The sequence below is a fragment of the Aliiroseovarius sp. S1123 genome (assembly GCF_023015885.1).
GTDB lineage: Bacteria > Pseudomonadota > Alphaproteobacteria > Rhodobacterales > Rhodobacteraceae > Aliiroseovarius.
In genome coordinates, this window is the sequence record NZ_JALKBE010000002.1 from 514,095 (window position 1) to 570,691 (window position 56,597).

General features: G+C 59.5%; 56 protein-coding genes and 4 tRNA genes (1 of these 60 only partly in view). 29 read left to right on the forward strand and 31 right to left on the reverse strand.

All coding sequences use genetic code 11. The features are described from left to right. Positions 1-57 precede the first annotated feature (57 nt). The 3 genes from fabG to MWU53_RS05955 all read right to left on the reverse strand — a co-directional run bounded on the left by fabG (position 58) and on the right by MWU53_RS05955 (position 2,474). Positions 58-795 carry a 3-oxoacyl-[acyl-carrier-protein] reductase gene (gene fabG / locus MWU53_RS05945; protein ID WP_247091391.1) on the reverse strand — a complete coding sequence of 246 codons (738 nt, stop codon included), beginning with the start codon at positions 793-795 and terminating at the stop codon, positions 58-60. A 69-nt stretch (positions 796-864) separates the two neighbouring features. Further along, complete coding sequence (fabD, locus tag MWU53_RS05950; protein ID WP_247091392.1) at positions 865-1,806, reverse strand: ACP S-malonyltransferase; 942 nt, start codon at positions 1,804-1,806, stop codon at positions 865-867. 89 nt (positions 1,807-1,895) lie between these two features. Beyond that, a complete protein-coding gene (locus MWU53_RS05955) occupies positions 1,896-2,474 on the reverse strand; it encodes a hypothetical protein (protein ID WP_247091394.1) in 579 nt (192 codons plus the stop codon). A 447-nt stretch (positions 2,475-2,921) separates the two neighbouring features. Between MWU53_RS05955 and rpsF the strand changes: the two genes are divergently transcribed. From rpsF to MWU53_RS05975, 4 genes are all read left to right on the forward strand, one after another. Further along, entirely contained in the window at positions 2,922-3,278 is a 357-nt protein-coding gene (gene rpsF / locus MWU53_RS05960) for a 30S ribosomal protein S6 (protein WP_133486495.1), read from the forward strand. A gap of 15 nt (positions 3,279-3,293) precedes the next feature. Beyond that, positions 3,294-3,521 carry a 30S ribosomal protein S18 gene (gene rpsR / locus MWU53_RS05965; RefSeq protein WP_005982441.1) on the forward strand — a complete coding sequence of 76 codons (228 nt, stop codon included), beginning with the start codon at positions 3,294-3,296 and terminating at the stop codon, positions 3,519-3,521. A gap of 13 nt (positions 3,522-3,534) precedes the next feature. Continuing rightward, a complete protein-coding gene (gene rplI, locus MWU53_RS05970; RefSeq protein ID WP_247091396.1) occupies positions 3,535-4,146 on the forward strand; it encodes a 50S ribosomal protein L9 in 612 nt (203 codons plus the stop codon). Positions 4,147-4,516: 370 nt separating this feature from the next. Beyond that, positions 4,517-5,005 carry a lytic transglycosylase domain-containing protein gene (locus MWU53_RS05975; RefSeq protein WP_247091398.1) on the forward strand — a complete coding sequence of 163 codons (489 nt, stop codon included), beginning with the start codon at positions 4,517-4,519 and terminating at the stop codon, positions 5,003-5,005. 161 nt (positions 5,006-5,166) lie between these two features. Here the strand turns inward: MWU53_RS05975 and tig are convergent, their stop codons facing one another. The 3 genes from tig to MWU53_RS05990 form a co-directional block, all read right to left on the reverse strand. Then, positions 5,167-6,498 carry a trigger factor gene (gene tig / locus MWU53_RS05980; protein ID WP_247091400.1) on the reverse strand — a complete coding sequence of 444 codons (1,332 nt, stop codon included), beginning with the start codon at positions 6,496-6,498 and terminating at the stop codon, positions 5,167-5,169. A 22-nt stretch (positions 6,499-6,520) separates the two neighbouring features. Next, positions 6,521-6,605 (reverse strand) — tRNA-Leu (locus MWU53_RS05985). Between the two features lie 169 nt (positions 6,606-6,774). Next, on the reverse strand, positions 6,775-8,331 hold the full coding sequence (locus MWU53_RS05990; RefSeq protein ID WP_247091402.1) for an NAD(P)H-hydrate dehydratase: 1,557 nt from the start codon (positions 8,329-8,331) through the stop codon (positions 6,775-6,777). 167 nt (positions 8,332-8,498) lie between these two features. Between MWU53_RS05990 and MWU53_RS05995 the strand changes: the two genes are divergently transcribed. Further along, on the forward strand, positions 8,499-8,837 hold the full coding sequence (locus MWU53_RS05995) for a P-II family nitrogen regulator (RefSeq protein WP_142853208.1): 339 nt from the start codon (positions 8,499-8,501) through the stop codon (positions 8,835-8,837). Between the two features lie 35 nt (positions 8,838-8,872). Next, entirely contained in the window at positions 8,873-10,279 is a 1,407-nt protein-coding gene (gene glnA, locus MWU53_RS06000; protein ID WP_247091404.1) for a type I glutamate--ammonia ligase, read from the forward strand. Positions 10,280-10,445: 166 nt separating this feature from the next. Here the strand turns inward: glnA and MWU53_RS06005 are convergent, their stop codons facing one another. Next, on the reverse strand, positions 10,446-10,715 hold the full coding sequence (locus MWU53_RS06005; protein ID WP_247091406.1) for a hypothetical protein: 270 nt from the start codon (positions 10,713-10,715) through the stop codon (positions 10,446-10,448). 146 nt (positions 10,716-10,861) lie between these two features. Then, positions 10,862-11,644 carry a DUF3445 domain-containing protein gene (locus MWU53_RS06010; protein WP_247091407.1) on the reverse strand — a complete coding sequence of 261 codons (783 nt, stop codon included), beginning with the start codon at positions 11,642-11,644 and terminating at the stop codon, positions 10,862-10,864. A 236-nt stretch (positions 11,645-11,880) separates the two neighbouring features. Here MWU53_RS06010 and MWU53_RS06015 point away from each other — a divergent pair, with 236 nt between their 5' ends. From MWU53_RS06015 to MWU53_RS06075, 13 genes are all read left to right on the forward strand, one after another. Continuing rightward, on the forward strand, positions 11,881-13,095 hold the full coding sequence (locus MWU53_RS06015) for a bifunctional alpha/beta hydrolase/OsmC family protein (protein ID WP_247091409.1): 1,215 nt from the start codon (positions 11,881-11,883) through the stop codon (positions 13,093-13,095). 91 nt (positions 13,096-13,186) lie between these two features. Then, entirely contained in the window at positions 13,187-14,236 is a 1,050-nt protein-coding gene (gene alr, locus MWU53_RS06020) for an alanine racemase (protein ID WP_247091411.1), read from the forward strand. Further along, positions 14,233-15,018: an ABC transporter permease gene (locus MWU53_RS06025; RefSeq protein WP_247091413.1), complete on the forward strand. Its 786-nt coding sequence runs from the start codon at positions 14,233-14,235 to the stop codon at positions 15,016-15,018. The genes alr and MWU53_RS06025 overlap by 4 nt, the downstream gene beginning before the upstream one ends. After that, a complete protein-coding gene (locus MWU53_RS06030; RefSeq protein WP_247091415.1) occupies positions 15,015-15,761 on the forward strand; it encodes an ABC transporter ATP-binding protein in 747 nt (248 codons plus the stop codon). Before MWU53_RS06025 ends, MWU53_RS06030 begins: the two co-directional genes overlap by 4 nt. A gap of 81 nt (positions 15,762-15,842) precedes the next feature. Then, positions 15,843-16,283, forward strand: a complete 441-nt coding sequence (locus tag MWU53_RS06035; protein WP_247091417.1) for a paraquat-inducible protein A — start codon at positions 15,843-15,845, stop codon at positions 16,281-16,283. Between the two features lie 54 nt (positions 16,284-16,337). Then, complete coding sequence (gene radA / locus MWU53_RS06040) at positions 16,338-17,705, forward strand: DNA repair protein RadA (protein WP_247091419.1); 1,368 nt, start codon at positions 16,338-16,340, stop codon at positions 17,703-17,705. 51 nt (positions 17,706-17,756) lie between these two features. Then, entirely contained in the window at positions 17,757-18,338 is a 582-nt protein-coding gene (locus MWU53_RS06045; protein WP_247091421.1) for a CvpA family protein, read from the forward strand. A gap of 173 nt (positions 18,339-18,511) precedes the next feature. Then, a complete protein-coding gene (gene purF, locus MWU53_RS06050; protein WP_247091783.1) occupies positions 18,512-19,963 on the forward strand; it encodes an amidophosphoribosyltransferase in 1,452 nt (483 codons plus the stop codon). A gap of 41 nt (positions 19,964-20,004) precedes the next feature. Continuing rightward, complete coding sequence (locus MWU53_RS06055) at positions 20,005-20,565, forward strand: DUF2199 domain-containing protein (RefSeq protein WP_247091422.1); 561 nt, start codon at positions 20,005-20,007, stop codon at positions 20,563-20,565. A gap of 48 nt (positions 20,566-20,613) precedes the next feature. Then, positions 20,614-21,267, forward strand: coding sequence for an SDR family oxidoreductase (locus MWU53_RS06060; RefSeq protein ID WP_247091423.1), 654 nt, complete (start codon positions 20,614-20,616; stop codon positions 21,265-21,267). Positions 21,268-21,397: 130 nt separating this feature from the next. Then, a complete protein-coding gene (gene surE / locus MWU53_RS06065) occupies positions 21,398-22,195 on the forward strand; it encodes a 5'/3'-nucleotidase SurE (protein WP_247091424.1) in 798 nt (265 codons plus the stop codon). Then, positions 22,192-22,860: a protein-L-isoaspartate(D-aspartate) O-methyltransferase gene (locus tag MWU53_RS06070; protein ID WP_247091425.1), complete on the forward strand. Its 669-nt coding sequence runs from the start codon at positions 22,192-22,194 to the stop codon at positions 22,858-22,860. The genes surE and MWU53_RS06070 overlap by 4 nt, the downstream gene beginning before the upstream one ends. 122 nt (positions 22,861-22,982) lie before the next feature. Further along, entirely contained in the window at positions 22,983-24,173 is a 1,191-nt protein-coding gene (locus MWU53_RS06075; RefSeq protein ID WP_247091426.1) for a M23 family metallopeptidase, read from the forward strand. 116 nt (positions 24,174-24,289) lie between these two features. Here the strand turns inward: MWU53_RS06075 and der are convergent, their stop codons facing one another. The 3 genes from der to MWU53_RS06090 form a co-directional block, all read right to left on the reverse strand. Then, positions 24,290-25,750: a ribosome biogenesis GTPase Der gene (gene der / locus MWU53_RS06080; protein ID WP_247091427.1), complete on the reverse strand. Its 1,461-nt coding sequence runs from the start codon at positions 25,748-25,750 to the stop codon at positions 24,290-24,292. Positions 25,751-25,797: 47 nt separating this feature from the next. Further along, positions 25,798-27,147 carry a PQQ-binding-like beta-propeller repeat protein gene (locus MWU53_RS06085; protein ID WP_348647027.1) on the reverse strand — a complete coding sequence of 450 codons (1,350 nt, stop codon included), beginning with the start codon at positions 27,145-27,147 and terminating at the stop codon, positions 25,798-25,800. Positions 27,148-27,208: 61 nt separating this feature from the next. Further along, positions 27,209-27,847, reverse strand: coding sequence for a hypothetical protein (locus MWU53_RS06090; protein ID WP_247091428.1), 639 nt, complete (start codon positions 27,845-27,847; stop codon positions 27,209-27,211). A 201-nt stretch (positions 27,848-28,048) separates the two neighbouring features. Between MWU53_RS06090 and MWU53_RS06095 the strand changes: the two genes are divergently transcribed. Further along, positions 28,049-29,281 carry an HlyD family efflux transporter periplasmic adaptor subunit gene (locus tag MWU53_RS06095; RefSeq protein ID WP_247091429.1) on the forward strand — a complete coding sequence of 411 codons (1,233 nt, stop codon included), beginning with the start codon at positions 28,049-28,051 and terminating at the stop codon, positions 29,279-29,281. Then, positions 29,278-33,036 carry an efflux RND transporter permease subunit gene (locus tag MWU53_RS06100; protein WP_247091430.1) on the forward strand — a complete coding sequence of 1,253 codons (3,759 nt, stop codon included), beginning with the start codon at positions 29,278-29,280 and terminating at the stop codon, positions 33,034-33,036. The genes MWU53_RS06095 and MWU53_RS06100 overlap by 4 nt, the downstream gene beginning before the upstream one ends. Positions 33,037-33,088: 52 nt before the next feature. On the opposite strand, the gene MWU53_RS06105 is transcribed toward MWU53_RS06100, so the two are convergent. Then, positions 33,089-34,915, reverse strand: coding sequence for an ABC transporter ATP-binding protein/permease (locus MWU53_RS06105; protein WP_247091432.1), 1,827 nt, complete (start codon positions 34,913-34,915; stop codon positions 33,089-33,091). An 84-nt stretch (positions 34,916-34,999) separates the two neighbouring features. On the opposite strand from MWU53_RS06105, the gene MWU53_RS06110 reads away from it, so the two are divergent. Continuing rightward, positions 35,000-35,329, forward strand: a complete 330-nt coding sequence (locus MWU53_RS06110) for a metalloregulator ArsR/SmtB family transcription factor (RefSeq protein ID WP_247091435.1) — start codon at positions 35,000-35,002, stop codon at positions 35,327-35,329. A 124-nt stretch (positions 35,330-35,453) separates the two neighbouring features. Here the strand turns inward: MWU53_RS06110 and MWU53_RS06115 are convergent, their stop codons facing one another. Beyond that, the gene (locus tag MWU53_RS06115) at positions 35,454-36,590 is read right to left on the reverse strand and encodes an Ig-like domain-containing protein (protein WP_247091438.1); all 1,137 of its coding nucleotides are present in this window, start codon (positions 36,588-36,590) and stop codon (positions 35,454-35,456) included. A 108-nt stretch (positions 36,591-36,698) separates the two neighbouring features. Here MWU53_RS06115 and MWU53_RS06120 point away from each other — a divergent pair, with 108 nt between their 5' ends. Beyond that, positions 36,699-37,256 carry a TIGR00730 family Rossman fold protein gene (locus tag MWU53_RS06120; protein ID WP_247091440.1) on the forward strand — a complete coding sequence of 186 codons (558 nt, stop codon included), beginning with the start codon at positions 36,699-36,701 and terminating at the stop codon, positions 37,254-37,256. On the opposite strand, the gene rarD is transcribed toward MWU53_RS06120, so the two are convergent. The 9 genes from rarD to MWU53_RS06165 form a co-directional block, all read right to left on the reverse strand. Beyond that, the gene (gene rarD / locus MWU53_RS06125; RefSeq protein WP_247091442.1) at positions 37,220-38,134 is read right to left on the reverse strand and encodes an EamA family transporter RarD; all 915 of its coding nucleotides are present in this window, start codon (positions 38,132-38,134) and stop codon (positions 37,220-37,222) included. The two genes, MWU53_RS06120 and rarD, sit on opposite strands and share 37 nt — an antisense overlap. A 102-nt stretch (positions 38,135-38,236) precedes the next feature. Continuing rightward, positions 38,237-38,836, reverse strand: coding sequence for a superoxide dismutase (locus MWU53_RS06130; protein WP_133486430.1), 600 nt, complete (start codon positions 38,834-38,836; stop codon positions 38,237-38,239). Positions 38,837-38,953: 117 nt separating this feature from the next. Then, complete coding sequence (locus MWU53_RS06135) at positions 38,954-39,379, reverse strand: hypothetical protein (RefSeq protein WP_247091445.1); 426 nt, start codon at positions 39,377-39,379, stop codon at positions 38,954-38,956. 57 nt (positions 39,380-39,436) lie between these two features. Then, complete coding sequence (locus MWU53_RS06140) at positions 39,437-39,862, reverse strand: hypothetical protein (protein WP_247091447.1); 426 nt, start codon at positions 39,860-39,862, stop codon at positions 39,437-39,439. Positions 39,863-39,945: 83 nt separating this feature from the next. After that, positions 39,946-40,500, reverse strand: coding sequence for a sarcosine oxidase subunit gamma family protein (locus MWU53_RS06145; RefSeq protein WP_247091449.1), 555 nt, complete (start codon positions 40,498-40,500; stop codon positions 39,946-39,948). Then, positions 40,493-43,525 (reverse strand): sarcosine oxidase subunit alpha family protein, encoded by a 3,033-nt coding sequence (locus MWU53_RS06150; RefSeq protein WP_247091450.1) that lies wholly within the window; start codon positions 43,523-43,525, stop codon positions 40,493-40,495. The genes MWU53_RS06145 and MWU53_RS06150 overlap by 8 nt, the downstream gene beginning before the upstream one ends. Then, entirely contained in the window at positions 43,522-43,845 is a 324-nt protein-coding gene (locus MWU53_RS06155) for a sarcosine oxidase subunit delta (RefSeq protein ID WP_247091452.1), read from the reverse strand. Before MWU53_RS06155 ends, MWU53_RS06150 begins: the two co-directional genes overlap by 4 nt. Then, positions 43,839-44,114 carry a hypothetical protein gene (locus tag MWU53_RS06160; protein ID WP_247091454.1) on the reverse strand — a complete coding sequence of 92 codons (276 nt, stop codon included), beginning with the start codon at positions 44,112-44,114 and terminating at the stop codon, positions 43,839-43,841. Before MWU53_RS06160 ends, MWU53_RS06155 begins: the two co-directional genes overlap by 7 nt. Then, a complete protein-coding gene (locus MWU53_RS06165) occupies positions 44,111-45,358 on the reverse strand; it encodes a sarcosine oxidase subunit beta family protein (protein ID WP_247091456.1) in 1,248 nt (415 codons plus the stop codon). The genes MWU53_RS06160 and MWU53_RS06165 overlap by 4 nt, the downstream gene beginning before the upstream one ends. A gap of 222 nt (positions 45,359-45,580) precedes the next feature. On the opposite strand from MWU53_RS06165, the gene ccmI reads away from it, so the two are divergent. From ccmI to MWU53_RS06185, 4 genes are all read left to right on the forward strand, one after another. Further along, positions 45,581-46,837 carry a c-type cytochrome biogenesis protein CcmI gene (gene ccmI / locus MWU53_RS06170; RefSeq protein WP_247091458.1) on the forward strand — a complete coding sequence of 419 codons (1,257 nt, stop codon included), beginning with the start codon at positions 45,581-45,583 and terminating at the stop codon, positions 46,835-46,837. Continuing rightward, positions 46,834-47,298, forward strand: a complete 465-nt coding sequence (ruvX, locus tag MWU53_RS06175) for a Holliday junction resolvase RuvX (RefSeq protein WP_247091460.1) — start codon at positions 46,834-46,836, stop codon at positions 47,296-47,298. Before ccmI ends, ruvX begins: the two co-directional genes overlap by 4 nt. Then, positions 47,298-47,531, forward strand: a complete 234-nt coding sequence (locus MWU53_RS06180; RefSeq protein ID WP_247091462.1) for a DUF1289 domain-containing protein — start codon at positions 47,298-47,300, stop codon at positions 47,529-47,531. Before ruvX ends, MWU53_RS06180 begins: the two co-directional genes overlap by 1 nt. A gap of 79 nt (positions 47,532-47,610) precedes the next feature. After that, positions 47,611-47,982: a hypothetical protein gene (locus MWU53_RS06185; RefSeq protein WP_247091463.1), complete on the forward strand. Its 372-nt coding sequence runs from the start codon at positions 47,611-47,613 to the stop codon at positions 47,980-47,982. Between the two features lie 356 nt (positions 47,983-48,338). Here the strand turns inward: MWU53_RS06185 and ispG are convergent, their stop codons facing one another. The 3 genes from ispG to hemA form a co-directional block, all read right to left on the reverse strand. After that, a complete protein-coding gene (ispG, locus tag MWU53_RS06190) occupies positions 48,339-49,454 on the reverse strand; it encodes a flavodoxin-dependent (E)-4-hydroxy-3-methylbut-2-enyl-diphosphate synthase (RefSeq protein WP_247091465.1) in 1,116 nt (371 codons plus the stop codon). Between the two features lie 95 nt (positions 49,455-49,549). Continuing rightward, positions 49,550-50,755 (reverse strand): helix-turn-helix domain-containing protein, encoded by a 1,206-nt coding sequence (locus tag MWU53_RS06195; protein ID WP_247091468.1) that lies wholly within the window; start codon positions 50,753-50,755, stop codon positions 49,550-49,552. A gap of 107 nt (positions 50,756-50,862) precedes the next feature. Further along, positions 50,863-52,086 carry a 5-aminolevulinate synthase gene (hemA, locus tag MWU53_RS06200; protein ID WP_247091470.1) on the reverse strand — a complete coding sequence of 408 codons (1,224 nt, stop codon included), beginning with the start codon at positions 52,084-52,086 and terminating at the stop codon, positions 50,863-50,865. 269 nt (positions 52,087-52,355) lie between these two features. Here hemA and MWU53_RS06205 point away from each other — a divergent pair, with 269 nt between their 5' ends. After that, positions 52,356-53,732 carry a M20/M25/M40 family metallo-hydrolase gene (locus tag MWU53_RS06205; RefSeq protein WP_247091471.1) on the forward strand — a complete coding sequence of 459 codons (1,377 nt, stop codon included), beginning with the start codon at positions 52,356-52,358 and terminating at the stop codon, positions 53,730-53,732. A 59-nt stretch (positions 53,733-53,791) separates the two neighbouring features. On the opposite strand, the gene MWU53_RS06210 is transcribed toward MWU53_RS06205, so the two are convergent. The 5 genes from MWU53_RS06210 to MWU53_RS06230 all read right to left on the reverse strand — a co-directional run bounded on the left by MWU53_RS06210 (position 53,792) and on the right by MWU53_RS06230 (position 55,177). Further along, positions 53,792-54,004 carry an RND transporter gene (locus MWU53_RS06210; protein ID WP_247091473.1) on the reverse strand — a complete coding sequence of 71 codons (213 nt, stop codon included), beginning with the start codon at positions 54,002-54,004 and terminating at the stop codon, positions 53,792-53,794. An 82-nt stretch (positions 54,005-54,086) separates the two neighbouring features. Next, positions 54,087-54,163 (reverse strand) — tRNA-Asp (locus MWU53_RS06215). Positions 54,164-54,314: 151 nt separating this feature from the next. Then, positions 54,315-54,391: transfer RNA gene (locus MWU53_RS06220), tRNA-Asp, on the reverse strand. A gap of 79 nt (positions 54,392-54,470) precedes the next feature. Continuing rightward, on the reverse strand, positions 54,471-55,067 hold the full coding sequence (locus tag MWU53_RS06225; protein WP_247091474.1) for a histidine phosphatase family protein: 597 nt from the start codon (positions 55,065-55,067) through the stop codon (positions 54,471-54,473). A gap of 34 nt (positions 55,068-55,101) precedes the next feature. Further along, positions 55,102-55,177: transfer RNA gene (locus MWU53_RS06230), tRNA-Val, on the reverse strand. A gap of 158 nt (positions 55,178-55,335) precedes the next feature. Between MWU53_RS06230 and MWU53_RS06235 the strand changes: the two genes are divergently transcribed. Further along, positions 55,336-56,337 (forward strand): GlxA family transcriptional regulator, encoded by a 1,002-nt coding sequence (locus tag MWU53_RS06235; protein WP_247091477.1) that lies wholly within the window; start codon positions 55,336-55,338, stop codon positions 56,335-56,337. Between the two features lie 4 nt (positions 56,338-56,341). On the opposite strand, the gene speB is transcribed toward MWU53_RS06235, so the two are convergent. Beyond that, on the reverse strand, positions 56,342-56,597 hold the final stretch of the coding sequence (gene speB, locus MWU53_RS06240) for an agmatinase (RefSeq protein WP_247091479.1). The gene runs 716 nt beyond the window's last position; only the last 256 of its 972 coding nucleotides appear in the window; its start codon lies beyond the right edge, outside the window — the gene reads right to left on this strand; the stop codon is at positions 56,342-56,344.

Below are 56,597 nucleotides of genomic sequence, written 5' to 3' on the forward strand. Positions count from 1 at the left end.
AAACGCTTTCGCGGTGCAAGGGCGCAGACAAAATTTTACTGACCGCGCCCGGCACGTTTACAGCATAGCCATACCACCATTTACGTGGAGCGTCGCGCCGGTGGTATAGCCTGCCTCGTTCGAGGCCAGATACAGCACCGCTGCGGCGATTTCTTCCGGCGCGCCCATGCGGCCAGCAGGAATTTGTGCCAGCGTGCCCGACTTCTGATCATCGGTCAGCTTGTCGGTCATCGCGGTGCCGATAAAGCCCGGCGCGATGCAGTTTGCGGTAATGCCGCGGCTGGCAACTTCGTATGCGATCGACTTGGTCAGACCTACCATACCCGCCTTCGAGGCCGCGTAATTTACCTGGCCGGGGTTGCCCGTCGCACCAACGATGGAACCGATGTTGATGATGCGGCCCCAGCGGGCTTTCATCATCGGGCGCATTACGCCACGGCACAGGCGCATGGTCGAGGTCAGATTCACGTTGATCACGTCGTCCCAATCCTTGTCCGACAGGCGCATAAACAGTTGGTCGCGGGTGATCCCGGCGTTGTTCACCAGAATATCGACACCGCCCATGGCTTCCACGGCCTGCTTGGGCAGCGCGTCGACCGCCTCTCCATCCGACAGGTTGCACGGCAGCACATGGGCGCGCTCGCCCAACTCAGCGGCCAGTGCCTCGAGCGGTTCAACACGGGTACCCGACAGCGCCACTGTGGCGCCAGCGGCGTGCAGCGCCTTGGCGATCGCGCCGCCAATGCCGCCGGATGCTCCGGTCACCAGGGCATTTTTTCCAGTCAGATCAAACATCTGCTTATCCTTTTTCACGTTCCCAGCCGCGCCAGAACTCTGGGCCAACGACCGAATGAATTATTGTGATTAACCGTTCAGCGCTTCTGCAGCGGCCTTGACATCCTCGGGCGATCCAATGGCGCGCGTGGCGACAGATTTGTCGATCCGCTTGATCATACCGGACAGGGCTTTGCCTGCGCCGACCTCCCAGATCTCAGTCACGCCATGCTCGGCCATATATGCCACGCTTTCACGCCAGCGCACCGAACCCGTTACCTGCTCAACCAGAAGCGAGCGGATCAGAGCCGGGTCTGCAACTTCGGCAGCACGTACGTTTGCTACCAGAGGCACCGCAGGGGCGTTCATTTCCACGTGAACCAGCGCCTCGGCCATCACTTCGGCTGCAGGCTGCATCAATGCACAATGGAAAGGCGCACTTACTGGCAGAAGAACCGCACGACGAGCCCCCTTGCCCTTGGCAATCTCGACCGCGCGCTCGACGGCTTCTTTGTGGCCCGACACAACCACCTGCGCCGGATCATTGTCATTGGCCGCCTGACAGATCTGTTCATGGGCAGCCTCGGACGCAACTTCAGTTGCGGTCTCGAAATCCAGCCCTAGCAGCGCAGCCATTGCGCCAACACCTACGGGTACGGCTTCCTGCATGGCTTTCCCACGAGTGCGCAGCAGACGTGCGGTGTCGGCAACCGACAATGCGCCTGCGGCTGCCAGCGCCGAATATTCGCCCAGCGAGTGTCCCGCGACATAAGACGCGGCGTCGATGGAAACCCCTTCGGCCTCCAGCGCGCGCATGGTGGCAAGCGAGGTTGCCATCAACGCAGGCTGTGCATTTTGGGTCAGGGTCAGTTCTTCCTGCTCGCCTTCCCAGATCAGCGCGGACAGCTTTTCGCCAAGCGCCTCATCGACCTCGTCAAATACGGCTTTCGCTGCGGGATAAGCGTCTGCAAGGGCTTTACCCATGCCAATGCTTTGGGCCCCTTGCCCGGGAAATACGAATGCGCGGCTCATGGCCCCTCCTCTTCATGCCTATGGCTTTAGGGAATGGGATACCTTGCGACGAAGCGCTGTGCAAACTGTTTGGAAGGAGTTGCCCCGGATCAGGCGGCCCGGAAGGCGCGGCCACCTGCGCCAAATGATGCCCCGGCACTCCGATGGCTTTCATAGCTGGGGATCATCAACCCTCCGCGATCATCTTTCAGATCACGCAGAAGACGTTCCTGGATCGGGCGCAACAACAACTCGGGTCCTGACAGAATCTCAACTGCAGTCAGGTTCTCGCCGCCGTCGTCCAGCCGCACATACAAGGTCGCCTGACGCGAATTCCCCATTCCGCCATTGCTTTTTCCGCACGACAGCAGCAACCCAGTCACATCCCCAAACGGCACGACTGCCTCTGTCTCGAATTTGTTGTCCGACGTGATCCGCCCGCGACGCACCACCCGGTTGTGAAGATCAACCTGAGTCGACGCAACTTCGGCACCCTGACCGAACAGATACAACAAGCCACCCAAACCGACGAACAAGCAGGTCAGGCCGATCTTCATTGTCAGAAGAACCGTATCATCCACTGCCGGTGTGCTTTGCATGACCCACAGACCGGTCGAAGAAATCGCCAGCGCCACCCCCAGAAAGCGGCTGAATGCCCGCAGTACCAGCCCACCACTGGCCTCCTTCACCTGGTTCGTCAGTGCGTACCCCCAATTTGTTGGAATTAGCAAAACCGGCTGAGAAGATTGGGACATTTCCGTGCCAGACTGCGGTAGCGGTGAGACCATGGTCATGGGATAAGTCTTTCTTGTTTAATAGGCGAATCTGACGTGCAGCAGAGTGTCAGGGCTAATTTACCGCCCAGTTAAGGGCTCTCATCAAACGATCGACTTGAAGTGTGACGGAAGTTGGGCGCCCGCTAGGTGAATGCGAGGCCATAATTTGCACGAACGGTGGTCAATTCACCTTATATAAGCCCGACAACGCGTTTCAAACGCCTTGCGCCACATGGTCAGACGTGTATAAGGCACCGTCCTTTCCGTAAGTGAATGAACCGCGTTGCCTCTCGTGGATGGGTCGCGGAAAGGTTTTGGCCCATTCTTTGAAGCGCGCTTGAAAATAGAACTGGAGTTCACATGCCCCTTTACGAGCATGTCTTCATCTCGCGTCAGGATCTGTCCAACGCGCAGGCTGAGAACCTCATCGAACATTTCGGCACCGTACTGGGTGACAACGGCGGCAAAGTCGTTGACAGCGAGTACTGGGGCGTCAAGACGATGGCCTACAAGATCAACAAGAACCGCAAAGGCCACTATGCCTTCCTGAAAACCGACGCTCCGTCGACGGCTGTTCAGGAAATGGAACGCCTGATGCGCCTGCATGACGACGTTATGCGCGTTCTGACCATCAAGGTCGACGATCACGCCGAAGGCCCGTCTGTTCAAATGCAAAAACGTGACGAACGCGGCGACCGCCGTGGCCGTGACCGTTAATCGGAGGTCTAACTCATGGCAGCTAAACCGTTTTTCCGTCGCCGCAAGGTATGTCCCTTCTCGGGCGACAACGCACCGAAGATCGACTACAAAGACACCCGTCTTCTGCAGCGCTACATCTCTGAGCGTGGCAAAATCGTACCTTCGCGTATCACCGCCGTTTCGGCAAAGAAGCAGCGTGAGCTGGCCCGTGCTATTAAGCGCGCCCGTTTCCTTGCTCTGCTTCCCTACGCCGTTAAGTAAGGGGACCTGATCAATGCAAGTTATCCTTCTGGAACGTGTGGCCAAGCTGGGCCAAATGGGCGACGTCGTTGACGTAAAGCCCGGTTACGCACGCAACTTCCTGCTGCCCCAGGGCAAAGCCCTGTCGGCTTCGGACGCAAACATCGCGTCGTTTGAAGCTCAGAAAGCTCAGCTGGAAGCCCGCAACCTGGAAACCAAGCAAGAAGCAGACGCTCTGGCTGAAAAGCTGGGCGGCGAGCAGTTCATCGTGATTCGCTCGGCTTCGGACGCTGGTGCTCTCTACGGCTCGGTCACCCCGCGTGACGCAGCCGAGGTTGCCACCGAAGCTGGTTTCACCGTCGACAAGAAGCAGATCATCCTGACTGCTCCGATCAAATACCTGGGCCTGCACACCGTCACCGTACGTCTGCACCCGGAAGTCGAAACCGAGATTGCCCTGAACGTGGCACGCTCGGCAGAAGAAGCCGAACTGCAGGCTTCGGGCAAATCGATCCAAGAACTGGCCGCTGAAGCAGAAGCTGAAGCCGAGTTCGAGATCGCCGAGCTGTTCGACGATATCGGTGCTGCTGCATCGGACGACGACGACGCTCCTGCTCAAGCAGAAGAAGCTTCGGAAGAAGAGTAATCTTCTGTCGATACAAGATCAGAAAGGCCGCTCGATTGAGCGGCCTTTTCTTTTTGCCTAATCCGGCTGACGTATAAGGCGTTCGATAGGATTTGCGGTGCGCGTCCTATTCGATCGACAGAGGCCACTCAAGTACCAGCCAGTTTACGTATCGCGGTCTACATAAGCTCGATCTCGCGCGGCATTCCCCCGCCGTTTCAAATAATCCGACTGACCTCCAGCTTTCGGTTTTGGAGTTTGGCCAAGTCATGACGGATCATCGGACGAATAAGCTGCACCCAATCACCCGATATAAACGTGTGACCCAGTATCATGTGAACTTGGACTGCATTGGCTTTCTTGTGGGATCGCCCGCGCTTATACTTCCCGTATGATGCAGATTTCCCGCCGCACCGCCCTCGCCCTTCTGGCCGCAACTGCCCTGACCTCGTGTGGTCGTCGTCGTTCAAGGGCGCGCACGTCGCGCTCAGGCGCTTTTAACCCGCCACTCTATCCCAATGAAACACCCGAGCTGCGCGCTTCGATCAACAAATGGGCCGACCATTACGAAATCCCGCGCGAGTTGGTGCACCGTCAGGCCGTAAGGGAAAGCACACACCGCCCTTGGGCACGCAACGGTCCCTATTGGGGGCTGTTGCAGATCTTGCCCCAAACCGCCCGCACAATGGGACATCGCGGCCCGGCAGAGGAGCTTTTGGACCCCGATGTGAACCTGAAATACGCGGGGAAATACCTTCGCGGGGCCTATATCGTGTCGGGCGGAGACATCGAGCGTGCGATGGGATGGTATGCGCGCGGGTATTATTATGAGGCCAAACGGCTGGGCCTGCTGGTCGAAACCGGGCTGCGGCCGGGATAAGGCTAATGGTGGCTCACTTCGTGAGCCTACAGGGGCTTTGCCCCTCGGCCACTCGATTGTCGAGCGGCCTCACCCCAAGATATTTTTGACAAGAAAATGCGAAACAAACGAAAAAGGCCGCCCCAAACGGAGCGGCCTTTCGAATGTCTGTCAGGTAAGACTTATTCGTCTTCCAGAGCCTCAATGGCTTTCTGCAGATCGTCTTTCGAGACTTCTTTTTCCGAAACCTCGGCCAGTTCAAATACGTAGTCCACAACCTTGTCTTCGAAGATCGGAGCCTGCAGCTGCTGACGCATCTGCGGGTTCTGCTGAACGAATTCAAAGAACTGACGTTCCTGACCCGGATACTGACGGGCTTGGTTCATCACGGCCTGCGTCATCTCGGCGTCGGTAACCTCGATCTCGGCTTTCTGGCCCAGCTCGGCCAGCAGAAGACCAAGGCGCACGCGGCGACCGGCAAGTTTCTTGTGCTCGTCGGTGGCTTCGATTTCCGGGTGGTCGTGGCCTTGCACGTCCGGGTTTTCTTCGTGCCACAGCTGGTGTGCGATCTGGCCAGCTTCTGCGTCCAAGAGCGACGGCGGCAGGTCGAAATCAACCAGCTTGTCCAGCTCGTCCAGCAGGCCACGCTTCATGATAGCGCGGGCAGCGCCAGCAAACTCTGCTTCCAGACGCTCGCTGATCTGCTCTTTCAGAGCGTTCAGGTCTTCGGCACCGAACTTGGTGGCCAGCTCGTCGTTGACCTCGGCAGCGACGGGCTCTTTCACTTCTTTGATGGTGCATTCAAACACGGCGTCTTTGCCAGCCAGGTTCTCGGCGCCATATTCGGCGGGGAAGGTCACGTTGACCTCTTTCTCTTCGCCTGCTTTCACGCCTACCAGCTGCTCTTCAAAGCCCGGAATGAACGAGCCTGAGCCCAGAACCAGCGGGTAGTCTTCTGCAGCGCCACCGTCGAAGGCTTCGCCGTCAACTTTGCCCAGGAAGTCGATGACTACCTGGTCGCCGTCTTTCGACTTGGTGCCTTTTTTGCGGTCTTTGAAGTCCTGAGCGGTCTCGGCCAGGTTGGCCAGCGCTTCGTCAACTTCGCCTTCGCCAGCCTTCACGACCAGCTTCTCAAGCTTGATGCCTTTCAGGTCGACCTCGGGGATCTCGGGAAGGGCTTCATACGACATTTCAATCTCAACGTCGTCGCCTTCTTTCCAGTCCTCGTTGGTCATCTTCACGTCAGGCTGCATGGCCGGACGGTCACCCGAATCTTCGAAGTGCTTGTTCATGGCGCCATCAACAGCTTCCTGCATGGCTTCGCCCATCAGGCGCTGACCAAACTGCTTTTTCAGCAGAGCCATCGGCACTTTGCCTTTGCGGAAGCCTTTCATTTCGACTTCGGGCTGCGCTTCAACCAGCTTTTCGTTGACTTTGGCGTCCAGATCAGCGGCCGGAACCACGATCTTGTAGCCGCGTTTCAGACCTTCGTTCAGGGTCTCGGTGACCTGCATCGTCTCGTCCTTCTTTCAATTTTGGTGCGGGTGGAGGGACTTGAACCCCCACGCCTTGCGGCGCCAGAACCTAAATCTGGTGCGTCTACCAATTTCGCCACACCCGCTAAAACCGAGGACGGCCCGCGTTTTCAGGACGGGGCCGTCCAAATTCGCGCCCTTCTAGCACCAGTGCGCAGCGGATGCGAGAGGAAAAGCGCCCTTATCCGACGGGAGATTGCGCAATTTTTTGCTCTTTCGGCGGGGATACCCGGTCGAGGGTCCAGAATCAGGCGATCACGCCCCCAATTTGCGGAACACGACGGGCAGTTGCTCGGGCAGATCCTCGGCGATTAGACCCGGCCCGAATTCCAGCGCGCATTCCACGTGCAGCCAAGCCCCGGTCTCAGCCGCCTGCATCGGAGAGAAGCCCCGCGCGAGCAGCCCCGTGATGAAGCCCGCCAGCACATCGCCCGATCCAGCAGTGGCCAGCCACGGGGCGGAGCGTTCATAGGCGGCGGAGTTGATCGAGCACGCGCCATCTGGCGCCGCGATCACCGTGTCCGGCCCTTTGAACAGCACCACGCAGCCCGCGCGCGCCGCCGCCTCGCGTGTCGCGTCGACTTTAGAGTAAGCCGGGCCTTTGGTAGCGGGGGCGTTCAGCTTCTCGGCAATGTCGGGGAACAACCGCGCGAATTCACCTGCATGAGGGGTCAGAACGCAGTTCTCGTGCAGCATGTCGAACAGTGCAGACGGATCGTCCTTGAACGCCGTCAGAGCATCCGCATCCAGCACCGTCGCGCGCTTGGCGGCCAAAGCCACCGGCACCAAGTCCCTCGCCCGCTCGACACCCAATCCGGGGCCTAGGCACAGCGCGTTGAGCCGTTCATCCGCAAGCACAGCCTGCAAGGTCTGCGCATCTCCCACCGGAGACAGCATAATAGCCTCCAACCGCGCCGCGTTTTCCTGAAGCGCGCCGGGTGTCGGCGCGACGGTGACAAGCCCTGCCCCGATGCGCAGCGCGCCGCGTGCTGCCAGTCGGGCGGCGCCGCCTTTGCCGGATGGACCGGAGAGAATGAGGGCGTGGCCGTGGGAGAATTTGTTTGTTTGCCCACGCCAAACATCGCCTTTGCTAAGACCAGTTTCCCAATCTGCAAGTTCGATCAGCTCAACCTGAGCGGTCGGATCATCGAACTCTGCCAATCCGATATCCACTACTCGAACCTTCTCAACATCTAGTGTGCGCTCACCTAAGCGATGCCCCACCTTTTCCTTATGAAATGAAACGACAAGATCGCTTGAACAAAAGAATGCACTCCCATTCTCCGCCAGTTCTCGGCCGCTATCCATTTCGATGCCAGATATCGCATCAACTGAGACGATTTTTCCGAGCGGGTGGCTAGCGATGAATTTAGTGAGATCACAGGCATCAAAATCAAGCTGCCGCGTTAGTCCAGTCCCAAAAAGGGCATCAACAACCAAGTCCGAACATCTCCCGGTCCAGCCAGCCAGCACCTGTGAGCTCAGAACCTCACCCAACGCGATCCACCGCTCATAATTCACCCGCGCATCCGGGGGCAGTTTCTCGGCGTCGCCATACAGGAAAACCTCGACCTCCCAGCCCCATTCTTTCAACAGCCGCGCCACGACAAACCCGTCGCCGCCGTTGTTCCCCGGTCCGCACAGCACCACTGCTTTGTGAGAGGTCTTTGCCAGCTCGGGCCATTCCTCGAAAATGGCCTCGACCACGCCCCTGCCCGCGCGCTCCATCAGCTCCAGCCCGGTGACCTCGCCCGACTCGATTGCGGCGGCCTCGATGGCGCGCATTTGGGCAGCGGTTAGCAATTCGGTCATCTCAATCTTCTCACTCTGCTCAAACTTCGCGCGCTCTGCTTAATTTTTAGGCACATGCTTAGATTTTCACACCGCCGCGTGCGCTACCACCACCCTAGCCAATTGCCCCTCGCCAAGGAAAGTGGTCAGTGATGCTCAACACGATGTTTCGAACCGGGGGGCTATCCATGAAAAAGATCGAAGCCATCATCAAGCCGTTTAAGCTGGATGAAGTAAAGGAAGCGCTGCAGGACATTGGCGTGCAGGGCCTGTCGGTGATCGAAGTGAAGGGCTTTGGCCGTCAGAAAGGCCATACCGAGCTGTATCGCGGCGCCGAATATGTGGTCGACTTCCTGCCCAAGGTGAAGATCGAGATCGTTCTGGCCGACGATCAGGTGGATGAAGCCGTCGAAGCCATCATCGAGGCCGCCAAGACCGACAAAATCGGTGACGGCAAGATCTTTGTCAGCCCCGTTGAACAAGCCATTCGCATCCGCACCGGTGAATCCGGTGATGATGCTCTGTAAATCACACGAACATACACGAACCAAAGGAACCTGATATGAGCGCTCAAGACGTACTCAAGCAGATCAAAGATGAAGACATCGCCTATGTCGACATCCGTTTCACCGATGTGCGCGGCAAGCTGCAGCACGTAACCGTGGACTGCGACCTGGTCGACGAAGACTTCCTGGAAGAAGGCTTCATGTTTGACGGCTCGTCGATTGCCGGCTGGAAGTCGATCGAAAGCTCGGACATGAAACTGATGCCCGACACGGACAGCGCCTATGTCGACCCCTTCTATGCAGAGAAAACTCTGTGCATCCACTGCTCGATCGTCGAGCCCGACACCGGCGAAGCCTATGGCCGTGACCCGCGTGGCACTGCTCAGAAAGCCGAAGCTTACCTGAAGGCTTCGGGCATTGGTGACGTGGCTTACATGGGCCCGGAAGCTGAATTCTTCCTGTTCGACGACGTACGTTTCTCGAACACCATGAACAAGGTGTCGTTCGAAGTGGACGCTGTTGACGCAGCTTGGAACAGCGATGCTGAGTACGAGATGGGCAACACCGGCCACCGTCCGGGCGTCAAAGGCGGCTACTTCCCCGTGAACCCGATTGACGACGCACAAGACCTGCGTTCGGAAATGCTGACCACGATGAAGAACATCGGTATGAAAACCGATAAACACCACCACGAGGTGGCCTCGTGTCAGCACGAGCTTGGCCTGATCTTCGACACCCTGACCAAACAGGCTGACGAGCTGCAGAAATACAAGTACATCATCCACAACGTGGCACATGCGTACGGCAAAACTGCAACCTTCATGCCGAAGCCGATCGCTGGCGACAACGGCACCGGCATGCACGTAAACATGTCGATCTGGAAAGACGGCAAGCCGCTCTTTGCTGGCGATAAATACGCTGACTTGTCGCAGGAAGCCCTGTGGTTCATCGGCGGCATCCTGAAGCACGCCAAGACGCTGAACGCTTTCACCAACCCGTCGACCAACTCGTACAAGCGTCTGATCCCGGGCTTTGAAGCCCCCGTTCTGCGCGCCTACTCGGCTTCGAACCGTTCGGGTTGTGTCCGTATTCCGTGGACCGAAAGCCCGAAAGCCAAGCGCGTTGAAGCGCGTTTCCCCGATCCGGCAGCGAACCCCTATCTGTGCTTCGCCGCTCTGCTGATGGCTGGCCTTGACGGCATCAAGAACAAGATCGATCCGGGCCCCGCTCAGGACAAAAACCTGTACGACCTGCCGCCGGAAGAGCTGGAAGGCATCCCGACCGTTTGCGCATCGCTGCGCGAAGCTCTGGATTCCCTGGAAGCCGACAACGACTTCCTGACCGCTGGCGACGTGTTCACCAAAGACCAGATCCAGGGTTACATCAACCTGAAATGGGAAGAGGTCTACGCCTACGAGCACACCCCGCACCCGGTAGAGTACCAGCTGTACTACAGCTGCTAATCCCAGTGACATACATAGAAAAGGGCACCGAGTTCGGTGCCCTTTTTTGTTGGCGCCCTTTTTTGTTGGCAACGCGCCACAATTCACCAAGACAATAAAAAAGGCGCCCAATCAGGCGCCTTCTTCACTTCAGTCTCGCAATACGAAACCCTGATATCATCCAGGATTAGCCGCTTGCCCCAACGCGGTTGTGAGCCGCATTAAACTGACGGTGCCCTTCCTGAACACAATATGCGTCACCTTCGTCCTTCGTCATTCCGGCAGGCACTGCGATCGCTTCATCCCACTGAACTCGATCACGCATATACAACTGGCAGGTTACAACGCCCTTCTCAGTCTTGATCTGTACCGGGTTGCTTTCATAGGCTGACTTATCGACACAGCCCGCCATCACACCGGTCGCTGCAATTGCCATAACCAAAGTAAGCTTCTTCATATTTCTTCCCGCTCCATTTACTCGCATGAATTCTGCCCGTCGGGCATAACTAGCTTTAAGCCACAAAATTTGTCTAAACTATGAAAGCTGGCGCCAAAAATTCATTTCAAGCACGCTCAGCCAATCCAAAACCCTAAAAACATTCATTATTCACCTCCTGGTAGTGAAATACCCAACTCTTTCAGCCTCTGATCTGACAACACATATGAATGGATCGAAAAAACCACCGCCCCCGATCTGGGAAGTCGTTTCATGCACTGCCTCTCGACCCGCAACCAACTGGGACTGTTGTGATCGAAGCATCGACGTTCTTCTTCCCGGCGCGGCTGAAACAGCTCTGGGTCATTGTAAGATAAGTAGTTCGCCCGCCACATCGGACGCCCGGGCTGAATGCCGTCGAACAAACGCTGTACACGTCGGGCGATATCCGGCGTATAGCTATCCACCGGAATGTGTATTTTCACCAGTGATTTCATGAACTTCTGATCAAGTGACCAACTTGCGGGGAAGCAAAGGATGGCCCCGGTCATCACGTGCTCATTGCCGTGTTTCTGCAGGATGACAAAGTCTTCCTGCACCAATGCACCCAATGTTAGAAGCGGCTGCGCGCGGTCCAGCTGAACCAGTCGCCCATCCGGACAGCGCACGGTTTCTCCGTGCACCTCAAAACCGTCCGTATCCGAGATTTCGGCAATCACGTCGGCAAGTAATTCTTCCGCCGCAGCGCGCGCATCTTCGGATAGTCTATGGACCAGTTCCCCGTGGTCCTTCATCAGTGACAGTCTGCGTGTCATCTGCGCGCTATAAGCGTCGTCAATCTGCAGCCACTGTCCCGGTTCGACGGGATTCAACCCCGGAAGCCGTGCCGTTTTAGGGTCCGCCCAAGGCAGAATCGGTAGCTCGTTTTGACAGATTTCAACCATCTGCATCCCCCGCTTGTGACGGCAGGACTGTGCGTGGCAACATCCTGCCACGCAAGCGCAAACTGCGGCCCGCTTCACCTGAACATACGTTTCTTCACCCTTGCGTGAGCTTACCCCTCAGACCCTTGCCCCATCCCCCGAGGCACGCCACCTTCGTCGGACCCATTCATTTCGTCGGACCGGCGCAAGGCTGCTCGCACGCTGCCGGCGCTTTCACGGTACCGATCAGGACAGGAGCGCCCATGCCGACCGAAAAGTTTACCTTCCCCGGACATGCCGGTCACGATCTGGCCGCGCGTCTGGACCTGCCGGACGGTCCACATCTGGCAACGGCGCTGTTTGCGCACTGCTTTACCTGCGGCAAGGATATCGCCGCGGCACGCAGGATCTCTGCACGCCTTGCGGCCCTGGGCATTGCGGTTCTGCGGTTTGACTTTACCGGACTAGGGAACTCGGACGGGATCTTTGAACATACCAACTTCACGTCGAATGTTCAGGATCTCGAAAAAGCAGCCGAGGCCCTGCGTGATCGGGGATATCCGCCTGCTCTTTTGATCGGACACTCGCTGGGGGGGGCCGCGGTGATCAAGGCAGCCTCGCACCTGTCCGACATTCAGGCCGTCGTGACCATCGGGGCGCCAGCCGACCCCTCGCATGTGATCGAAAATTTCGAGCACGCCCTGCCCGACATCAAATCCGATGGCGCTGCCAAGGTCTGTCTGGGCGGCCGTCCCTTTCGCATCGGTGCCGATTTTGTCGAAGATGTGCGCGAAAGTCAGCTGGACGAGGCGCTGAAGTCCCTGAACGCGGCCCTTTTGGTCCTACATGCCCCGCGCGATCAGATCGTATCGATCGACAACGCCGCCACGCTGTTCATGGGGGCCAAGCATCCCAAAAGCTTTATTACGCTGGACGACGCAGACCACTTGATCAGCCGCGCCAGCGACGCAGATTATGTGGCCGAGGTGATCGCCACATGGGCGACGAAATATGTGAACCTATCCCCGCCTGCCCCGCCCCCCGGCGCGCCCGAGGGCATCGTGCGTGTATCCGAAGCTGACCCTCGTGGATTTCTGCAGGACATCCAATCCGGCCCAAAGCATCATACGGTGGCGGATGAACCCCTTGCATACGGCGGCACCAACAAGGGCATGTCGCCCTATGGCTTCCTGTCAGCGGGACTTGGCGCCTGTACCTCGATGACGATCCGCATGTATGCCCGGCGCAAGGGCTGGCCACTGGACCACGTTCGGGTCGAGGTCTGCCACGACAAGGTCCACGCCCAAGACGCCGAAACCGGAGCGAAAAACCGGATCGACACCTTCCGGCGCGAGATCCACCTGACCGGCGAACTCGATGCCGATCAGCGCCAGCGCCTTCTTGAAATCGCCGACCGCTGCCCGGTGCATCGCACCCTTGAAAGCGCCAGCCATATCGAGACCGTATTGGCCGACTGACACAGCACACCGACAGGCGAAATCCGCGTGCAGGCGCTGCGCATCCGCTTTTTACCTTGACCCGGGCCACTGCACCGTCAAAAACGCCTGTATGAGTACGGGCAGACTGACAATTGATCTGGATGCAGTGGTCGCAAACTGGCGGGCGCTGGATGCAAAAAGTGGGGCAGAGGTTCAGACCGCTGCCGTGGTAAAAGCCGACGCCTATGGGCTTGGCGTGGGCAAGGTCGGGCGTGCATTGGCCGCTGCCGGCGCACGACGCTTCTTTGTGGCCGCCGCCGAAGAAGGCGCCGCCCTGCGCGAAGCGCTTGGACCCGGCCCCGAAATCAGCGTCTTCTCAGGCCACATGTCCGGCGATACGGACATGGTCCATGATCTGGGTCTTGTGCCGATGCTGAACTCGGTCGAGCAAGTCACGCGCCATCTGGAAGCCTTGCCTGGCCACCCGTTCGGCATTCAGCTGGACACAGGCATGAACCGTCTGGGGATGGAGCCCGCCGAATGGGCCGCCCTGCGTGACATCCTTCTGCCGCAGAACCCGCGCCTGATCATGAGCCATCTGGCCTGCGCGGATGACCCCGAGCACCCGATGAACCACCAGCAGCTGTCGGCATTCCACGACATGACCGACGGGGTTCAGGTACCGCGCAGCCTTGCGGCCACCGGCGGCATCCTTCTGGGGCCGGACTATCACTTCGATCTGACCCGCCCCGGCATCGGCCTCTATGGCGGCTTCCCGTTCGAGGACGCCCAGACCGTTGTCCACTTGGACCTGCCTGTCATCCAAATCCGCGATGTCGCAGAAGGCGAGACCGTGGGCTATTCGAACACCTGGCGCGCCGAACGCCCGTCCCGCGTGGCGACCGTTGCCGCGGGCTATGCCGATGGTCTGAACCGTCAGCTGTCGAACCAAGCCGTGATGTTTTTCGAAGACACGCCCTGCCCCATTCTGGGCCGCGTCTCGATGGATATGATTGGTGTGGATGTCACCCATCTGCCCGACACGCCGAAAACCCTGACCATGCTCTCTGACCAGCAGACCGTCGATGATCTGGCCGAGATCGCGGGCACCATCGGGTACGAGTTCCTGACGCAGTTGGGCCACCGCTATCACCGCCACTATGCACGGGGCCGCGCATGAATGCCGTGACCAAACCCTTGGCCACCATCGGTCGCGTGACCCTAGGGTTTCTGGCGCTTATCGGGCGCGTGGCGATCTTTGCGGGCCAATCCATCGCCCATATCGTCCGCCCGCCATTCTATCCGCGCGAGTTTCTGACCGCGATCCTGAACATCGGCTATTTCAGCCTGCCCGTTGTCGGCCTGACCGCGATCTTCACCGGCGCGGCGCTGGCCCTGCAGATCTATTCCGGCGGCCAGCGTTTCTCGGCCGAGGCGGTCGTGCCCCAGATTGTCGCCATCGGCATGGTGCGCGAGCTTGGTCCGGTGCTGGTGGGCCTGATGATCGCGGCGCGTGTGACGTCGTCCATTGCCGCCGAAATCGCCACCATGAAAGTGACCGAGCAAATCGACGCGCTCGTCACGCTCTCGACCCACCCGATGAAATACCTGACCGCCCCGCGCGTCTTAGCCGCCACGCTTGTCGTGCCGCTTTTGGTCGGCATCGGAGACGTCATCGGCATCATGGGGGGCTTTCTTGTCGGCACCAAGCAGCTTGGGTTTGCCATCGGTCCTTATCTGAACAACACGTGGAACTTCCTTGAGATGTCCGACATCGTGTCCTCGCTGATCAAGGGCGCGGCGTTCGGCTTTATCGCCGCCGTCATGGGCTGCTATCACGGGATGCGCTCGGGTCGTGGTGCGCAGGGCGTGGGCCGCGCCACCAAAACCTCGGTCGAGGCCGCCGCCGTTCTGATCCTTGCCGCCAATTTCCTTCTCACCAGCTTCTTCTTTGCCACATGATTGAACTTACAAACGTCCATAAAGCCTTTGGCCCAAAACGTGTGTTGGACGGGGTGAACCTGACCATCAACCGCGGCGAAAGCATGGTGATCATCGGTGGCTCCGGCACCGGGAAATCGGTGCTGTTGAAGTGCATTCTGGGCCTGATGGTTCAGGACAGCGGGTCCATCACGTTGGATGGCGAAGATACCTCGAAGGTCGAACGTGACGCCTTTCTGGCGCGTTTCGGTATGCTGTTCCAAGGTGGCGCGCTGTTTGACAGCCTGCCCGTCTGGCAAAACGTCGCCTTCCGCCTTCTGCGCGGATCGCTTGCCAAGCCCAAGGAAGAAGCCCGCGAGATCGCGATCGAGAAACTACGCCGCGTGGGCCTGACCCCCGACGTGGCCGACCTGTTCCCGGCCGAGCTGTCGGGCGGCATGCAAAAACGTGTGGGCCTTGCTCGCGCCATCGCCGCCGAGCCCGAGATCATCTTTTTCGACGAACCCACAACCGGCCTTGATCCCATCATGTCCGGCGTCATCAACGACCTGATCCGCGAGATCGTGGTCGAAATGGGCGCCACCGCCATGACCATCACCCACGACATGTCCTCGGTCCGCGTGATCGCCGACCATGTTGCGATGTTGCACGCAGGCAAGATCCAGTGGACCGGCCCCGTGGGCGATATGGACAACTCGGGCGATCCCTACGTCGCACAGTTCATTTCGGGCAGTGCCGAGGGGCCGATCGAAGCGGTAAGGTAGCGGGTTCAAGCGGGAAGAATTCTACGTTTCTCCCCGGTGTCACCACTTGAGAATTCGATGAAGAGAGCTTTCATTGTCCTCATGAAACTGCGTTACCTCAACCTCGCCCTCCTGATCGCTTTCCCCATCGCATGGTTCGCGCCGCTCATGCATGCGGGTATCAACCTACCGCTCTTTGGCTTGAAAGAGGTCAGCGTGATCTCGGGCCTACAGGCGCTGTGGGAGACAGACGTTTTGCTGGCCCTGCTCGTCACATTCTTTGCGGTCTTTGCCCCGATCATGAAAGTGCTGGGACTGGCCCTGATCCAGTTCGGCATGATGCGCCGCCGGATGCTGCCCGCGTTTAACATCTTGGGTAAACTGGCGATGGCTGATGTCTTCCTGATCGCGCTCTATATCGTGATCGTGAAAGGCGTGGGCTTGGCGAAGATCGAGACCGGCTGGGGCCTGTATCTGTTCACCGCCTGCATCCTGACGTCGATCTGGCTGAGCTTCGCGACAGCGAAACGGCAAAAAGCCTGACGCAGCAGCCTCCTACCCCTTGCGCATGCGGTCCCAACCGGGCAGAAATTCCGCATGGCAAAAGCTCAGAAAATCTTCACCTGTTCGGCCTGCGGTGCCAGCTCTTCGAAATGGTCCGGGCGTTGCGAAGCCTGCGGTGAATGGAACTCCATTCAGGAAGACGCTCCGCTCAGTGCTGGTCCAGCCTCGAAATCTTTGGGTGGCAAGCGCGGGGCATCGCTCGCGCTGACTGATTTGTCCACGGAAGAGGCCCCGCCCCCGCGCACCGAATGCGGCATGGGCGAGCTGGACCGCGTGTTGGGCGGGGGGTTGGTTCCCGGTTCAGCCATCCTTGTGGGTGGCGATCCCGGCATCGGCAAATCCACCCTGCTTTTGCAGGCCGCCGCGCGCTTTGCGCAGGCGGGTCTGCCCACGATCTATGTCTCGGGCGAGGAAGCCTCGGCCCAGGTCCGCATGCGTGCCCAGCGATTGGGGCTGACAGATGCGCCGGTGCGACTGGCGGCCGAGACCAATTTGCGCGACATCATGACGACGCTGGACGCGGAACGTCCTGCGCTTGCCATCATCGATTCGATCCAGACCATGTGGGCCGACAATGTGGACAGCGCGCCGGGGTCCGTCAGTCAGGTCCGCGCCGCCGCGCATGAACTGACCACTTTCGCAAAGAAACGCGGGATTTCCGTCGTTCTGGTGGGTCACGTCACCAAGGAAGGCCAAATCGCGGGGCCACGCGTGGTCGAGCACATGGTCGACACCGTGCTTTACTTCGAAGGAGAGCGAGGCCACCAATTCCGTATCCTGCGCGCCGTGAAAAACCGTTTCGGTCCGGCAGATGAAATTGGTGTCTTTGAGATGACAGGCGCAGGCCTTTCCGAAGTCGTGAATCCGTCCGCGCTGTTCCTGTCCGACCGCGAAGATCCCGCCCCCGGATCAGTGGTCTTTGCCGGTATCGAAGGCACCCGCCCGGTTCTGGTTGAACTTCAGGCCCTCGTCGCGCCCTCTCCGCACTCGCAACCGCGCCGGTCGGTTTTGGGCTGGGACAGCGGGCGCCTGGCCATGATCCTTGCTGTGTTGGAAGCACGCTGCGGCATCCCCTTTGCCGGGCTTGATGTATACCTAAACGTCGCGGGCGGCATGAAAATCTCGGAACCCGCGGCCGATCTGGCTGTGGCGGCGGCGCTACTTTCCGCGCGCGAGGACGCCGCGATCCCCAAAGATACTGTGGTTTTTGGCGAAATCAGTCTATCAGGGGCCCTGAGGCCCGTTGGCCAGACCGAAAACCGGTTGAAAGAAGCGCAAAAACTTGGTTTCACGTCTGCGATAGCGCCAACACGCAGCAAGATCGGCTCGGGCTCCGGGCTGACCATACAGAAGATGTCGGACCTGACCGGGTTCGTCGGAGACATATTCGGGGCCGGATAGGCCCAACAACAGGGACGGTATCGGGCCAAGACCCGAACCGAAGTGACGAACATGGAAGGTTTCACGCTGATTGACGGGATCGTGGCAGCGGTCATTCTTATCTCGGCAATTCTGGCATATTCGCGCGGCTTCGTGCGCGAAGGCATGTCGATCCTGGGTTGGATCGCGGCAGCCGTTCTGGCCTATATCTTTGCCCCGCGCGCCCTGCCGCTGATCAAGGAAATCCCGGTTCTGAAAGACTTCATCGCCGACAGCTGCGAGCTGTCGATGATTGCGGCCTTCGCAGGCGTCTTTGCCTTGGCGCTGGTGGTCGTATCGATCTTTACACCGCTGTTTTCCTCGGCCGTGCAACGCTCGGCGCTTGGCGGTCTGGATCAGGCGCTTGGCTTCATCTTTGGTGTGCTGCGTGGCCTTGTTCTGGTGGCGATTGCGCTGGTCGTTTATGACCGCATCGTGACGACCGACACCATTCCGATGGTGGATGACAGCCGCACCGCCAAGATCTTCGCCCGCACGCAGGATCGCATCAACGAACAGATCCCCGAGGACGCCCCCGGCTGGATCGTTGGCAAGTATGAAGAGCTAGTCGGCGCCTGCTCGGGCGGATTGCCAACCACCGAAAGCAGCAATTGATCCATTCACAACGCGCCCAAGGGCGCGTTGTTTCACTTCGGGGCCTGAATTAATCGCCCCGGCAATGTGATAGTTTGATGACACGGCGTGACCTGTCCAGTAAGAGAGGCCCAACGCCACGGAATCGGAGACCGCTGCTCATGTCCGACACCTCGCCCGCCTGCCCTTCCACCATGCCATTCGCGCATCCGTTTGATGACGACAAGCTGAAGGAGGAGTGCGGCGTATTCGGCGTAATCGGCCTGAAAGACGCTGCAAACTTCGTCGCCCTTGGTCTGCACGCCCTGCAGCACCGCGGACAAGAAGCGGGCGGCATCGTCTGCCACGATCCAGTTGAAGGCTTCAACTCGGCCCGCCGCTTTGGCTATGTGCGTGACAACTTCACTAAGGCCAGCGTGATGGAAACCCTGCCCGGTCCGCTTGCTATTGGCCATGTGCGCTATTCCACTGCCGGTTCGAAAGGCGCTGTCATCCGCGACGTACAGCCCTTCTTTGGCGAGTTTTCGATGGGTGGCGCCGCGATTGCCCATAACGGCAACATCACCAATGCCAACGCCCTGCGCAAAGAACTGATCGAGCGCGGTTCAATTTTCCAAAGTTCGTCGGATAGTGAATGCATCATTCACCTGATGGCGCGCTCGCTGCAACGTACCATCCCCGAACGGATGGAAGATGCGCTGCGCCGTGTCGAGGGTGCGTTCTCGGTCGTTGCGATGACCCGCACCAAGCTGATGGGCGTGCGTGACCCGCACGGTGTCCGCCCGCTGGTGCTGGGCAAGCTGGGCGAAGGCTGGGTCCTGTCGTCGGAAACTTGCGCACTGGACATCATCGGCGCCGAGTTCATCCGCGAGATCGCGCCGGGCGAAATGGTCGTCATCACCGACAAGGGCGTTGAAAGCTCTTTCCCCTTCCGCCCGCAGCCCTCGAAATTCTGCATTTTCGAGCACGTCTATTTCTCGCGCCCCGACAGCCTTTACGGCGGTCGCTCGGTCTATGAAACCCGCCGTCAGATTGGCGTGGAACTGGCCCGCGAAACCCCCGTCGAGGCCGATCTGGTCTGTCCGATCCCGGACAGCGGTGTACCGTCGGCCATCGGCTATAGTCAGGAAAGCGGCATTCCCTATGCACTGGGCATCATCCGCAACCAGTATATGGGCCGAACCTTTATCGAGCCGACCGAGCAGATCCGCAACATGGGTGTGCGTCTGAAACTGAACGTGAACCGCGCGCTGATCCGTGGTAAACGCGTTATTCTGGTGGATGACAGCGTGGTGCGCGGCACCACAACCCGCAAGATCAAAGAGATGTTGCTGGACGCAGGCGCCAAGGAAGTCCACTTCCGCATTGCCTCGCCCCCCACCGCATGGCCCTGTTTCTACGGCGTCGACACGCCCAACCGCGACAAACTTCTGGCCGCTCAGATGACCGAAGACGAGATGTGCGAACATCTTGCCGTGGACAGTCTGAAATTCATCTCGCTCGATGGCCTCTACCGCGCTGTTGGCGAGGCTGAAGGCCGCAAGAAAGACTGCCCGCAATATTGCGACGCGTGTTTCTCGGGCGAATATCCGGTCAGGCCTGCGGACCAGATCGAAAAAGGGTTCGAGCTGAAGGCGGCGGAGTAGTGAAGTTTCTGGAACGCTTCTTTCAGAAAGGGTCTGAGGACTTGTCCAAGGACCCTCGCTGGAGGCGTTTCAATGACAACTCCTACAATTGCCCCTGCTGCGAACGCAGCTTTTCCGGCATTTTCGACATCGGCTTTGACCACCCTGACCCTTGGCCCCACGGGCATCGTGGTGCAAGCGGTCAAGACGAACTGATCGTGGGCGAGGACCGTCTTGGTACGGACCTGTGCAGGTTTGATGGCCATCTGTTTGTCAGGTCGGTTTTGTACCTCCCGGTCAGGGGAAGTGGCGAACGGTTCGGCTTCGGATGCTGGGGATCGCTAAGCGACGAAAACTTCGATACCTACGTAGAGGACACTCTCGGGGAAGCCGTGTTCGAAGGGGCTTTTTCGTGGCTCGCCAACAGCTTGCCCTGTTTCGAAAGTACCGATCCCCTGCCCTGCAACATGACGCCTGGCGCGGAAGGACAGCGGCCGTCGCTGTGGGTCCAGGAAGGCCACCCGCTATTCGAAGCCCAGCAAGACGGGATCAGCTTCGACACCCTGCTTGATATTTATGAGAAGACCGGGAGTGACTTGCGCCCACACCTATCCGACGCGTAGACGTTTCCCGCACTCGACAATCCTCTTAGACACCGTTAAGCCGCCCCTATGACCGATACACAGAAAATCGCCCTCGTAACCGGTGCATCCCGTGGCCTTGGGGCCGCCCTTGCGCTGGAGCTATCCAAAACTCATCACGTTGTGGCCGTGGGCCGCACCACCGGTGCGTTGGAAGAGCTGGATGACAAGATCAAGGCTGCCGGAGGCTCTGCCACGCTGGCACCGATGGATGTGACCAACAAGGACGCGATGGCGCATCTGTGCCGCTCGATCCATGACCGTTGGGGACCGATTGATGTCTGGGCGCATACGGCGATTTACGGCCCAGCCCTGATGCCAACCCCTGATCTGGACGACAAGGGCTGGACGCAGGCGTGGAACACCAATGTCGAAGCGACGCGCAATCTGATCTTCATGGTAAATGCGCTGATGACGGATGACAGCACGGCGCTGTTCTTTGCCGATGACCACGCGGGCGAGAAGTTCTTTGCAGGCTACGGCGCCACCAAGGCCGCCCAAGTCGCCATGGTGCGTAGCTGGGCAGCGGAAAACGCCAATATCGGCCCGCGCGTGATCGTGGCGGAACCCAAACCGTTGGCAACCTCGATGCGCGGTCGGTTCTTCCCCGGCGAAGATCGCAGCAGCTTGGCCTCGGTCGAAGATGAAGCCAAGCGCATCCTGTCCGAGGCGCACCTCGCCTAAACGCTGACCTGATCGCAACGGTTTTCACTTCCTAGCCCTAACTATGCCCGCTGCGCTTGCTGCACCGGCGTGCCTGCCCTATTGAATGGCAAAAGGCCACCAAATCTGGGCTGGGCGGAAAGGGCGAACCATGCGCATTCTCATCACCAATGACGACGGGATCAACGCTCCGGGCCTGAAAGTGGCCGAAGCCATCGCCCATCAGGTCGCGCAAGACTTGGCAGGTGAGAAGGCCGAGATCTGGACCGTCGCCCCAGCCTTCGAACAGTCCGGCGTGGGCCACTGCATTTCCTACACCAGCCCGTTCATGATCGCTGAACTTGCCCCGCGCCGCTTCGCCGCCGAAGGCAGCCCCGCCGACTGTGTGCTGGCCGCGCTTTATGACGTGATGCCCGAGCGACCTGATCTTGTGATTTCGGGCGTAAACCGCGGCAACAACTCGGCCGAGAACGCGCTTTATTCCGGCACGCTGGGGGCCGCGATGGAGGCTGCCCTGCAAGGACTTCCCGCCATTGCGCTGTCGCAATACATGGGCGTTGGCACTAAGGATCTGGACAGCGTGTTTCAAGCCGCCTCCCGCTTCGGGCCCGAGATCGTGCGCAAGCTGGTCGAAAACGGTCCGTGGGACAAAGGCAGCAACTATCCGATCTTCTACAACGTGAACTTCCCACCTGTTGCCGCCGATCTGGTCAAGGGCATACGCTCTGCCCCGCAAGGTTGGCGCCATGACGCGTTCTTCGGAGCCGAGGCACATCACAGCCCGTCGGGTCGCAAATTCCTGTGGATCAAGGGCGGACCGCAAGCCACGCCATCTGAACCCGGCATGGACCTGACTCTGAACCTTGAAGGTTATGTCTCGGTCACGCCGATGCGGGCGGACCTGACTGCGCATGATCATCTTTCCACGCTCGAGGGTCTGTTTGAATGAACCAAGCTGACGGACAAGCCCCCGTTGCATGGGACGCGGAACAGAAAATGCAGTTCCTATTCGCACTGCGCTCAAAGGGCGTGACAAACCCGCGCGTGTTATCCGCGATGGAGGAGATCGACCGCGGCCCCTTCGTGCGCGGGGTCTTTGCCAAACGCGCCTACGAGGACATGCCCCTGCCGATTGCCTGCGGGCAGACAATCTCGCAGCCATCGGTCGTGGGGTTGATGACGCAGGCGGCCAATATTTCGCCCCGCGACAAGGTGCTCGAACTGGGGACCGGGTCCGGCTATCAGGCTGCGATCCTGTCGAAGCTTGCACGCCGGGTCTATACCATCGACCGCCACCGCCGCCTTGTGGCCGAAGCACGCGAGCTGTTCGAGGCGATGGACCTACACAACATCACCGCAATTACCGGCGACGGATCGCGCGGTCTGCCCGATCAGGCCCCGTTTGACCGCATCATTGTCACGGCAGCCGCCGAAGACCCGCCCAGTCCGCTCTTGGCGCAGCTGGCGGTTGGCGGTATCATGATCGTACCGGTAGGGCAGTCAGATGCAGTGCAAAGCCTGATCAAGGTCACAAGAACCGAGACAGGGTTTGACTATGACGAACTTCTGCCGGTACGGTTCGTACCCCTTTTGGAAGGGCTGGGGCGCGAGTGACAATTTTTCCCGCGACGGCGGGTTCCGGTTGGGATATTCCAGCCACATCATGACAAGGCCCGCAAAAAGGGTCACATGCAGAGCCTGACAAACAGGCCCATGAATTGAGGAAGAGACGAGCAATGCCACTCCACAGCACACCTGCGTGCCTGTCCCGCCATGTAACGTCGCGCGCCAACCAGCGCAGCGGGGCCAAAACACGTGCGACACTTCTTTTGGGAACTTTTCTGGCGCTTTCTGCCTGCGGAAATTTCGACATGGATTTCCGGGGTTTGGCGGGGGGGGATCTGTCCACCTCACAAGCTGCGCAATCTGCCGGCACCGCCCAACGCCCCCGCGCCGACAATCGCGGCGTGATTTCCTATCCCGGCTATCAAGTAGCGCTGGCCAATCGCGGTGACACCGTCGCCGATGTAGCCGGCCGGATCGGCATGAGCCCCGCTGAACTTGGCCGCTATAACGGTCTGGCGCTGGACGCGCCGCTTCGCGAAGGCGAGCTTCTGGCCCTACCCCGCCGCGTGGCAGAACCTGCGGGTGGCGTGATCAAACCCGAGGGCGAGATTAACATCACGACACTGGCAGGCGATGCCATTGACCGCGCGGGCAACACGCCGGCGACGGCAGCGACATCTAAGGTTTCGGGGGAACAACCGCTGCGCCACCGCGTTGAACGCGGCGAAACAGCCTATTCGATCGCGCGCAGCTATGGCGTATCGGTTCGGTCGCTGGCAGATTGGAACGGGCTGGGATCAAACCTGACCGTGCGCGAAGGCCAACATCTGTTGATCCCGGTAAAGGTCGCTGCCCCGGTGAAAGAGACGCGGATTGCGCAACCTGGCAAGGGATCGGCCACCCCGACCCCGCCATCGGCTGCAGAAGCGCTGCCGAAGGACGAGGTGAAGCGCCCTGCTCCGAAGGCGCCCGAGGCCCCGAAATTGGCGGACACTCGCACTCAGGCGAGCGCATCCCAGATGTCCTTGCCGGTCGCGGGCAAAGTGACCAGCGCATTTGACGCCGAGAAAGCGGGATACATCCTGATCTCGGCCAAGCCGGGTGACCCGGTCAAAGCCGCCGCCAGCGGCACGGTGCGGTTGGTATCGAAAGACGTCGAAGGCGAAGAGATCGTAGTGATCGACCACGGAAATGGCACGCAGACGGCCTATAGCTTCATTTCCGGCATCACCGTGAAGAAGGGTCAAAAAGTTAAGCGTGGACAGCAGATCGCCGTGGCGACCAAGAACAGGTATAACGCGATCCAGTTCCTTGTCTTCAAAGGCACGGAACCTGTGGATCCGATGCCGTATCTGAACTGAATTAAAGGGGCTCTGCCCCTCGCCCCGTTCGGGGCTCACCCCGGGATATTTATGACAAGAAAAAGGGGCGCCAATGCCAGGCGCCCCGTTTCTGTTGCGGTGTTCTAGCGCAGAATCTATTCGTCAGCGCGGCCTTTTCCAAGGTGCTTGCGCAGGCGCGACGGCGTTGACTTCTTGCGGTTTTTATAGGGGTTTTTGTCCCCCTGCCCGCGCATGGTCAGGCGAATGGGCGTGCCCGGCATGTCAAAGTCTTCACGCAGCCCGTTGACCAGATAGCGCGAGTAGCTGTCGGGCAGTTTGTCAGGGTGCGAGCACATGACAATGAACCCCGGTGGGCGGGTCTTGGCCTGTGTCATATAGCGAAGCTTGATGCGGCGGCCACCCGGAGCGGGGGGCGGGTGCGCCGAGACCATCTCGGCCAGCCAGCCGTTCAAATGCGCGGTCTTCACGCGGCGGTTCCACACGTCATAGGCGCGCATGACGGCCTCGTGCAGGCGATCCATGCCCCGCCCCGTCTTGGCCGAGATCGTGATCAGCGGCGCGCCACGCAGCTGCGGCAGAAGACGGTTAAAGGCTTCCAGAAGGCCTTTTAGCTTGGCCTGCTTCTCGGGCTCAACGTCCCATTTATTCACGGCGATGACGACAGCGCGGCCTTCGCGTTCAGCCAAGTCAGCGATGCGCAGGTCTTGCTGTTCAAAGGGAATGGCAGCGTCCAACAGAACGACGACCACTTCTGCGAACTTCACTGCGCGCAGGCCGTCAGATACCGACAGCTTTTCAAGCTTTTCCTGCACCTTGGCGCGTTTGCGCATCCCTGCTGTGTCGAAAATCCGGGTTGGCGTACCGTTCCAGTCGAACTTCAGTGAAATCGAGTCGCGGGTGATCCCGGCCTCGGGTCCGGTCAACAGACGTTCTTCACCGATCAGCTTGTTGATCAGCGTCGACTTCCCCGCATTCGGACGGCCAATGACGGCGACCTGAAGCGGCTTTTCGTTGGTGGGAATCTTGGGCGCATCTTCGTCACTGTCCGCATCGATGTCCACTTCGGTCTCGGGGGCAGTTTCAGCGGCACGGGCTTCGAACTCTTCCGCGATGGGCTGCAGAGCAGACAGCAGTTCGCCCATGCCTTCGCCATGTTCGGCGGACATGCGGACCGGTTCACCAAGGCCCAGAGAATACGCCTCGATCACACCAGCGTCGGCGGCTTTGCCTTCGGCCTTGTTGGCGCCCAAAATGACGTGAGCATTTTTGCGACGCAGGATGTCGGCGAACACTTCGTCTGCAGGCAGGATCCCAACGCGCCCGTCCACGAGGAACAGGCAGGCATCGGCCATTTCCACCGCGCGTTCAGTCAGGCGACGCATCCGGCCCTGAAGGCTTTCATCTGTCGCTTCTTCAAGCCCGGCGGTGTCGATCACGGTAAAACGCAGCTCGCCCAGCCGTGCTTCGCCCTCGCGCAGGTCACGGGTCACGCCCGGCTGGTCATCCACCAGCGCAAGACGCTTTCCAACCAGTCGGTTGAATAGGGTGGATTTGCCCACGTTAGGGCGCCCCACAATGGCAAGGGTGAAGCTCATTTTGCTCTCCGGGTCAGATCAAGCGCCCCGCATACACGGTTTTTGGGTCAGCGCAAAGCCAGAAGTTTGCCGTCGCGCGCGACCACATATGCAACACCGTTCACGACCACAGGACGTGTGGCGGCACCACCAGGAAGCGCAACCTGCGAAATCAGGCTGCCATCCTCGGGGTTAAAGCCGCGCATGATCCCGTCCGACGACGCGACCCACAACTTGCCACCCGCCAGAATTGGTCCGAGATTAGCGTGGATGCGTTTGATTTTGCGTATTTTTTCCTTGGTGAAGTACGGAAGACGCGTGCCCCAAATGCGTTCTCCGGTGCTTGCGTCGAGACGCACAAGCTCGTTCTCGTCCGAAACAAGGAAGACCGAGCCGCCAGTGACCCAGACAGGGCTGACAGCACCCTCTTTCGCGGTCCACAAGCGTTCGCCCGACAGGTTCAGCGCAACTGTGCGCCCGGCCGAGTTGCCCGAATAGATTACGCCGTTCTTCACGACGGGCTCACCCGTAATGTCGGTGACCTGCGTATAGGCGCGGCCCACACGTTCGCCAGCAATCAGACTGGACCATGTGCGCGTCCCGCCCTTTTTCAGGGCGGCCACGATTTCGCCCGAGGCGAAGGGCAGCAGAACCACGCGGTCGGTCACCGCAGGCGAAGAAACCCCGACAACGCCGTCCGTGCTTGGGGTGCCGGTCAAACGCCATTTCACCTTGCCGGTTGCCGCGTCCATCGCCCAAGCGGTGTTGTCGCGGCTGACCACATAGACCAGACCACCCACGGCGGCGGGCGCGCCTGATCCGGGCGCATCCATGCGTTGCTGCCATTTTACATTACCGGTCGCGGCATCCAGAGCGGATACGATGCCAAAGCCAGAGGACACAAACAGTGTGCCATTCGCAAAGGCCAGACCACCTCCCGAAGCATCATCCGAACGGTCCGACGCCGGTGTCAGGTCCCGCGCCCAAAGGCTTGCCCCCGCGGTCGAGGTCGCCACCACCTGCGCGCGGCTATCCAGCGTGAAGATCCGGCCATCTGCGACCACGGGCTCGGCCGTGATGCGGTGCTTGCGATCATTGCCCTGACCAATCGAGGCGCTCCAGATCAGTTGCGGGTTCGCTGATAATGCAGCGTGCTGTACCTGATGCGACGGCGATCCGCCCAAATGAGTCCAATTTGCATGGTTCACCGCAGCCGGCAAGCGGATGGCGCGCGGACCATCTTGCTGAGCAGCGTCGCTGCGCGCTGCGGTGGCCGCGGCGGCGGCATCGGCCCCAAGGGTCTGGGGGTTCGGGCTGCGAAGTTCTTCACGCTCGCCTGGAAGGATGTATTCCGGCGTGGAGCAGGCTGCCAGAATGCTCATCGAAGTCAGAAGCGCGGCGCTGAATTTGAATTTCACGTTAACCCCCTAAAAGGACTCTTATAAATTTCATCAAAGGCTTGTGGCAAAAACCTGATGATCAGGATGCCTCTGGCGTGCCTCCAAGTGCAACAATCAACTGAGTTGCCCGGCGACGCAAGGCTGTCGTGGCTTCATCGTCCAGCAGAAGTCCCTGCAAACGGCTGAGAGCCCCATCTTTGTCACCCGCGCGCAGCTCAGCCAAGGCCAATGCCTCTTCCCCAAGAACTCGATAGGGTGCACCGGCCACAACGACCGGGGCCAAAAGACTGCGCACCTCGTCCAGCGACACAGCATCATCCTGCATCTGCGCCAGACGCAGCATGGCGAGGTGGCGGAAGTGATCGGGAAGCGACGCGTCAGCGGCAATCTGCCCCAGCGCATCGGCGGAAACATCGCCATCATCGCCCGACAGAAGCAGGTTCAGAACGGCGTTCTGTGCGCCCTCTCCCGCGACCCCCTGAAGGGCTGCGATTCTTTGCTGCGGGTCTTCGATGCCTTCTGCCTCGAGAATGGCGTTGCCAAACGCTTGCGCGGCGGACCGCTCGCTTGCCTTGCGCCACTCGTTATAGGCCGCACCGCCCACCACAGCGACCACAGCCACAACCGCGATCCAGCCATAGCGCCGCATCATGCCATAAAGCTTGTCCCGGCGAACCTCTTCGCTCACTTCATCGATGAAACTGTCTGTGTCGCTCACGGGTTTGCCTCCGATTTCAGTCGCTTTCTTTTGCCCCAACGAAGCCCCAATGCCAAGGGGCATCAACCTGCTGGCGCGATAAAGCAGTTTTGGCGATCTTCACGATCACAAACCGTGATAAAGTTCACCTAGGGGCAATCTTGTTACCGCGAACAGGAATACCTATGTTCAAACGCAAAACATTACCCATCAGGAGGGGTCATGCGCCTATTCCCTATTTTGACCGCATTACTGGTCGTTGCAGGCTTGTTCATGCTTGTGTTCCAGCGCGACACCTTAGACGAAGCTGCCGGTGTGGCAGACACTTCCGACATTGCGGCGGAAACCGAAACCGAGGCGGGTGCCGATGACCAAACAGGTTTGTCGGTTGTCGTTTTGAAATCCACTGCCCGTGAGATCGAGACCCCAATCGTCATCCGGGGCCGGACCGAAGCCACCCGCCGGGTCGAGCTTCGCGCCGAGACCTCGGGGCAGGTTGTGTCGGATAAACTGGCCAAAGGCTCGACCGTAGCCAAGGGCGACGTGATGTGCCGCCTTGATCCGGGCACCAGGGACGCCAGCCTTGCCGAAGCGAAGGCGCGTCTGGCTGAAGCCAAGGCCCGTGCCCCCGAAGCCGAGGCCCGCGTAATCGAAGCGCAGGCCCGTTTGGACGAAGCCACGATTAACCTGACCGCTGCCGAGAAACTCTCAGAGGGTGGATTTGCATCGGACACCCGTGTGGCCAATGCCCGCGCAGGCGTCGAAACCGCACGCGCAGGTGTCATTTCAGCCCGGTCGGGTGCCGCCAGCTCCGATGCAGCGATCCAGTCTGCCAGTGCCGCTGTCGCCGGGGCCGAGCGTGAGATTGAACGCCTTGAAATTCGCGCGCCATTTGCGGGCGAATTGGAAACCGATACCGCCGACATCGGAACGCTGCTGCAACCGGGCGCGCTGTGCGTCACACTGGTACAATACGATCCCGTACGTGTGGTGGGCTTTGTGTCCGAGCTTCTGGTTGATCAACTTTCCACAGAGCTTATTGCAAATGTACGTCTGGCCTCGGGTCGTACACTGCAGGGTTCGGTGACCTTCGTGGCCGACACCGCGGATCCCGCCACCCGCACCTTCCGCGTGGACGTCGAGATGCTGCCAACCGAAGGTGAAATCCCCGTTCGCGCCGGTCAAACCGCCGAGATCGTGGTGACTGGCCAAGGCACCGTGGCGCATCTGTTGCCGCAAAGCGCCCTGACGTTGAATGACGATGGCAATCTGGGCGTACGCGTTGCACTGGAAGATAACACCGCCGGGTTCATGCCCGTTACTGTTGTGCGCGACAGCCTGCAAGGGGTCTGGGTCTCGGGTCTGGGGGACGCCGCAGATGTCATCATCATCGGCCACCACTATGTCACTGACGGATCTGCCCTTGCGATCACCTATCAGGAGACCGGGTTATGACCGCCATCATTGACTGGGCCTCGGAACGGGCCCGTATGGTGATCGCTTTCGTGATCCTGTCAGTTCTGGCAGGCACGATTGCCTATGTCTCTTTGCCGAAAGAAGGCGAGCCGGATATCGAAATTCCGGCTCTGTTCGTGTCGGTCCCCTTCCCCGGCATTTCCGCCGCGGATGCCGAACAGCTTCTGGTTCGCCCGATGGAGACCGAACTGGCCGACATTGACGGGTTGAAAACCATGTCCGCCACTGCCGCCGAAGGCTATGCGGGTGTGGCGCTGGAGTTCGAATTCGGTTGGGACAAGACCAAGGTCATGGCGGACGTGCGCGACGCGATGAACAACGCTGAAGCGGATTTCCCGATGGGGGCCGACAGCTATTCGGTGAACGAGATCAACTTCTCGGAATTCCCGATCATCATCGTGAACTTGACCGGCAATGTGCCCGAGCGCACGCTGGTCCAAATCGCCCGCGATCTGCAAGACCGGCTCGAGGCGCTGGACAGCGTGCTGGAAGCGTCGCTGGCAGGCTACCGCGATGAAATGATCGAGGTCGAAATCGACCCCCTGAAACTGGAAGCCTATAACGTCACCGCGGGCGAGCTGATCTCGGTCGTGCAAAACAACAACCAGTTGATCGCAGCCGGGGACATCAAGACGCCCACGGGGTCGACCGCCGTCAAGATCCCCTCGTCCTTTGACGAACTGCAGGACATTTACGACCTGCCCATCAAGGTCAACGAAGACAGTGTTGTCACGCTGGGCGATCTGGCGTCGATCCGCCTGACCTTTGAGGACCGCGAAGGCACTGCCCGATTTAACGGCGATACCACCGTGGCACTTCAGGTCGTCAAACGTAAGGGCTTCAACCTGATCGGCACCGCTGCCGAAGTCCGCAGCATTGTGGACGAAACACGTGAAAATTGGCCGCCAGAACTGCAGAAAGCCGTCTGGGTTGGCGTGTCTAACGACCAATCCATCATCGTGGACAGCATGGTGCGCCAGCTTGAAGGCTCGGTCGTGACGGCGATTGCGCTGGTGATGATCGTGGTTTTGGGCGCCCTAGGCACCCGCCCCGCCCTGCTGGTGGGCTTCGCCATCCCGACCTCGTTCCTTCTGACCTTTGCCCTGTTTGGAGCGCTTGGCGTCACGATCTCGAACATTGTGATGTTCGGCTTGATCCTTGCCGTTGGGATGCTGGTCGATGGGGCCATCGTGGTCGTCGAATATGCCGACAAGAAGATCAAACTGGGCGTTGGCCCCATGCAGGCCTACACAATGGCCGCCAAGCGGATGTTCTGGCCCATCGTCAGCTCGACCGCGACGACGCTATGTGCCTTCCTACCGATGCTGTTCTGGCCCGGCATCCCAGGCCAGTTCATGGGTTGGCTGCCCAAGACGCTGATCTATGTGCTGTCGGCCTCGCTTCTGGTGGCGCTGGTGTACTTGCCAGTGGTCGGCGGGGTTTCAGGTCGGATCAGCCGCCTATTTGGCACGCTATCCAAAGCCCTTTCCTTCGCACCGATCTGGGTGCGCATCCCGCTGGCTGTGATCTTCGCCTATGTGCTGTTCCTGTCCGCCCTGCAACTTCTGAACCCCGGCTATATCTTCGGCGGCACCAGCCCGATCGAGGGCGCAATGGCCATTCTTCCGGGTGCACTGATGTTCCTGATCGGGGCGTCTGGCACATCTATCGCCATGGGCTCGATCGACTGGCATATGCCGTGGCACCGCGAAGACAACCACATCCATGGCGGCTATCAACGCACCAAGTTTGGCCATGTCATTCATTTCATCGCGGGCAACCCGATCATGCCGATCGTCTCGATCGTACTGGTTGTCACTTTCGTGGTTGGCACCTTCATCACCTTCGGTCGCAACAGCCTCGGGGTCGAGTTCTTCACCGACAGCGAGCCCGAGCAAGCCATCGTCTACGTGCGTGGTCGCGGCAATCTGAGCGTCGCCGAGAAAGACGCCATGGTGCGTCAAGCAGAAGAAATCGCGTTAAACACCAAGGGCATCGAAAGCGTCTTTGCCTTTGCTGGTTCGGGTGGCCTGAACCAGAACACCGGCGGGGCGTCCGGCCCGCGTGACACGGTGGGACAGTTGCAGATCGAGCTTGTCGCCTGGGCCGACCGCCCGTCGATCGAGAGGGACGCACCTTTGTTCGGGATCATCCCTTTCAAAGCCCATGAAATCGACCCGGAATATGATGGGGATGCCGTCATGCTGCGGCTGGAAGAACGCCTCAAAACCATCCCCGGCATTCGGATCGAGGTTCTGAACCTGAACCGGGGTCCGGCCTCGGCCAAGCCTGTGCATCTACGCCTCAAGGGCGACAATTGGGACACGCTTCAAGCAGCTACCGAAGTCGCTGTCGCGAAGTTCGAAAGCACGCCCGGCCTGAACGCCATCGAGGACACCCTGCCCCTGCCCGGCATCGACTGGCAGCTTCAAGTCGACGTGGCCGAGGCTGGTCGCTTTGGCACCAACGTCGCCACCGTGGGTGGCATGGTGCAGCTGATCACCAACGGAATCCTACTGGATACGATGCGGGTCGACAGCTCGGACGAGGAAATCGAGATCCGCGTACGGCTGCCGGAAGAAGACCGTGTGCTGTCCACGCTGGACACGCTGCGCCTGCGCACGCCGGGCGGTCTGGTGCCTTTGTCAAACTTCGTCACCCGCACACCGGTGCCCAGTTTCGCGCAGATCGACCGTGTGGATCAAAGCCGCTATTACGACGTAAAAGCCGCAGTAGTCAGTGACCTTGTGCGCCTGACGGATGACAGCGGCTTTGATCAGATCGTTCCGCTGGACGAGGCCGACGCGCTGATGGCCGAAAACGCGGAGTTGACCCGCACCCCCGTCACCCCGGCCGAGCGTATCGCTACGCTGACGGACTGGATCGACTCCACCGGCCTGCCCGATGGTGTGAGCTATGAGTGGACCGGCGATCAGGAAGACGAGGCTGAAAGCCAGGCCTTCCTGGGTCAAGCCTTCATCGGCGCGCTGGGGCTGATGTTCATCATTCTGCTGGCGCAGTTTAACAGCATCTACAACTCGGTGCTGGTGCTGCTGGCGGTGGTCCTGTCGACCACAGGCGTCTTGATCGGAATGATGGTGATGCAACAGCCGTTCTCGATCATCATGACCGGGACCGGGATCGTGGCGCTGGCGGGGATCGTGGTGAACAACAACATCGTCTTGATCGACACCTATCAGGACTATGCGGGCCACATGCCCAAGATCGAGGCGATCACCCGCACCGCCGAGGCACGTATTCGCCCGGTTCTGCTGACCACCATCACCACGATGGCTGGTCTGGCTCCGATGATGTTCGGCCTGTCGCTGGACTTCTTTGGCGGCGGATACTCAATCGACAGCCCGACCGCGCTGTGGTGGAAGCAGCTGGCGACAGCCGTGGTCTTTGGCCTGGGCATCGCAACGGTTCTGACACTGGTCTTCACACCGTCGATGCTGGCGCTTCGCGTCTGGGTCTCTGCAGGCGCATATCGGTCGTTCACGGTTCTGGAAAGCTTGGCCCATAGCTCGGGCCAAATTGCCCGCGACCGGATGCTTGAGAAGGCCGCCAAGAAGCAGGAACTGCACGAGCTGCAATGGGTCGAGGACGAGCCTGCCCCGGCCGAGGACAAAGCTGATCCAGACGTCATCGAGACCCCGCCACCAGCCACAGCCGAGGCGCTGCACACCGAACCGGACCCCAAACCGGGCAGCGGCAAGGCCGCCGCAGAATAAAGAAAAGGCGCGGAGAGTTCCGCGCCTTTTTCGTTTTGGGATGTTGAGTGGATCAGCCTGCCAGAGCTTGCGGCTCTTCCTCGCTCGCCTGACGCGCCCACATCGCGGCGTAGCGGCCGCCATGTTCCAGAAGCTCGTCATGCGTGCCCTGCTCGACAATGACTCCAGCTTCCAGCACCACGATTTCATCCGCGTCCACAATGGTCGACAGGCGGTGCGCGATGGTGATCACCGTGCGCCCCTGCCCCATCTCGCGCAGGCTGTCCTGAATGTCGCGCTCGGTCTGGGTGTCCAAAGCCGAGGTCGCCTCGTCCAACAGCAGGATCGGCGGGTTCTTCAGAAGCGTCCGTGCAATACCCACGCGCTGCTTTTCACCGCCGGACAGCTTCAACCCGCGTTCGCCCACCTGCGTTTGATAGCCCTCGGGCAGTTCCATGATGAAGTCGTGGATCTTGGCGGCCTTCGCGGCAGCCTCAATCTCGGAACGCGAGGCCTCGGGGCGGCCATAGGCGATGTTGTAGAGCACCGTGTCGTTGAACAACACCGTGTCCTGCGGCACCACACCGATTTGCGCATGCAGGCTGTCTTGCGTCACGTCGCGCACATCCTGCCCGTCGATGGACAGGCTTCCACCGTTCACGTCATAGAAGCGGAACAGCAGCCGCCCGATAGTGGATTTCCCCGAACCCGACGGACCAACTATGGCCACGGTTTTCCCTGCCCCCACATCCAGCGACACGCCTTTCAGAATGGGCCGCGCGGCGTCATAGCCGAAATGGACGTCTTTGAAGGACAGCGCCCCACCGGACACTGCAATCTCCGACGCATCTGGCTTGTCGTTGACGTCTGCGGGCTGTTCCAGCAGGTCGAACATCTCGCTCATATCCACCAGCGACTGCCGGATCTCGCGATAGACGGTGCCAAGGAAGTTCAGGGGCATGGTGATCTGGATCATATAGGCGTTCACCATGACAAAATCACCCACGGTAAGCTGGCCGTTCTGAACGCCAATAGCCGCCAAAACCATCACAGCGACCAAACCACCTGTGATCAACAACGCTTGTCCGAAGTTTAGAAATGCCAGCGAATACGAGGTTTTCAATGCCGCCTGTTCATAGCCTGCCATTGCGCCATCATAGCGCGCGGCCTCGCGCTTTTCGGCCCCGAAATACTTGACGGTTTCGAAGTTTAGCAAACTGTCGATGGCCTTTTGGTTGGCGTCCGTGTCCTGATCATTCATCTCTTTGCGGATTTTTACGCGCCATTCGGTGACCTTGAAGGTGAACCAGACATAGGCCCAAATCGTGACCACCACGACGGCCAAATACCAGACGTCAAACGTTACAAATAGGATCAGAGCGATCAGGCCAAGCTCAAGGATCAGCGGTCCCATCGAGAAGAGCATGAAGCGCAGAAGGAATTCGACGCCCTTCACGCCGCGTTCGATAATGCGGCTCAGGCCACCTGTCTTACGCGTGATGTGATAGCGCATGGACAGGCGGTGAATATGGGTGAAGGTCTCGAGCGCCAGCTGGCGCAGCGCCCGTTGCCCTACCCGGGCAAAGATCACGTCGCGCAGCTGCTGGAACCCGTTGGCCATCAAGCGCGCCATGCCATAGGCCAGGGTCAAGCCGACGGCTCCGATCCCAAGCATATACGCAGGCGCCGTGCTATCCCCGGCCAGTTCGTTCACCGCCCAGCCGTAGAACCACGGTGTGGCAACGGCGACCAGTTTGGACAGAAGCAACGCCAGCATCGCCAGCACGACGCGGCGTTTCACCCAAGGGTGCTCGGCAGGCCAAAGATAGGGGGCGACGCGCCGGATGGTGCGCCAGTTGTTGTCCGGAAGCTCGGTCGAGGTGATGCGGCTGGGCGCCATAAGGCTGCTCCTTGCTTATGTGCGATTTGGCGACGACCTAAGGTTGGTCTTGCTTTATTTCAACATTTCATCAATAGTTGAAGCATGGAACAGAGTCGAGTCCTGAAATCCTTGTCTGCCATGGCCCATGACACACGGCTTGAGATCGTGCGTCTGCTGGTGCCGCGTGGCGATGACGGGCTATGCGCCGGAGACATTGCGCAAACGCTAGGGGTGTCAGCCTCGGGCCTGTCTTTTCATTTATCGCAGTTGGAGCAAGCGGGGCTTCTGACCTCGCGCAAGGAAAGCCGGCATGTGATTTATGCAGCGGATCGGGCGGCGCTTGGTGGGGTCATTTCATATCTGCTGAACGATTGCTGCGCAGGTGCCGCCGAGATTTCCGGTTGCATCGCACCCCAAGCGCAGAAGGTTTAAAGGGGCATTGCCCCTCGTCCTTGGCTAGGGCTTCGCCGATTCTCAGGCGAAACTGTCCCCCGGACAGTTTCCAGGAAGCCTTCGAACCCCAGGATACTTCCAGCAAGAAAATAAGAGCGTTGTGTTACTCTGGAATCGAGAAGACCTGCCCCGGATAGATCAGGTCGGGGTCGCGGATCTGATCGCGGTTGGCCTCAAAGACGCGCACATACAGCACCCCTTCCCCCAAATTGTCGCGCGCAATGGCCCATAGGGTTGATCCGGGCTGCACCGTAACGGCCTCAACCCTAGCGCGGGTGTCCGCGGCGGCGGTGGCGGCGGCGATCTGGGCAACGTCCTCGCGCTTGAACGGAGTCTCGGTACGCGAGGTGACGGTGCCGTCAGGGGCAAGCTCGTCCACGCGCAGGGTGTAAATGCCCGCCGCGACATCCGGCAGTGGCAGACGCCATTGGCCATCCTGAGGAATAGGCGCGGTTTTGATCGGCGCATTGTCCAGATAGACCCGCAAAGCTCCGCCACCCGAGGCACGACCAGACAAGGCGACTTCGCCCTGATCATCATATGAAATCGCGTCGATGATGACGTTCTGAACGGTCAGGTCGCCAACCTCGTCCTGCAGGACGGTGATCCCTTGGTCATCTGCAAGCAGCACACGCGGTGCTGCGGGGGCTTCTGCTTCGGTGGGCGCCTCGGGCTGGGCAGGCGCGTCTTCGGCGCCGGCGACTTCTGGCGCCTCTGGTACGGCAGTCGGTGCAGGTGCGCGCGGTTCGATCAGAACGGTTTGCGCTGGGTCTGCATCTGCGACGACCTCGCCTGCATCGTTCATCATCCGCAGGCTGAGCTGGCCGGGCTCGGTGACCTGTAGGTCCAGTAAGGCGACGAAGTTTCCAGCACCGTCTGCGGTGAGCGTTTCGATCGGCGCACCGTTGAAAGACAGTTGCACGGTCGCGCCGGGCTCTGCATGCCCGGCAACCACTGCGCGTCCATCGGGATCAACACGCACGACATCAAAGCCGGGCGCATCGGGGGACGCTGCGGGTTCTGGGGCAGGCTCGGCAGTCGTGCTTTCCGCCGCTGGTGCGACTGGTTGTTCGACCGCAGGTTCTTCCTGTGTGACCTGCGGCGCGTCCGCCGGGTCAGACACCGGTGCCTGTGCACGTTGATCAAAGCTGCAATATCCCAGTGTGGCGACCACGACGGCAGCTCCGACACCAATCCAAATCTTGCCAGCGCCCGCAGCGCCGCCTGACATTTCAGCCATTTACATCCCCTGTTGCGATCTTCGCGTCGCGTTGTCTTGCCCGACCCTAGCAATCCCGATAACACCGGTCAAAAGATCATTACGATATATTCGCACCCGGAGTTTCTGATGACACGACATACAGCCTCGATCTGCGTTTACTGCGGTTCTCGCATGGGGAATGACCCCGCCTATCGCGCCGCGGCAGAGGGCCTTGGCAAAGCTCTGGCAGACAACAGCTGGCGGCTGGTTTACGGCGCCGGAGATGTGGGGCTGATGGGGGAAGTGGCGAAGGCCGCGCAGACTGCAGGTGCCGACACTTTCGGCGTCATCCCTGAGCATCTTTTGAACTGGGAGGTCGGCAAGCGTGACCTGACCAGCTTCATCGTGACCGAGAACATGCACGAGCGCAAAAAGGTCATGTTCATGAACTCGGACGCCGTGGTTGTGCTGCCCGGCGGCGCAGGGTCGCTGGACGAGTTCTTCGAGATCCTGACATGGCGCCAGCTAGGCCTGCACAAAAAACCCATCTTGCTTTTGAACGTGAACGGATTCTGGGATCCGCTGATCGGGCTTTTGGATCACGTGATCGATCAAGGATTTGCCGAAGACAGCCTGAAGGGCTTTGTCACCGTCGTCAACGATGTGGATCAGGCAGTGGCGGCCTTGCGCGACGCTCTGTCCTGACGATACGCGCCCGCCGAATAGATCGCCAAAGCAGCCCAGATCATCGGGAAGGCGATCATGTGCCAGATCGTGATCGTCTCGCCCAGAATGGCGACGGCACAGAGGAACTGAAGGCTGGGGTTCAGGTATTGCACGACGCCAACCGTCGACAGGGTCAGACGGCGCGAGGCGTAGCTGAACAGCATCAGCGGGCCGCCCGTCAGAAGGCCTGACCCAATCAGCATCGCGCTGGTCACAAGATCGGTTCCAAACACCGCACCCGTGCGGCCCACGATCCCCTGCCAGCCCTGTGTATGCGTGCCCCATAGCCAGATCATCGCAAGCGGCGCGAGGAACAGCACCTCGGTCAAGACAGTAACCACGGGTCCTGCCGCGATCAGTTTCTTGATTACGCTATAGGCTGCAAATGTGCCGCCAAGCAGCAAAGCCAGCCACGGCGCAACCCCCAGACCAATCGTTAGTGTCAGCACTGCTACCGTGGCCAGAAGCACCGCGGTCAGCTTGCTGGCCGACAACCCTTCAGCAAAGAACAGCATGCCGATCGTCGCCATGATCAGCGGGAAGATGAAATAGCCAAGGCTCGCTTCAACAACCATGCCGACCTGTACCGACAGGATGAACCCACCCCAGTTGACCGAGATCATCACCGCCGCCAACATCACCAAAAACGCGGTGCGACCGGTCATCAGCGCAGGCAGCTCGCCCAACCGGCCTTGCAGCGTCAGATAGAGCCCCAAAAGCACCAGCGACCACAGCGAACGGTGGCTGAGCAGCTCAAGCGGCGGGACATGGGCCAGCATGTAATAATACAGCGGAGACAGGCCCCAGACCGTGCAGGCCACGATGATGGCGATGACGCCCTTGGTTGTATCGCTCATGCGGCCCTCCTGCCCTTCCCGGAAGACTTGGCACAAAAAAAGCGGCCACCCAAGGGGCAGCCGCATCTTATCTCGTGATCTCGGGCATCACGCCCGCATGGGTTACAGGCGCGAGGCCACGTTTTCCCAGTTGACCAGGTTGTCGAGGAAGTTCGACAGGTAGGCCGGGCGCTTGTTGCGGAAGTCGATATAGTACGAATGCTCCCACACGTCGCAGCCCAGAAGCGCGGTCTGGCCGAAGCACAGCGGGTTCACGCCGTTTTCGGTTTTGGTCACAGCCAGCGAACCGTCAGCGTTCTTCACCAGCCACGCCCAACCCGAGCCGAATTGACCCGCGCCAGCAGCCGAGAATTGCGACTTGAATTCGTCAACCGAGCCGAAGCTTTCGGTGATCGCTTTTTCCAGCTCACCCGGCATGGCAACCTTGCCCGGGCCCATCATTTCCCAGAACTGGTTGTGGTTCCACAGCTGCGAGATGTTGTTGAAGATACCATTCTGCGCGACAGCTTTGTCGTCATAGGTACCAACGATGATCTCTTCGAGGGTCTTACCCTCCCACTCGGTGCCAGCAATCAGCTTGTTGCCGTTGTCGACATAGGCCTTGTGGTGCAGGTCGTGGTGAAACTCCATGGTTTCAGCCGACATGCCGAACTCGGCCAGTGCGTCGTGTGCGTAAGGAAGATCGGGAAGTTCAAAAGCCATTTTGGGCCCCCTGTTCAATGCGTGTTTCCGTTGCCCTTAGATGGGGCAGCAAAGGTAGCATGGTCAAGGGTTGACGGCGTTTTTTCAGCCGCTTTTACCCATCCCTTGACCCAATGCTCACTTCTTCTGGACGCATTTGCCTTTGGCACGGAAGGTATTGGCATAGCCAACGGGCTTCATGGTTTCCGTGGCTTGCAGCGACCCTTTGGTGATGGTGAGCCGGTACGCCATGTTCTTCACAAGCAACCGCTTACTTTCAGTCGACGTGGCCTCCACGTTTCGCACATTCCATGTAAACGTGTAGCGCTTGTTGTTATTGACAGAGATTTTCGCTGCGATCGGCTTTTCGTAGACGTCCTTGATCAACCCATCAAAAACGGTCGCTTTGCCTGTATTGGCATCAAACTCGACGACGGTCTGGGGCGGGATCCAGCCCCCATCACTCGCTCCAGACGGGGCAAGCTCACATACATAAACTTCGGCCTGTGCAGCCATCGGAACAAATGTGCTCATCGCAAGAACAGCAGCGAAGATTTTGTTCATTGTAAACTCCATATTCAGAAAGGGTGAGGAAGGTGATGGCGAAACACTCTTTGCATTTCACCGAATTTTGCAGGTCCCAGCGACGCGACGGAACACTTCGAAATGCGGCACTATAGTTACCACTCTGAGATTGGCGGTTAGATTTTTGGGGTCGATGGAAACGGTATAGCGAACGCGCCGCGCATCGGCGGCAATTGGTCTGCGGGAATCGACTGGCATGTTTTCATTCGCCGTCTCAACCTCGAAAACGTCACGCGTTCTTATGATGTCAGTTTCGCGGCCTTCGATGGCGCGCCCAGCATCAGTTTTGATGACATTGCCCAACACCCACACGCGGTCATTTCGATCTACGTCTATAGAAAGAGACGTCGGAATCCATTTCCGGTCATTGGCGCGCACTTTAAACTTGCAATCGTATGATTTTGCTGCCGCAAATGTCGTTAAAAACAAAGACGCAAACAGCGTATGAATAAGTAATTTCACAAAAAAAGCCTCAATCAACCTAACAGTGTGCTAAATTGATTGAGGCGTGTTTTCAACCCTAAAACGAGGGCGATATTCAGATTTTAGAATACCTCGCCACCCGGTTGGGCCGCGTCTTTCAGAATGTCGAACGCATATTGTGCAACCGACCGGAAGCACACCAAGACCGCGGTCTCGTCATCTTCCAGATAGAAAGCGGCGGGGATCTGCGCGATACGGGTGCGGCGCAGCATGCCAGGCTGCATGACCGAGGTATCGGCAGGCGTCAGCTTGGCGATCACTTCGCGACATGAAGCCCCCTTCACACGGTACACAGCGCGCGCGTCCGAGACGTTCACGACCAGCGAATGCTCGTCGCCCAGAGACTTGGTTGCAGCCTCGACAATGGCGGCAGCTTCGGCGTGATCGACGATCAGCAAAAGCTCATCCGGTGACATCCAGCCAACACGGCCTTTGGCACCTTCCGTAACCTCGCCCTGCCCCGGCATGGCAGCACCCGTGACGGCTTTCACCGCCTTGGCAACACCTTTCGAAGCCAGATCCCCACGCAGGGTGATCATGCCGGTCAGGCCAGCCTCTTCGACTTTGCAATAGCCGTCAAACGACGCGCCTTGAAGTGCGGAAACAGCGTTAGACATTCTGCTTCTCCCCGTCCTTGTCATAGAAGACCGGATCACAGATCCGCGCCTTGATCACCGTGTTCGAGCCATCCACCGTGGGGAAGCTGATGACTTCGCCCATACGGTCGGGACCGTGCAAAACCAGACCCATCGCGATGCCTTTTTTCAGCGTCGGCGAATAATAGGTCGAGGTCACGCGCCCGATCATGTTGCGCTGGCCGTGGACATTGTTACCCTCGCCCACTGCATAGGCGCCGTCCGGCAGGACAGACCCGTCCAGCGTTTCCAGACCCACCAGTTTCCAGCGCTCGGGATCGGTCATGTGCGAGCGTTGCTGAGCACGCTTACCAAGGAAGTCATCCTTCTTCTTGGAAATCGCCCAGTTCAGCCCCAGATCCTGCGGGATTACGGTGCCGTCGGTCTCGTCACCGATCATGATAAAGCCCTTCTCGGCCCGCATGATGTGCAGGCACTCGGTGCCATACGGCATTACGCCGAACTCCTCACCGGCGTCCAGAAGCGCATCCCAGAAGGCACGGCCCTGCGACGCCGGAACGGCGATTTCGTAGGACAGCTCGCCCGAGAACGAGATGCGGTAGGCACGCGCGTCGAACGCGCCGATCTTGCCGTCAGCCCACTGCATGAAGGGCAGTGCTTCGGCCGACAGATCCATACCACCACCGGCTTGTGCATTGAGCTTTTCAAGCACCTTACGGGCGTTGGGTCCAACCACGGCCACCTGAGCCAGCTGCTCGGTCACGTTGGCGACATAGACTTTCCAGTCCCACCATTCGGTCTGCAGCCATTCTTCCATCCACGCGTGGATGCGGTCAGCACCACCCGAGGTGGTGTGGCACAGCCACGTGTCCTCGTCGATGCGGGCCACAACACCATCGTCCGACAGGAACCCGTTTTCCGAGCACATCAGACCATAGCGGCATTTGCCGACAGCCAAGTTCGACATCATGTTGGTGTACATCATGTCCATGAACTTGCCCGCGTCGGGGCCTTTCACGATCAGCTTACCCAGCGTGGACGCGTCCAACAGGCCAAGGTTCTCGCGGGTGTTCAGCACCTCGCGGTTCACAGCCTGTTCGTTGGTCTCGCCCGGTTTCGCGTAGCAGTAAGGACGACGCCAGTGACCGACGGGCTCCATATAAGCACCCGCATCTTCGTGCCACTGATGCATCGGCGTACGACGGATCGGCTGGAAGATTTCGTGGCGGGCTTCGCCTGCAATCGCACCGAAGCTGATCGGTGTGTAAGGCGGGCGGAAAGTGGTGGTTCCGGTGGTCGGGATCTCTTGACCCAGAGCATCAGAAAGCACCGCCAAGCCGTTGATATTCGAGAGCTTCCCTTGGTCGGTCGCCATACCCAGCGTGGTGTAACGCTTGGTGTGTTCGACGCTTTCATAGCCTTCGCGCGCGGCCAGCTGAACGTCGGACACCTTCACGTCGTTCTGGTAATCCAGCCACATCTTCATGCGCTTCTGCGGACCTGCACCCTGCGGCATGATCCAGACAGGTGCCATCGGCTGTGCCTCTTCGGCATCAGCTTTCGGACCGGCTTTGCGGATGGCTTTGCCACCTGCTGCTTTGCCCGCAGCCTTACCTGCCGCGTAAGCGTCTTCCAGCGTCTCGGCCAGCGACATCGCGCCCGAGGCCGTGCCTGCGGTCACAACAAACGCTTCGCCGTCATGGCTGGTCGGCGCGCGGTTCGGATCGGGGCGGAAGTGGGCCTGCGCCTCGTCCCAGATCAGCTTGCCGCCGCAATGCGACCACATGTGCACGACCGGGGACCAGCCGCCGGACATGGCAACCGCATCGCATTTGATTTCTTCCAAAGCCGAGCCCTCGCCCGCCTGAAGACAGATCGACACACCGGTCACACGCTTGCCACCATGCACTTTTGCAATGGCGCGGCCCGGTTCAACCCGGATACCTGCGGTGCGGGCGGCTTCTGCCAACGGACCAGTCGCTTCGCTGCGCGCATCCAGAACAACCGGAACTACCAGCCCGGCCTCTTTCAGCGTCAGCGCTGTGCGATAGCCGTCGTCGTTGTTGGTCACAACCACGGTGCGGTCACCAATCGACACGCCCCAGTTCACCACATAGTCGCGCACGGCCGAGGCCAGCATGACGCCGGGAATGTCGTTGCCCGCGAAGGACAGCGGACGCTCAATCGCGCCGGTTGCGGTTACGATCTGCTTGGTGCGGATGCGCCACAGACGGTGACGCGGGCGGCCATCGCCCGGCGTGTGATCAGCCACACGCTCGTAACCCAGCACATAGCCGTGGTCATAGACGCCCGAAGCCATCATGCGGGTGCGCAGGGTGACGTTCTCCATGCCTTCCAACTCGGCCAGAGTGGCGTCGATCCACGCGTCAACCGACTGACCGTCGATCTCGCCGCCATCTACAGCAGCCCGGCCACCCCAGTGATGGGTTTGCTCCATCACCAGCACTTTCGCGCCCGAACGACCCGCGGCCAGAGCCGAGGCCAGACCGGCAACACCGCCGCCGATGATCACGACATCGGTGTGGTGGTAATAGTGCTCGTAACGATCCGCGTCGGCCTCGGTCGGGACTTGGCCCAGACCGGCGGATTTACGGATGATCGGCTCGAAAACGTGTTTCCACGCAGCAGCAGGCGCCATGAAGGTCTTGTAGTAGAAACCAGCGGGCAGGAAGCGCGCGGCATAGTTGTTCACCACGCCCACGTCGAACTCAAGGCTCGGCCAGTGGTTTTGCGAGGTGCAGGTCAGACCGTCAAACAGCTCGGTCGTGGTGACGCGCTGGTTGGGTTCAAAGCGCTCGCCCTGCCCCAGATTGACCAGAGCGTTCGGTTCTTCGGCGCCAGAGGCCACAACGCCACGCGGACGGTGGTATTTGAACGACCGGCCCATCAGCATCTGGTCTTCGCCCAGAAGTGCCGCAGCCAGCGTGTCGCCCTCGTACCCCTTCATGCGCTTGCCGTTGAAGGTGAAGTTTTTCGGTTTCGAACGGTCGATCAGGCGACCGCCTTGTGCCAGACGGGTGCTCATTCGTAGCCCCCCCACTCAGGATGTTTCTTCTTGATCTTGGCGACCAGCTCTTTCGGCGGCTCAGTGGTCTGGGCCGGATAGGTGCCATAAACCTCAAGCGTCATGGTGTTGCGCGCCGCGTGGAACCACTTGCCGCAGCCCGAGACATGCCGCCAGCGCTCGAAGTGAACGCCTTTCGGGTTCTTGCGGTGGAACAGATAGGTCTCGAACTCGTCATCCGACGAGCCCGGGCCATAGCGCTTCAGATGCGCTTCGCCACCGCCATGCAGGTCCGTTTCATCGGCCATCACGCCGCAGTATGGGCATTCAAGAATCAGCATTCCGGACCTCCATTGACCCAATTGGGTACTTCTTGCTTGAACTCATCTTCGGTTAGCCAAACTTCGTCTTTGTCACCAAAACTTACAGCAACTCCGAATTTTTCGGTATTCGGATCGTAGGCAAACTCGATGGTGTTGAACTGTACTTCACCACTCGTTCCGTTGTTTTTCGCTGCCGAAAGCGCAGGCCAAATGTCATTCCAAGCGAGCTTCTCACTTTTAAGGAAGCCAGCAATTTGTTGAGGGAAATGAACGTAGCTGTAAGTCAATGTGCCACCCCCGCAGCCACGCTTTCATCAATGAAGCGTCCTTCGGTGAAGCGGTCCAGCCCGAACTCGCCTGCCAGCGATCCGGGTTCGCCCTTTGCGACGGTCTCGGCCATGGCCCAGCCAGATCCGGGGATCGATTTAAAGCCGCCGGTGCCCCAGCCGCAGTTGATGAAGCAGTTGCCCAAAGGCGTCTTGCCGATGATCGGCGAGCGGTCGCCGGTCACATCCACGATGCCGCCCCACTGGCGCAGCATTTTCAGGCGCGAGATGATCGGGAAGGTCTCGACCAGTGCGCGCACGGTTTCTTCCACGTGGTGGAACGAGCCGCGCTGGGTGTAGTTGTTAAACCCGTCGGTGCCGCCGCCAATGACCAACTCGCCCTTGTCGGACTGGGACATATAGCCGTGCACGGTGTTGGCCATGACCACCACGTCGATACAGGGTTTGATCGGCTCGGATACCAGAGCTTGCAGCGCGACACTTTCCATCGGCAGACGGAAGCCTGCCATATCGGCCAAGTGACCCGCATTGCCCGCGACAACCATCGCCAGCTTATCGCAATCGATCTGACCATGCGTGGTGTCGACACCGGTAACGACGCCGTTTGCCTGACGCACGCCGGTGACTTCGCATTTCTGGATGATATCCATGCCCATGTCGGAACAGGCACGGGCATAGCCCCATGCGACCGCATCGTGACGCGCGGTCCCTGCACGTTCCTGCCACAGCGCGCCCAGAACGGGATAGCGCGGGCCGTTGATGTTCATGATCGGCACCAGTTCTTTCACGCGCTGGGGCGAAATGAACTCGGTCTTCACGCCTTGCAGCGCGTTGGCATGCGCCGTGCGCTCGTATCCGCGCACCTCGTGCTCGGTCTGGGCCAGCATCATGACGCCGCGGGGCGAGAACATGACGTTATAGTTCAGATCCTGCGACATCGTCTCGTAAAGCGAACGTGCCTTTTCATAGATCGCCGCCGAGGGATCTTGCAGATAGTTCGAGCGGATGATGGTGGTGTTCCGGCCGGTGTTACCGCCGCCCAGCCAACCTTTTTCGATGATCGCCACATTGGTGATCCCGAAATTCTTGCCCAGATAAAATGCCGTGGCCAACCCGTGGCCCCCAGCCCCTACGATCACCACATCGTATTTCTTCTTGGGTTTGGGCGATTTCCACGCCCGCTCCCATCCGGTGTGATAGCGCGCGGCCTCCCGCGCGATGGCAAATGCTGAATAACGTCGCATGCGATTCCCCTGTTGGGCCTTCGTTTCTTGTCGGTTTTACGTCGAAGCGACATAACACCATTCAAGATCAGCGTCATTTGATCGGAAAAAGACGACATAATCCACAAATCACGTCACTTTTCCGGCATGCCGATTGTCGCAGCCCCTGATCTGGGGTTTTGCGAACGCCCGTGGCGCATTACATGGGGTGAGCAACTGATTGCAAAACCGCGCGGAGGATACATGGATAACTTGGCATTCTGGGCCATCATTGGCGCAGCCACTTTGGCGACCATCCTTGTCCTGGCGCGGCGGATGCTGGCGGTGTCCCCCGAGGAAGCAACCGAAAAGAGCGAGAAGATGACATCGGACATGAAGGTCTATCGCGACCAACTGTCTGAACTTGATCGCGATGTTTCCCGCGGCACCGTGTCAAAAGAAGATGCAGCTCGCGCGCGTGTTGAAATCTCGCGCCGCCTGCTGGACGCGGACAAAGCCGCGAAAGCCCGTAAGGCTGCTCAGGACACGCCCCAAGGTCTGACCCGCGTCACCATGGGCCTTATCGCCATTATCTTAGCCGCTGGCAGCTTTGGCCTTTACTGGAAAATCGGTGTGCCTGGCGCCCCGGATTACGGACGCTCAAAGCGTATCGCGATCAGTGAGGAAGTGCGCCAAAACCGCCCCTCGCAAGAGCAGGCAGAGGCGCAAATGCCGGTCTGGGGCGGACCTCCGATCGATGCGCCTGCAGATTATCTTGAGCTGGTCGACGGGCTGCGCAAAGCCGTCGCCGGACGCCCTGATGACCCGCGCGGGCTGGACCTTCTGTCCACCCACGAAGCGGCGCTTGGCAACATGGTCGCGGCCCGCGAAGCGATGAGCCAACTGCTTGAGATCAAAGGTGATACTGCAACGCCTGATGACTACGCACGTCAGGCGGAGCTGATGATCAATGCCGCCGGAGGCTTCGTCTCTCCGGACGCTGAAGCCATGCTGCGTGCAGCACTTGAACGCGATCCGGCCCACGCCTTCGCCCGCTTCTATACCGGGTTGATGTTCGCTCAGAACGGCCGCCCAGATTTGGCGTTCCGTATGTGGCGCCGTCTGCTGGAAGAAGGTCCAACAGATGCAGAGTGGTGGCCCGCCATCCGTGATCAGATCGGCGATCTCGCCGCCCTTGCTGGCGAAGACTACATCCCGCCCGCCGCCCCTGAAACCGACCTCAGCGGCCCCAGTTCCGATGACATCGCGGCGGCAGAAGACATGTCCGAAGAAGACCGGGCCGAGATGATCCAAGGCATGATCACACGCCTCTCCGACCGGCTGGCAGCCTATGGCGGCACGCCTGCGGAATGGGCCCGCTTGATCATGGCGCTCAGCGTCGTGGGCGAGACGGAACAAGCCACGGAAATATACACCGAGGCACAATCGGTCTTCGCCACCCAACCCGAAGCTCTGACCATCGTGGACCGTGCTGCCCAACAGGCAGGGATTGCCAAATGATCTGTGAAACCATTGAAGAGTTCGCAGCAGCCCTGCCCCCGATGACGGCCCTTGCCGGGCTGGATCTGGGGACCAAGACCATCGGCGTCGCGGTCTCGGACAGTTTCCGGCAGGTGGCCACACCGCTGGAAACCATCAAGCGCAAGAAGTTCACGCTGGACGCCGAACGCCTGCTTGAGATCGCCAAGGATCGGCAATTGGGGGGGCTGGTGCTTGGCCTGCCCCGCAATATGGACGGGTCCGAAGGCCCGCGCTGCCAATCCACCCGCGCCTTCGCCCGCAACCTAGAGAAACTGACCGACCTCCCGATTAGCTTTTGGGACGAACGCTTGTCCACCGTGGCCGCCGAACGCGCGTTGCTCGAGGCGGATACGTCTCGAAAGCGTCGCGCCGAGGTCATCGACCACGTCGCTGCCGGGTATATCCTGCAAGGTGTGTTGGATAGATTGAGGCATCTGTGATGACGGACGACGTCTGGAAACGAAACGAGATCGCAAGCCCCTGTGTGAAGATCTGCGTGGTCCATCCCGAGGCCCGGATCTGCACGGGTTGCTACCGCTCGATCGAGGAGATCGGCGGCTGGTCTGGAATGTCTGACGCTGAGCGTGCCCGTATCATGGAAGACCTGCCTGCGCGCAAATCCAGTCTGTCCAAACGGCGCGGTGGACGGCGTGCACGACTGAACCAAGGCTGATCACTACCCTTCACCGCAACGTGACAGCGCGTCAGGGCGCGGCGCGATAGACTATCCTGACATGTTTCAGGAGCATCTTATGCGTAAACTCACCTTTGCCGTCATTCTCTGCAGCTTGCCAGCCATTGCTGGTGCGAGAGACTGGAACACACGCACCGGTGATCAACCCCTTACGGCGTCAGAACTGCACGATCAACTGGTCGGGAATACCCTTATCTTCTTTGACAATGGGCGGTCCGTCTACGCGGCGAGTGGAGAGTACTCTTACACCTACGGCGAAGGCGGCACGTGGCTAGGGCATTACGAGCTGAAAGAGGACGGGGTTGCCTGCACCACTTTCGTAACGGGAAGCAACCGCTGTGATCTGATCGTCCAGAACGGCACGCGCCTGACGTTGATCACAGAGGATGGGCTGCGTTTCCCCATACGAGATATCATTCCAATCAAGTAAGCGCGCTCGGCCATGCCTCGCGCCCAGCAAGGCGATGGCCGGCTGCGCCGGTTGGGGGCGCTGCCCCGCATGACTTTCCTGCGGAAACTCATGCCCCCCGGGATATTTTTGAGCAAGAAAATGAAAAAAGGGGGGCCCCAACCGCCCCCCTCTGAAAATGAATTTCTCATTTCCTTGCACGGCCATCGGCGTCCCCGCCTGTTCCGCGCCCCCACTCTTGCAAGACAAGGTTAACAAACACTTATTTTCTTGCACCAAATATCCTGGGGGTTCGAGGGCTTCCCGGAAACTGTCTGGGAGACAGTTTCGCCTGAGAACGGGCGGAGCCCTGGGCTGGCTCGAGGGGGCAACGCCCCCTATTCTGCCGCTTCTGCCTCGATTTCAGAGGCGCGTTTTTCAACCAACTCCACGATGTGATCGACCATCTTGTCGTTGTCGAGCTTATGATCCTGTTTCCCAGCGACATAGACCATACCCGATCCAGCCCCGCCGCCGGTAAAGCCCACATCGGTCATCAGCGCCTCGCCGGGGCCGTTTACAACACAGCCGATGATCGACAGGCTCATTGGTGTGTGGATATGGGCAAGCCGTTCTTCCAGCGTGGCGACCGTATTGATCACGTCAAAGCCCTGACGCGCGCAGGAGGGGCAAGAGATGATGTTCACGCCGCGATGGCGCAGGCCGAGGGATTTCAGGATCTCAAAGCCGACTTTAACTTCTTCCACGGGATCGGCCGACAGACTGACCCGGATCGTGTCGCCAATGCCGGCCCACAGCAGGTTCCCCAGACCAATGGCGGATTTGATCGTGCCAGAGACGAATCCGCCCGCTTCGGTGATCCCCAGATGGATGGGGGCGTCCGTAGCCTCGGCAATACCGTGATAGGCCGCGGCAGACAGGAACACGTCAGACGCCTTAACGCTGATCTTGTATTCGTGGAAATCGTTGTCTTCCAGAATGCGGATATGCTCGAGCCCCGACTCCACCATCGCTTCCGGGCAAGGTTCGCCATATTTTTCAAGCAGATGCTTCTCAAGCGAGCCCGCGTTCACGCCGATCCGGATCGAGCAGCCGTGGTCCTTGGCCGCTTTGATCACCTCGCGTACGCGGCCAGCATCGCCGATGTTGCCCGGGTTGATCCGCAGGCAGGCGGCGCCTGCTTCAGCGGCTTCGATGGCGCGTTTATAGTGGAAGTGGATGTCGGCCACGATGGGGACCGGGCTTTCGGCCACGATCTCTTTCAACGCGGTGGTGGACCCCACATCCGGGCAGGATATCCGTACGATGTCAGCGCCTGCTTCTGCCGCCGCCAGCACCTGGCCCAGCGTGGCCTTCACGTCTGAACTGTCCGTATTGGTCATGGTCTGCACCGCGATCGGCGCGCCGCCACCAACAGGCACATTGCCCACCATGATCTGCCGGGATTTCCGGCGTTCGATATCACGCCACGGACGAATGGGATTGTGAGACATGTGTAGAATTCCAGCTGGCTTCTCTTGCTCAGACAGATAACCCGCGTTCGCACCTGCGACAAGGTACGCACGGGAACTGATTGCTCACGATGTGATTATTCGGCGGCTTGCAACTCGGCCACGACGGTTGCCAGATCGGCGTCGCCCTCAAGATCGGCCAGCGCGAAGGTCTCACGCACAGCATCCTGAGACAGGGCGATGTTTTTAACGACCGTTGCCCCATCGCCTGCGGGACCATAAGCGGCGCCGTTCACGGCGAAATAGATCGAACCCGCATTCCCGGACCGCATGATCGGGGCCTGCTCGGTCTTCGGCAGGACATAGGTTTCGCCCGCATCGAGGATCTTTTCGAAAATCACGCTGCCATCAGCGGATTGAATGCGAACCCAGGACGGACGGACGGCAAACACAGCCACGTCTGCGGCATCTGCCCCCAACACCTGAACTTTGCCTGCGGCCGGCGCTGCGCTGGCAAGGCGCGTGTCGCTTTCCGGGAAGCTTTCTTCGATGACAGGAAGCTTAGGCGTTTGAAGCCCTGCTAGAACGCCAACTGAATTCGGATTCAGCGTCGAGATCGGTGCGTCGCGATGGGTCAGAACCGGTACGTCCAGCGCCTGAGGGCGATAGAGGCGGTCCAAAGCCTCGACTGTCGGCGGCGCGGTCAGGCCAGCGGCTGCGACTTGTGTGTTTTCACCTTCAGCAAGAGGTGCATTTTCCAGCTCGGGCAGTTCAGACAACACACCCGGCGTCTGTTCGATGGGTGCGAAATCAACCCGCTGAACTTCTTTCAGCATGGCCCAGCCGCCATAGCCAAGCCCGCCAATCAGCAAAAGCAGCATCGAAATCGATCCGATTGCGCCCGGCTCGATCCCGGCAAAAATGCTTTCCTTCTGGGGAACCCAGGTAGCATTCGGATTGGACAGGGGGTCTCCGCGATGTTCCGAGGCACGTCGCGTCTTTTTCTCGCTGACCAGCCCATTGGACAGGCCGCGATCAACTTCGAACCCGGCTTCCGCGCAGAAGGTCGAAAAAGCCCATTCGGGATCAAGACCCAAGTAGCGCGCGTAGGACCGAACATAGCCAGCAATAAACCCTTGCGCCGCAAAGGCCGAGGGGTCTGCGTTTTCGATGGCTGCGATGTAAGAGGCTTTGATCTTTAGCTCGCGCTGAACATCCAAAAGAGACTTGCCAAGCGTTGCACGTTCTCCGCGCATCACATCGCCCAACAGGACATCGTAGGAATCGAACCCCGTAGGTTGTTCTTCATCCTCGACCTGAGACGTGCTCCAACGCCCGATCATGCCAACTGCTCCTGATGCCTCTTGTCCCGAGGAAACGATTCGTGGTCCTTCGTTTCCCTGTGGGGAAAGTAACACATCACGGAAATTTGTGTATATTAACTTTCAGCTTAGGCCGACAGTTCGGCACGATTTAGCTCACAGTGCGACCACAGGCTATCCAGGGCGCGCACCAGCTTGTCCATTTCGTCCGGACCGTGCACTGGCGAGGGCGTAAACCGCAGCCGTTCTGTGCCGCGCGGAACCGTTGGGAAGTTGATCGGCTGGACGTAAATACCGAAGTTTTCCAACAACATATCGGACAGCTGCTTGGTGTGAACCGGGTCGCCAACGATCACGGGAACGATGTGCGAGCCGTGATCGATGATCGGCAGGCCCATCCCTTTCAGGCGGGTCTTCAGGATCTTGGCTTGGGTTTGATGCTGGTCACGCAGCGACTGGTCGGTCTTCAGATGCTTAACCGATGCTGCAGCCGCAGCCGCCACCGAGGGCGGCAGAGAGGTCGTGAAGATGAAGCCGGGCGCATAGGAACGCACCGCGTCACACATCTTGGCCGAGGCAGCAATATAGCCGCCCATCACACCATAGGCTTTCGCCAACGTGCCGTTGATGATGTCGATCCGATGGGCCAGATTGTCACGCTCGGTAACCCCTGCCCCGCGCGGGCCGTACATGCCAACAGCGTGGACTTCGTCGATATAGGTCAGCGCGCCGAACTCGTCTGCCAGATCGCAGATCTCTTCAATCGGGCCGAAATCGCCGTCCATCGAATAGACGCTTTCAAAGGCGATCAGTTTCGGGGCGGCGGGATCATCGGCTTCCAGAAGCTCGCGCAGATGGGCCACGTCGTTGTGGCGAAAGATGCGCTTGGCACCCCCATTGCGGCGCACGCCTTCGATCATCGAGGCGTGGTTCAGCGCGTCCGAATAGATGATCAGACCGGGAAACAGCTTCGGCAGCGTCGACAGGGTCGCGTCATTGGCGATGTAAGCCGAGGTAAAGACCAGCGCGGCTTCCTTGCGGTGCAGGTCTGCCAGCTCGGCCTCAAGCCGTTTGTGGTAAACCGTGGTGCCCGAAATGTTGCGTGTGCCGCCCGACCCGGCGCCGGTGGCGTCGATCGCTTCGTGCATGGCTTCAAGAACAACTGGATGCTGGCCCATGCCCAGATAGTCGTTGCCGCACCATACGGTGACCGGCATTTCGCTGCCATCAGGCTTGGTCCAAGTCGCATGAGGGAACTGCCCTTTGCGGCGTTCAATCTCGATGAAGGTGCGGTAGCGCCCTTCCTCATGCAGGCGCGACAGCGCCTCGTCCAGCTTGTTTTCGTAGTCCAATTTACCCTCCCGGGCCGTTTCATCCAGTTCCCTGCGCAGCTTATACAGGGATTTCCCCGCAAAACACATTCAAAAAAACGTATGTCGCGCCTGTTCGCTTGCCCATTTTCCGGGACTGACCGCGGTTTTACATTGATCCACCTCAAACGGAAGCATTTTCATCACGAGCGCGACAACTCGTCCATGGGACCTTTGGACAGGATCGGATCTGGACAGTGGCAATGGCAGTGATAGGCTCGGCGCAAACTTCCCGTTACCGGAGACACGATATGTCGCTTGACCAAGTTCTGGACCGCATTGATGCGGACCTTCCCGATGCTCTCGATCGTTTAATGGAGCTTCTGCGCATCCAGTCGATTTCCACCGATCCCGCCTTTGCAGACCATTGTATCACCGCCGCGAATTGGCTGGCGAATGATCTGAAAACGATTGGTTTTCAGGCGGATAGACGCGACACCCCCGGCCATCCGATGGTCGTGGGACATGGCGGCGATGGGGATCGCCACCTGCTGTTCTATGGCCACTATGATGTGCAGCCCGTCGATCCGCTGGACAAGTGGGATCATGACCCGTTCGCGCCATTTGTCGAAGACACCCCCAACGGCAAGATCATCCGCGCCCGTGGGGCATCGGACGACAAGGGTCAGTTGATGACCTTCATCGAGGCCTGCCGCGCCTGGAAAGAGGTGCATGGATCGCTACCTGCGAAACTGACCATCTTCCTTGAGGGGGAAGAGGAATCAGGCTCGCCCTCGCTGGTACCTTTCATGGAGCAGAATCGCGACGAACTGACCGCCGATATCGCGCTGATCTGTGACACATCCATGGTCAGCCCCGGCGTGCCCTCCATCGCCAGCCAGCTGCGCGGCATGCTGAAGGATGAATTCACGCTGGTCGGGCCGTCGCTGGATCTGCACTCGGGCCACTATGGCGGACCGGGCCTGAACCCGCTGCGTGAAATGTCCCGCATCATTGCCAGCTTCTATGACGACGAGACCGGCAAGGTCGCGGTCGAAGGCTTCTATGAGGGCGTCCATGACACCCCTGCCGAGCAGCTGGACGCGTGGGAGAATTCGGGCTTCGATCAGAAGGCCTATCTGGACAATGCGGGCTACACGCAGAGCCACGGCGAAAAGGATCGGTCCTGCCTTGAACAACAATGGGCACGCCCGACGCTGGAGGTGAACGGGATCTGGGGTGGTTATAACGGCGTTGGCTCGAAAACCGTGATTCCGTCCGAGGCACACTGCAAGATCACCTGCCGCTTGGTGGGCGATATGGACCCCGACAAACTGCGTAACCGCGTGCGTGCGCATGTCGAGGCGCAGCTGAAGCAAGATATGAAGGTGATTTGGGACAACGATCTGGAAGGCTCGCCCGCGGCCGTGATGGACATCACCCGCCCCGAGTTCGCTGCGGCCCAGAAAGGCCTGTCGGACGAATGGAATCGCGACGCGGTCTTTGCGGGCATGGGCGGATCTATCCCGATCGCGGGCTATTTCAAATCAATCCTCGGCATGGAAAGCATGCTGGTGGGATTTGCCAATGATGACGACAAGATCCACTCGCCGAACGAGAAATATGACCTAGAGAGTTTCCACAAGGGCATCCGCAGCTGGGCGCGAATCTTGGCGGAACTGGCTTAAACCCAGTTAAGTCGCAAAAGCCACCAAAGCCCCGGACGCAGCCGCGCTCCGGGGTTTTTTCATGCCTGTTTCAGGCGCGCCAGTTTCAGAATCAGCAAGATCCACGGCACCCCGTGCAGAAGAAGGTCGAAGATATCGACAGGCTTCACCAGCGCACCAGAGACCAGCATCATCAGCTTCTCCCAGACATGCGGTGGCGCGAAGGGGGCCAGCCCCAATGTCAGGCAGGCAATCAAGATCAAAGAGAATGGCATTTCATCGATGAAGGACATGAGAGTCTCCTGATCCAAAGGGTTACACCACACGGGTTCACCCGCCTTAACAGGCCCAAGCACTTGATGAAATGTGGTGAAGTGGCGCGGTTGACGGGGCTCGAACCCGCGACCCCCGGCGTGACAGGCCGGTACTCTAACCAACTGAGCTACAACCGCGCGTAGCGGTGGGAATAGCCCGAGGTCCGCGGGGGGTCAATGGGGAAAAATGCTGTTTCTGAGGAAAAATTTCAATGCAAGATGCGCACGCGTTTCGCCACTCCTGAAACGAAAAAACCCCGCCAAGGGCGGGGCTTCTTTCGGGCAGTGGTGGCGCGGTTGACGGGGCTCGAACCCGCGACCCCCGGCGTGACAGGCCGGTACTCTAACCAACTGAGCTACAACCGCTCACTGCCAGTCTTGCGACTGTTTGGGCGTTCTAGGCCCACCCGCCGGAGGCGTCAAGCAGCCTTTTGCAGATTTCGAATTATTTTTCGATGACGCGATGTCCGAGGTCGGGGTGAAGGTGGAAAATGATCCCCTGCCCGCCCGGCAAATCCATCATTCCATCTTCATCCACCCCCAACCAGCGGGCGCGCAACACACGCGACAGGATGCCATGGGTGAAAATCACTGCGGGCGTCTCTAATGTGTGCAGAAAGCTTTCCGTACGCGCTTCGAGATCCAGCAATGTCTCGCCGCCAGGTGCGTTGAAATGCCAACTGACCATGTCCTGTTCAGCAAGGGTCGCCAAGGTCGGCCAGCCGGCGCGAACTTGGGCCATGGTTTTCCCCTCCCACGCGCCAAATGCAATCTCGGCAAGACGTGCGTCCTGTACGATACTGGCGCCGGTCCAAGCGGTCGCGATGCGCGCCGTGTTCAATGACCGCCCCTGGGGCGAACTAAACACCGTCACGTCCGTCCTATCCCCGATCTCACGCCGCAACATGCCCGCCATCGCAATCGCCTGACGCCGCCCTTTTGCGGTCAGCGGCGAATCCAATCGTCCCTGATGACGCCCAGCCGCATTCCACACGGTTTGCCCGTGGCGAATAACGAAGATTTCCGGATAGAAAGATCCCATGCAGGGATCATGCACGATACTGAAGGGGAGTAAATGGTGGGTGATGAGAGACTCGAACTCCCGACATCTTCGGTGTAAACGAAGCGCTCTACCAACTGAGCTAATCACCCGCCGTGGGACGCGACATATCGCTATTCGCCGGGGCTTGGCAAGAGGTGAAATCCACTTTTTTCAATTTCTGACGCGGACGCATTAAAACTGGACGCTGAGTTACTTTGTGTGCATGGGAAAGCGCGCTAGACTGCTTCCATTAGCTATCAGGTTTGCCATGCAAGAACCCGTCGTCCCCAAGGGCGTTGCCCATGTCGCTGTCTCCCCCCCGACCGAGCCCGAAACCATTGTGTTCGTGCTTCTAGACAACCTGTCGATGCTCGCGTTCACCTCGGCCATCGAGCCATTGCGCATTGCCAACCAGTTGACGGGGCACATCCTCTATCGTTGGACCACCATGTCGGCAGACGGCCAAAATGTGCGCTGTTCGAACGGGATCGAGATCGGCATTGACCGCCCCATCGGCGAGACGCCTGCCAACAGCCGCATTTTCGTGTGCTCAGGCGTGCAGCCCGAAAAATCCGTGTCGACGAAGGTCTCGGACTGGGTGCGGCTGCAATGGCGGCTGGGGCGCACGGTCGGGTCGCTTTGTACCGGAGCCTATACGCTGGCGAAGGCTGGCATTCTGGGCGGACATAAGTTCACCCTGCATTGGGAAAACATCGCCCCCTTTCGCGAACATTTCCCGGACCTTGATCCGGTCGAGCAGCTTTACACCATCGACAACCGCGTACTGACTTGCGGTGGTGGTGCGGCGGCAACGGACCTGTTCTTACGACTGATCTATGACACGCATGGGCCCGTTCTGGCGCAGGCGGTTCTGAACATGTGTCTGCACACCGTCCAGCGGTCCGAGACCGACCGCCAGCAAAGCTCGACCTCGGCAACCATTGGCGTGCGCAACGACAAGCTGGTGCGGGTCCTGGCGTATTTTGAAGATAACTTAGAGGACAGCGTCAATCTGGACATTGTTACCGAAGAACTCGGCATTTCGCGTCGCCAGATGGAGCGGCTGTTCCGCCATCATCTGAACACGACGCCGAAGAAATACCTGCAGGATCTGCGCCTGCAACGCGCCCGCATCCTGCTGGCGGAGACCGACATGGCAGTCGTCGATGTGGCCATCGCATGCGGCTATGATTCTGCGGCCTATTTCTCGAAACGGTTCCGCGAGACGTTTGGCATGTCCCCCCACCGGTTTTCGGCCGGCGGGGGATAAGACCTTATCCGGCTTTCTTGTTGTGAAAGATGAAGCCCAGGAAATTCAGCAAAAGCTGTGCTGCCAGAATCTGTGTGCTCTCAGAAGGGTCATAGGCTGGGGCGACCTCGACCAGATCAATGCCGACCACGTCCCCGCGCTTGCTGAGCCCCTGTAGGATCTCAAGCACATCGTAATAGGCAAAGCCCCCGTGGCTGGGCGTGCCTGTCCCCGGCGCGATAGACGGGCAGAACGCGTCAATATCAATGGTCACATAGTAG

Coding starts and splice junctions, on each gene's coding strand:
- MWU53_RS06110 (WP_247091435.1), top strand. CDS start 35,000: ATGGAACAGAGTCGAGTCCTGAAATCCTTGTCTGCCATGGCCCATGAC.
- rpsR (WP_005982441.1), top strand. CDS start 3,294: ATGGCAGCTAAACCGTTTTTCCGTCGCCGCAAGGTATGTCCCTTCTCG.
- rpsF (WP_133486495.1), top strand. CDS start 2,922: ATGCCCCTTTACGAGCATGTCTTCATCTCGCGTCAGGATCTGTCCAAC.
- MWU53_RS06015 (WP_247091409.1), top strand. CDS start 11,881: ATGCCGACCGAAAAGTTTACCTTCCCCGGACATGCCGGTCACGATCTG.
- MWU53_RS06235 (WP_247091477.1), top strand. CDS start 55,336: ATGCAAGAACCCGTCGTCCCCAAGGGCGTTGCCCATGTCGCTGTCTCC.
- surE (WP_247091424.1), top strand. CDS start 21,398: ATGCGCATTCTCATCACCAATGACGACGGGATCAACGCTCCGGGCCTG.
- MWU53_RS05975 (WP_247091398.1), top strand. CDS start 4,517: ATGATGCAGATTTCCCGCCGCACCGCCCTCGCCCTTCTGGCCGCAACT.
- MWU53_RS06070 (WP_247091425.1), top strand. CDS start 22,192: ATGAACCAAGCTGACGGACAAGCCCCCGTTGCATGGGACGCGGAACAG.
- fabD (WP_247091392.1), bottom strand. CDS start 1,806: ATGAGCCGCGCATTCGTATTTCCCGGGCAAGGGGCCCAAAGCATTGGC.
- MWU53_RS05990 (WP_247091402.1), bottom strand. CDS start 8,331: ATGACCGAATTGCTAACCGCTGCCCAAATGCGCGCCATCGAGGCCGCC.
- MWU53_RS06030 (WP_247091415.1), top strand. CDS start 15,015: ATGATTGAACTTACAAACGTCCATAAAGCCTTTGGCCCAAAACGTGTG.
- tig (WP_247091400.1), bottom strand. CDS start 6,498: ATGCAGGTCACCGAGACCCTGAACGAAGGTCTGAAACGCGGCTACAAG.
- MWU53_RS06060 (WP_247091423.1), top strand. CDS start 20,614: ATGACCGATACACAGAAAATCGCCCTCGTAACCGGTGCATCCCGTGGC.
- ruvX (WP_247091460.1), top strand. CDS start 46,834: ATGATCTGTGAAACCATTGAAGAGTTCGCAGCAGCCCTGCCCCCGATG.
- MWU53_RS06165 (WP_247091456.1), bottom strand. CDS start 45,358: ATGCGACGTTATTCAGCATTTGCCATCGCGCGGGAGGCCGCGCGCTAT.
- MWU53_RS06035 (WP_247091417.1), top strand. CDS start 15,843: ATGAAACTGCGTTACCTCAACCTCGCCCTCCTGATCGCTTTCCCCATC.
- purF (WP_247091783.1), top strand. CDS start 18,512: ATGCCATTCGCGCATCCGTTTGATGACGACAAGCTGAAGGAGGAGTGC.
- MWU53_RS06025 (WP_247091413.1), top strand. CDS start 14,233: ATGAATGCCGTGACCAAACCCTTGGCCACCATCGGTCGCGTGACCCTA.
- MWU53_RS06180 (WP_247091462.1), top strand. CDS start 47,298: ATGACGGACGACGTCTGGAAACGAAACGAGATCGCAAGCCCCTGTGTG.
- fabG (WP_247091391.1), bottom strand. CDS start 795: ATGTTTGATCTGACTGGAAAAAATGCCCTGGTGACCGGAGCATCCGGC.
- radA (WP_247091419.1), top strand. CDS start 16,338: ATGGCAAAAGCTCAGAAAATCTTCACCTGTTCGGCCTGCGGTGCCAGC.
- glnA (WP_247091404.1), top strand. CDS start 8,873: ATGAGCGCTCAAGACGTACTCAAGCAGATCAAAGATGAAGACATCGCC.
- MWU53_RS06135 (WP_247091445.1), bottom strand. CDS start 39,379: ATGAACAAAATCTTCGCTGCTGTTCTTGCGATGAGCACATTTGTTCCG.
- MWU53_RS06120 (WP_247091440.1), top strand. CDS start 36,699: ATGACACGACATACAGCCTCGATCTGCGTTTACTGCGGTTCTCGCATG.
- MWU53_RS06005 (WP_247091406.1), bottom strand. CDS start 10,715: ATGAAGAAGCTTACTTTGGTTATGGCAATTGCAGCGACCGGTGTGATG.
- rarD (WP_247091442.1), bottom strand. CDS start 38,134: ATGAGCGATACAACCAAGGGCGTCATCGCCATCATCGTGGCCTGCACG.
- rplI (WP_247091396.1), top strand. CDS start 3,535: ATGCAAGTTATCCTTCTGGAACGTGTGGCCAAGCTGGGCCAAATGGGC.
- MWU53_RS06150 (WP_247091450.1), bottom strand. CDS start 43,525: ATGAGCACCCGTCTGGCACAAGGCGGTCGCCTGATCGACCGTTCGAAA.
- MWU53_RS06115 (WP_247091438.1), bottom strand. CDS start 36,590: ATGGCTGAAATGTCAGGCGGCGCTGCGGGCGCTGGCAAGATTTGGATT.
- MWU53_RS06075 (WP_247091426.1), top strand. CDS start 22,983: ATGCCACTCCACAGCACACCTGCGTGCCTGTCCCGCCATGTAACGTCG.
- ispG (WP_247091465.1), bottom strand. CDS start 49,454: ATGTCTCACAATCCCATTCGTCCGTGGCGTGATATCGAACGCCGGAAA.
- alr (WP_247091411.1), top strand. CDS start 13,187: ATGAGTACGGGCAGACTGACAATTGATCTGGATGCAGTGGTCGCAAAC.
- MWU53_RS06130 (WP_133486430.1), bottom strand. CDS start 38,836: ATGGCTTTTGAACTTCCCGATCTTCCTTACGCACACGACGCACTGGCC.
- MWU53_RS06205 (WP_247091471.1), top strand. CDS start 52,356: ATGTCGCTTGACCAAGTTCTGGACCGCATTGATGCGGACCTTCCCGAT.
- MWU53_RS06045 (WP_247091421.1), top strand. CDS start 17,757: ATGGAAGGTTTCACGCTGATTGACGGGATCGTGGCAGCGGTCATTCTT.
- der (WP_247091427.1), bottom strand. CDS start 25,750: ATGAGCTTCACCCTTGCCATTGTGGGGCGCCCTAACGTGGGCAAATCC.
- MWU53_RS06095 (WP_247091429.1), top strand. CDS start 28,049: ATGCGCCTATTCCCTATTTTGACCGCATTACTGGTCGTTGCAGGCTTG.
- MWU53_RS06145 (WP_247091449.1), bottom strand. CDS start 40,500: ATGTCTAACGCTGTTTCCGCACTTCAAGGCGCGTCGTTTGACGGCTAT.
- MWU53_RS06225 (WP_247091474.1), bottom strand. CDS start 55,067: ATGGGATCTTTCTATCCGGAAATCTTCGTTATTCGCCACGGGCAAACC.
- MWU53_RS06010 (WP_247091407.1), bottom strand. CDS start 11,644: ATGCAGATGGTTGAAATCTGTCAAAACGAGCTACCGATTCTGCCTTGG.
- MWU53_RS06195 (WP_247091468.1), bottom strand. CDS start 50,755: ATGATCGGGCGTTGGAGCACGTCTCAGGTCGAGGATGAAGAACAACCT.
- MWU53_RS06155 (WP_247091452.1), bottom strand. CDS start 43,845: ATGCTGATTCTTGAATGCCCATACTGCGGCGTGATGGCCGATGAAACG.
- MWU53_RS06185 (WP_247091463.1), top strand. CDS start 47,611: ATGCGTAAACTCACCTTTGCCGTCATTCTCTGCAGCTTGCCAGCCATT.
- MWU53_RS06105 (WP_247091432.1), bottom strand. CDS start 34,915: ATGGCGCCCAGCCGCATCACCTCGACCGAGCTTCCGGACAACAACTGG.
- MWU53_RS05995 (WP_142853208.1), top strand. CDS start 8,499: ATGAAAAAGATCGAAGCCATCATCAAGCCGTTTAAGCTGGATGAAGTA.
- MWU53_RS06100 (WP_247091430.1), top strand. CDS start 29,278: ATGACCGCCATCATTGACTGGGCCTCGGAACGGGCCCGTATGGTGATC.
- ccmI (WP_247091458.1), top strand. CDS start 45,581: ATGGATAACTTGGCATTCTGGGCCATCATTGGCGCAGCCACTTTGGCG.
- MWU53_RS06210 (WP_247091473.1), bottom strand. CDS start 54,004: ATGTCCTTCATCGATGAAATGCCATTCTCTTTGATCTTGATTGCCTGC.